Genomic DNA, 45,544 nt, shown 5'->3' on the forward strand with positions numbered 1-45,544 from the left:
ACATTGGCGTAGACATGGCCGGGCAGTGAGCCGAGCCAGGCGTCCACAGCGTTGATCGTCTCGGGCATCGCGGTGAAGTCGCGGCCCTGGATGACTTTCTCGACCATCCGCAGCTTCTCGGCGGCGATGCGCGGATCGTCGTCCCAGACAGTGATCGTCGCGGTCACATAGGCCTGGCCGGCATAGTCCGCGCCCAGCTCCTGCAACGCCATGTCGGCATCGGCCGCCTTGTTAGAAGCATCGGTGTCCACGAGGGCGGAGGCCTCGTTCGTCATCACCTCCTTCAAGATGGCGGCGATCGATTTGCGCTTGGCGAACCATTGTCGCCTGATCTTGGTCAGCAGCTTGGTCGCGTCGGTCTTGTCGAGCAGAACGGCGCGCGTCGACCAGCGGTAGGGAAAGGCCAGCCGGTTCAGCTCGTCGAGGATGCCGGGCGTGGTCGCAGTCGGGAAGCCGACGATGGTGAGGACGCGGACATGCGCATCGCCGAGCCGCGGCTCCAGCCCGCCGGTCAGCGGCTGATCGGCGAGCAGCGCGTCAAGATACATCGGCGTCTCGGGCACGCGGACGCGATGGCGTTTGGTCGAGACCGTCGAATGCAGATAGGTCAGCGTCTCGCCGTCATCCAGCCATTCGCATTCCGGCATGAAGGCATCGATGAGCTGAAGGATGCGATCGGTGCGGTCGGCGAAGCCGCGCAGGATCTCGTGCGCATCGACGCCGGCGTGATCGCGGCCCTCGTAGAGCCAGGTCTCAGCGCGGGCGGCATCCTCGGCCGGCGGCAGATAGAGGAAAGTCAGGAAGTAGCTGGACTCGAAATGCGCGCCGGCTTCCTCGAAATCGGCCTTGCGTTCGGCGTCGACCAAGGCGGAGGCGCTGTCGGCGAACATGCTGGCCGGATAGGTCGCGGCGCCATGGCGCTGCGCCTCGACGAAGATCGCCCAGCCGGAGCCGAGGCGACGAAAGGCGTTGTTGAGCCGGCCGGCGACGGCAACCAACTCGGCCGGCACGGCGCTGTCGAGGTCGGGGCCGCGGAAGCGCGCGGTGCGCTGCAGGCTGCCGTCCTTGTTCAGCACGATGCCTTCGCCGACCAGAGCGACCCAGGGCAGGAAGTCGGCGAGCCGGGTGTTGCGGCTGCGATATTCGGCGAGGTTCATCATCGTCGTTCCTCCTCAGACCGACAGGTGGCCAGGGATGCGCAGATGCTTGCGCACGACGTCGACGAACTGCGGATCGCGCTTGGCGGCCCAGACGGCCGCGAAATGGCCGATGGCCCAGACGCCAAGCCCGACCAGCCAGAGACGCAGGCCAAGGCCGAGCGCGGCGGCCAGCGTGCCGTTGAGGATGGCGAGCGAGCGCGGGGCGCCACCGAGCAGGATGTGCTCGGTCAGCGCCCGATGGACCGGGACCGAGAAGCCCGGCAACTCGCCGCCATGGTCGACGCCATCGGCCATCAGACGAGCGCCCCGCCGCCGAACGAGAAGAAGGACAGGAAGAAGCTCGATGCGGCGAAGGCGATCGACAGGCCGAAGACGATCTGGATCAGCTTACGCGCGCCGCCCGACGTGTCGCCGAAGGCTAGGGTCAGGCCGGTGATGATGATGATCATCACAGCGATGATCTTGGCGACCGGTCCCTCGATCGATTCGAGGATGGATTGCAGCGGCGCCTCCCACGGCATCGAGGAGCCGGAGGCGTGGGCGGCCGGCGCGAGCGCCAGCGTGACGAAGGTGACGGATACCGCCGTGGCGAGGTGGCGGCGGATGCGCAAAGCATGCTGGATCATGACGGGTCTCCTGTGAGGGGCTGGCTTGCGGGGGTGACGCGGTAGTCGCCGTCGGGGCCGAGGCCCTCGATGCGGGCTAGTTCGGTGAGGCGGCGCGACGCGCCGCGACCGGACAGCACGGCGACCAGGTCGATCGTCTCGGCGATCAGGGCGCGCGGGACGGTGACGACGGCTTCCTGGATGAGCTGCTCCATGCGACGTAGCGCGCCGATGGCGGTGCCGGCGTGGATCGTTCCGACGCCGCCCGGGTGTCCGGTTCCCCAGGCCTTCAACAGATCGAGTGCCTCGGCCCCGCGCACCTCGCCGATCGGGATGCGGTCGGGGCGCAGGCGGAGCGAGGAACGGACTAGATCGGAGAGCGAGGCGACGCCGTCTTTCGTCCGCATCGCGACCAGATTGGGCGCGGCGCATTGCAGCTCGCGCGTGTCCTCGATCAGGACGACGCGGTCCGAGGTTTTCGAGACTTCCGCGAGCAGCGCGTTGGTGAGCGTGGTCTTGCCGGTCGAAGTGCCCCCGGCGACGAGGATGTTGCGCCGGTCGGCGACGGCCTGGCGCAGCGTTTCGGCCTGATCCGCCGCCATGATCCCGGCGGCGACATAATCGTCGAGCGTGAACACGGCGACGGCGGGCTTGCGGATCGCGAAGGCCGGCGCGGACACCACCGGCGGCAACAGCCCCTCGAACCGCTCCCCCGTCTCGGGCAGCTCGGCCGAGACACGCGGGGCGCCGGGATGAACCTCGGCGCCGACATGATGGGCGACCAGACGGATGATCCGCTCGCCATCCGAAGGCGACAGCAGCTCACCCGTGTCGGAAAGCCCTTCGGAAAGACGGTCGACCCAGAGCCGCCCATCGGGGTTGAGCATCACCTCGACGATCGCGGGGTCTTCCAGAAACCGGGCGATCGCCGGCCCGAGGGCCGTGCGCAGCATGCGGGCGCCGCGAAGGATCGCCTCCGATTTCTGGTGAGTGGCCGCCACGTCGTCCCCGTTCTCTTGCAGGTCCGCGAAGTGCGGCCCTGGATCGGGGATGAGTAGAGGAGGCAGAAATCATGGCCTGACAACAACCATAATGTGGTCGTCGTACTGTGGCGTACAAATACAGGGAAACGGCGGAATGCCGAAATACTTGCGGTGGACGCTGTCGTGATTAATCCGCGTCGTGCGCGGGCGCGATGTCCTCCGAAATCTCTTGCCGAAGTTTCGGCCCGTGAGCGAGTCGCCGTCCGAGCGCGGTGACGAACGCCTCGTAGCGCTCGCCGGCTTTGGAGCGCGCCGCGGCCTGGGCAGGCTCGGGGAGCGGCGGGTTCGTCGTCAACCAGAAGCGGATGAACACGGCCAGCGTTTCGACGGCGATCCCAAGGTCGCGCTCCATCCGCGCCATTCGTCGGTCGATCTGGTCGAGCCGCTTTGTCGTCGCAGCCTCCTGCCGTTCGGCAGCGTCAGGCGACAGGAAAGAGGCGATGCCGGCTTCCGCGATCAGCGAGAGGGATTGATCGCGCCGGGCGGCATGTGCGGCGAGCGCCTTCATGACGTCCGGTTCGAGATACACCGATAGGCGCTGCTTTTTGGGAGGCTTTGCCATGGTGCCTCCTAAAGCTCGATGCCGTCGCCGGGATCGAGCGACGCTTGGCGTGCCATCTGGCGCATGGTTTGGTTCATGCGCGAGAGACGTGCGGCGTCCTCATCGGCGTCGTCGCGGGGATCGATCTCGAATTCGTTTTCGATGGGTTGCTTAGGCTCGACGGGTTTTGAGCGGCTCAGTTCTGGTTGGTGCCGGCGCTCGGAGTCGGTCGTATCCTCGTCCTCCGATCCGCCGCCGCTGGTGGCCGTTGCCACCGCCGGCGTCGCCGGAAGAGGCAGTGTGCTCCAGTCGTCCGGTCGGGCCGTTGTCGGCTTGACGAGGTTCGGCGGCGCTACGATGCGCTCCTGAAACCGGCGATCCTCATAGTATCTCGCCTTCTTCGCGCGGATCGGCGGGGTGCCCGCCACCATGACGATCTCGTCGGATGGCGGAAGCTGCATGATCTCGCCGGGCGTCATCAGTTGCCGGGCTGTCTCCGAGCGCGAGACCATCATGTGGCCGAGCCAGGGCGACAGGCGATGACCGGCATAGTTCTTCATCGCGCGCATCTCGGTCGCGGTTCCGAGCGCATCCGAGACACGCTTGGCGGTCCGCTCGTCATTGGTCGCGAAGCTGACGCGCACATGGCAGTTATCGAGGATCGAGTTGTTCGGCCCATAGGCCTTTTCGATCTGGTTCAGCGACTGGGCGATGAGGAACGCTTTGAGGCCGTAACCCGCCATGAAGGCGAGCGCGCTCTCGAAGAAGTCGAGACGGCCGAGCGCTGGAAACTCGTCGAGCATGAGCAGCAGCCGGTGGCGGTTGCCCTTCGCCTGCAGGTCCTCGGTCAGCCGGCGGCCGACCTGATTGAGGATCAGACGGATCAGAGGTTTGGTGCGGTTGATGTCCGACGGCGGCACGACGAGGTAGAGCGTGGTCGGATGCTTGCCACCGACGATATCCACGATGCGCCAGTCGCAGCGGCGTGTGACTTCGGCGACGACAGGATCACGATAGAGGCCGAGGAACGACATCGCGGTCGACAGCACGCCCGACCGCTCGTTGTCCGATTTGTTGAGCAGCTCGCGCGCGGCGCTGGCGATCACCGGATGCGGGCCGGCCTCGCCGAGATGGGCTGTCTTCATCATGGCGGCGAGCGTCGACTCGATCGGCCGCTTCGGATCGGAGAGGAACGCCGCGACGCCGGCAAGCGTCTTATCGGCCTCGGCATAGAGGACGTGCAGGATCGCGCCGACCAGCAATGCGTGGCTGGTTTTTTCCCAGTGGTTCCGCTTCTCCAGCGAGCCCTCCGGATCGACCAGGATGTCGGCGATATTCTGGACGTCGCGGACCTCCCATTCGCCGCGGCGCACCTCGAGCAGCGGATTGTAGGCGGCGGATTTCGTATTGGTCGGATCGAACAGAAGCACACGGCCGTGTCGTGCACGATAGCCAGCGGTGAGCGTCCAATTCTCCCCCTTGATGTCATGGACGATCGCGGAGCCCGGCCAGGTCAGCAGCGACGGCACGACCAGGCCGACGCCCTTGCCGGAACGCGTGGGCGCGAAGCACAGCACATGCTCGGGGCCGTCATGGCGGAGATAGTCGCGGTCGAGCTTCCCGAGCACGACGCCGTCCGCGCCCAGCAGGCCGGCGGCGCGGACTTCCGCGGCGACGGCCCACCGGGCGGAGCCGAACGTCTCGGCGTTCTTGGCTTCACGCGCCCGCCAGACCGACATGCCGATTGCGACGGCGATGGAAATGAAGCCGCCTGACGCCGCGATATAGGCGCCCTCGATGAAGATTGGCGGGGCATAGGCATCATAGAAGTACCACCACCAGAAGAAGGCGGGCGGATAGTAGATCGGCCAGCCAGCTAGCTCGAACCAAGGTAGGCCGAGCTGCGGCTGGAAACCGAGACGGTAGGCCGTCCACTGCGTCGCCGCCCAGGTCGTCATCAGTACGATCATGCCGACGGTGAGGATCTGGCCCCAGAGGATTTTCGTCGCCGACATGGCGGGCACTCCTTTCTTGATTGGGCTACATGCCGAGGCCGCGATTGCGGCCGAAGCTCCAGTCGACGCCGCCGGAGCCGCGTGACACGCCGGAGACGTGCTGGCCGAGCTGGCGTTCGAGGGATGGCGACCAGGGCACGAGCTGGAAGCCGAGACCGTCGTCGATCATGGCGAAGCGGCCCGACGCGAGCGCGAAGCGCTGGCGATAGGTGCCCGCCACATACTCGCCCGTTCCGGCCTTCGAGAATTGTCGGCCGGTCTCGGCCGCGAGCTTCTCGCCAAGGGCCTCGACCTCGCGCTGCCGCAGCGTGTCGATCAGCCCGGCCGAGAAGCTGACGCCGCGCGTCTGCCGCTCGGCAAGGCCCTGGCCAACGAGATGCTCGGCCCGCCTGTCCATCGCGTGGCGAACCTCCGCGCCGAAGCCGCCACCACCGAGCGCGACGGGATCGCGGGCGATCGCCTGCCGGTCGAGCCAGGTGGCCCCGGTCGCGTGGACCTGCCGCTCGATGTCGAGATCGGAGCGGACGGCGAGCGCGACCCGCCTGCGTCCCTGCGTGTCGTCGAATTTGCGCAGCTCGACGATCGAGCCTGGCGCGCTGTCGCCGGCGGCGTCGACGTCGGGCAGCTTGATGTGATGGGTGCGTCCGTCGGTGCCATCGACCACGGCGTAGGCCGTGCCCTTCAACTCGTCGTCGAGACCGCGATCGACCAGCCGGCCGACGACGGGATCGTTGATGCTCTCGCCGGCGAGCACATAGCTGGCGGCGCCGCGCTCGATGCCGCGTTCGGTCAGGCCGCGATGGATGCGCTTGATGATGTCGCCACGCTCGCCCAGCTCGCGCAACGTCGCCTCGGCATTCTCGGCCACGACCCATTGGCCGGGGCCGGCCTGATCGGCGAGGCCGAGCGTCTCCAGCTTCCGCAGGCGGCCGACCTTCATCGCGTGGAATTCGTCGGGCTGGCGGTCGGGGTGCGGGGCGAGATCGACGACGCCGGTGCGATAGCTGTCGCGGGCAAGTTGGCGGTCAAGATTGGTCCAGCGCTCGGCGTCGATCTGGCGTTGGAGATTGCGGCGGATCTCGTGATCGGTGCGCGGCCCCAGCTCCTGGGTGACAAGATCCTGCGCGCGGGCGCGCATGCCTTCCTTGATGTAGTCGCGCGAGATGACGAGGTCCTGGCCGTCATCGGTGCGGCCGCGCAAGATGATGTGGACGTGGGGATTGTCGGTGTTCCAGTGATCGACCCCGACCCAGTCGAGCTTGGTGCCCAGGTCGGTCTCCATCTGCTCCATCAGGTCGCGGGCGAAGGTCTTGAGGTCGGGCATCTCGGTCGCGTCCTGGGGCGAGACGATGAAGCGGAAGTGATGCCGGTCGTCCTGGGTCCGCTCGGCGAAGGCCTTCGGATCGGCATCCTCGGTCTCCGGTCCGAACAGCCGGGCCTTCTCCCCATCCCGGGTGACCCCCTCGCGCCGGAGATAGCTGAGATGCGCGGCGAGCGGCGCGGCACGCGCTGAGTGGCGGACGACGCGTGTCTTGATCACGGTGTTGCGCGATCGGTTGGTGAGCAGCCGATTGGCCTGCACAGTCGCGCGCTGGCCGCGCCCGAAACGCGAGCGGTTGCCCGAGCTGATCTTGCCAGAGCGCGAGACCCTGCCGCCGGCGCGCTGGGCGGCGGCAAGGGCCTGGGCGATGAAGGGCCGTGCCTGTTGTGCGCGGGTTGACCGGATGCGGCCTGGCCGGATGCGGAAATCGTCCTCGCTGCTCATGGCCGCGGCCCCGCACATCGCGCGAAGCTGGCGAAATCCTTGCAGAATCCGCGATAGCGCAGGCTGCACCGATCAGGCGCACCTCGCGCCAATGCGCCATAAGTCCCTGAAAACACACGACCGCACCAAGCCGCACATCGCGCGCTTTTATCTCGCCATCGTGCGGTTGTGTTGCCTGCTCCTCCTCCCCGGACCGCCATCCATCCGCAAGAGCACGCCATTGCCCGATGAGGTGCGAACGCGGTCATCGGGGGCCACCGGAGGCATTGCGAGCGACGAACAGCCCATCGGTGCGTGGCGCAATCGCGTTTTGATCGCGCGCCGGGGCTGGTGTTATCGCGTCATCCGGCTCGCTTTCACGATGCACCGGAGCGACACTTCCGTTGCTCGATGACTGCACGACGAAGAGAGGCGCACGGGTCCAGGCGAGCGGATCGGCGGCAGCCACCATGACGGGGGCGGTGATCTCGCCGCCGCCGACAATGGGCGCGAGCATGGCGACGTAAGCGCGTGTTTCGGCGGGGAGTGGGCGGCCGCCGAGATACTCCTCGTAGCGGCCGGGACCAGCATTGTAGGCCGCGAGGAAGCCCGGCGAACCGTAGCGGTCGTGCATCTCGCGCAGATACGCCGCGCCCGCCAGAATGTTGTCGCGCGGATCGTAAGGGTTCACGCCGAGGCCGTGACGTGTGCGAAGGCTGGCCCAGGTGTCGGGCATGATCTGCATCAGGCCCATCGCGCCCTTTGGCGAGACGGCACGCACATCAGCGCGACTTTCGACGCGCATGACCGCCCGAATCCACGCTTCGGGAATGCCGAACCGTTGCGCCGCCTCGGTGACGAAGGCGGCATAGGGATCGACCCGCGACGGGCGTTCGGCGGGCGACGCCTGCGCGTTCGCCGATTGGCAAGGCGGCGCGGCCAGAAGCAGGCCGGAAAGGAGAAGGAAGGCTGTGCGTCGGAGGGGAATGTTCCCTCCGACGACAGGCACGTGACGGACGGCGGACATGGCTCAGTCCCGCTCGCTGCGCTTGGGCGGGCGGTTCCAGTGTAGACCCCAGGCGGACTTGTCGTCGGCCGACTGGAACAGGTTGGCGCGGATCGGCTGACTAAGCGTCGGATCGTCGAGCTGCAGCGAAACATAGTCGCCGGCCTTCTCGCCGGTGCGTTTCCAGCCCGCCCCGACTTCGGGACCGTCCTCGTCCGATCCGAGATGGACGCGATAGTCGGGCGCGTTCTCCGTGTCGGATTGTTCTGCGGGCACGAGCACCAGCTCGGCGTCGAGACCGAGTGTTTTGACGCGCCCGGTATAGCCAGACTTGGTGCGGCTGAATTGACCGATCAGGGACATGATCGCCTCCGTGGATGTGCGGTGAGGTTGGGAATGGGCACGTCGTCACCGCGTCGGCGCGCGCCAGACGAAGCGGCCATTGCCGTCCTCGTCGGTGTAGAGGGGGATCGCCCGGCCGATGACGGCGGAGGCCGGAAGCGGTCCGAAATAGCGGCCGTCCAGGCTGTCGCGGACCTGCCAGTTCATCAGGAACAGCTCGCCCTCAGCGACGACGCGGCAGCCTTTCCAGACGGGCAGCGGATTGCCCCTGCGATCGCGGTCCAGCGCTTCACCCATCGGCACGGCGTCGACGGTGATGGCGAGGCCAGTCCGGCAAACCCGCTGACCAGAAAGGGCGACGACGCGCTTCATCAGCGGCACGCCGCGCGGCAGATAACCGCCCTCGGCGAGGAAGCTCGCGAGCGGCTCGGGCGCGCGCACGGCGACCAGATCGGTGACTTCCGGGGACCGGTCGGGCGCGATCGCGTAGAGCCCGATCGGCGTGCTAGTCGACGCATTCCAGATCAGCTTCGGCGCGAAGGAAATGAGCGACAGGATGCCAAGCAGCGACACCGCGCCCGTCGTGGTGATGGCGTAGCCGAGCCGGGTCATGCGCCGGTCCTCCGCGCCAAGAGGAAGGCGCGATGGCGCTGCATCGTGTAGGCGCGCGGCGTCTCGCCGGCGGCAAGGCGGTTGTGAACGTGCCGCCAATGATCGGGCGCGACCTCGGCCGGATCGATATCTTTGGCCTCGATCGCGTCGATGAGCTGGAGCATGCGCTCCACCTTCGGCCAGCCGTCGACGCGCAGCAGGATGTCGCCGCCAGGTGTCACGGTCGGGATCGTCTGGCAGGTTTCGCTGCGCCTGACGCCGCGCAGGATGTCGAGCCGGGAGAGCACGGTGCCGTGCTCGTTGGCGGCCCAACGCACCAGTGCGAAGACCGCGCCGGGAGGAAAGAAGAGGATGCGACGGCGGCGGTCGAGGACCTGTTCGCGCGCCTCGCGGCCGAAGCGGATCCAGTGCTCGATCTGCTTTTCGATCCAGACCAGTTCAACCTGGGTGAGATCATCGAGTGGCAGTGCTGGCGCGCGGCCGGCGCGCGCGGATGCGGCGGCAAGGCCGGTCATTGGGCGTCTCCCTGGGGTGGTGGGAATTCACGCTCGAAGAGCGCGCGCAGCATGTCGGCGACCGTCTGGCCGCGCTGGAAGGCCGCGATCTTGATCCGGCCGCGCATGTCGGCGGTGACGTCGATGGTCAGCCTGGCCGAGAAGTCGTCGGCGGGCTCAGCGCGCTGCGTCTGGCGATCGGGCGCTTTGATCCAGTTCTCCGGACTGCCCGGCCGGGATGCGAAACCGCGCTTGGGGGATCGCTCGCTCATGCGCCGATCCTCGCGACCTCGGCCGCGAGCGCGGCGATCTCCCGCGCGCCCGGACAATTCTCGTCCTGTTCGGCAGCGATCCGGCCGGTCTGCACGACATCGGCGAAGACGATGCGCTGACCGATGGTGGTCGCGAGCAAAGGCGGGTCGTGATCCGCAAGCGTCTCGGCAGTTTCGCGGGCGAGCACGGTGCGGGCCGCGCAGCGGTTCAGCACGAAGCGAGCGGCAAGCTGCGGGCGATAGATGCGCGCTTCGCTGAGCAGCGCGAGCATCTCGGCCGACGCCCAACCGTCGAGCGGTGACGGCTGCACCGGGATCAGCACGAGATCGGCTGCGAGCAGCGCCGAGCGCATGAGACTGGCGACGCGTGGTGGCCCGTCGATGACGACATGGTCGGTGTCACGCGCCAGTTCCGGCGCTTCGCGATGCAGGGTGTCGCGCGCCAAGCCGACAACACCGAAGAGCCGCTGCAATCCCTCCCGGCTGCGTTGCTGTGACCAGTCCAGCGCAGATCCCTGCGGATCGGCGTCGATCAGCGTGACGCGCTTGCCGTCCCGCGCCCATTCGCCGGCAAGATGCAGCGCCAGCGTCGTCTTGCCGACGCCGCCCTTCTGGTTGAGGAGCGCGACGATCATGACGGTCTCCCGGCGATCGGGGACTCGTCCACAGCGGTCGAAAAAGCGGGTTCCGTTAGAAAGATTCCGAAGGAATCTAGGTTAGATAAGTTACGGGGCTCACAAGCTGCTGATTCAGCGCGATGAATCGGCGGTTCCGGTCCCCGATAGCACGAGAGTCCGGTCCCCGATGGCACGACAGTGCCGGTCCCTGATAGCACGAGACGATTCACAGCTTATCCCCAGGGCGAGTTGTCGAGCGTCGGCGTCGGCGCGGGATGCCGAGCGCGTCAGGATCGGTTGGTGCGAAGGACAGGATTTCAGGGCCGCCGAGGCATTGCTCGATGGTGAGCCGGTAGCCCGGCAGCGGCTGGCGGCGGACGATGTCGCGCAGGTCGTAGGCGAAGTGCTTGAGCGGCGAGAGGCTGCCGGACTTGGCGTGGAGGTGCGGGAAGTCGAAGCTCCAGCCGAACTCCTGCTTGCCGCCGTGCTTGCGCACCAGGCGGTAAAGCCAGCGTTCCAGCCCGCCCGTGAGATCGAAGTATTTGCGATCGATCGTCAGCACGAGCGCGTCGTCGAGGACGGCGCCGTAAAACCAGTCGGGTACGATCAGTTCGAGCCCGAGCGGGCGACCGCGATGGTCGGCCTTCTCTTTCCACTCGTTGATCCAGGAGAAGCGATGCATCCGCCGCTCGGTCGGCTGGCGGATCGATGTCGCGATGGTTGTCGACTGCAATCGGTCGAGCGCGGCCTTGAGACGGTCGTAGTCGCGAAGCGACACGCCGCGGCCGATGAAGTTCAGAATTTCATAGGGGGTGGTCGCCATGAGGCGTGACGGGCGCAAGCCGACGTCACGGGCTTCGACGATCTGCGAGGCCGCCCAGATCAGGACATCCGCGTCCCAGATCGTCGCCATGCCGTGTTCGGGCACGGCTTCGACGCGGATCTTCACCGAACCCGCCTTGAAGTCGATCGGCGTGAGGCGCTTCGATTTGGCCAGAGAGAAGAACGGATACGCCATGAGGTCCTGCGCGTCGCGAGGCGCGAGATCGCCGGGCAGCGCTCGGAACAGGTCGAGCTGCGCACGCTCGTCATGCTGAGTGTGACGGGACGACATGGCAGGTCGTCTCAGCGCGGCTGACGGCCGGCAAAGCGGCGATCGGAGGGCTCCTGCCTCTTGGCGGGGAGCACGGTGCCGCGCGGATCGGAGGTCGAGCTGACGAGGCCGCGATCGGCCCAGGTCTGAAGGTCATCAATGGCGTAGACGACTCGGCCGCCGAGCTTCCGGTAGGCCGGGCCGGTGCCGTAGGTGCGGTGCTTCTCAAGCGTGCGCTCGGACAGTCCGAGGAAACGAGCGGCTTCCTGCGTGCGCAGGTAGCGTGGCGGGATGCCGGCGGTAGTTTCGGCCATTGTCGAGCCTCCGTGGTCTCACTGGGGGCCGCTGCCGTCAGGCGGCGGTTCGAGAGCACGGTGGCGTGAAGGCGGTGGGTCGGACGATGTCGAAGATAGGAATCTAATTTCGACACGCCGCACGCGATCGACGACAGACTATGATCGGCGGGGTCGGCGTAGGAGGGAGCGGTAGCCGCCTTCGACGAGTTTCAGGCCGTCGCGCACGAGGCGGATCGTTGTTTCACGAGCTGAGTTTCCGACCCACGATTTCACGTCGATCTGATGGTCCGGGAAGAGCGTTTCGCCGATAACGCGGTAGCTCGCGCCGTCATCGTGTGCGTCAACGGCCCTTAGCATAGCACGCAATCGTTGACGCCGTTGTGGCGTCAAGCGTTCGTCGGGCCGTACTTTCCGTGCCCGTGTCGTTGACCAGAAACGGTCGAGCGCGAGGATCCGATCAGGCGTGTCGTCATCCAGTATGACGAGCGCTGCGAGCGGCCTGTCGCTGATGTCTCCGTGGAGCACGATGTCGAACACCTGGCCGTCGACGACGATCCGGACAGTTCCATCGGAAGCGAAGAGCGCGGAGGGAATTTCTTTCCTAGTGACCGCTGTACCAGCGGGTAATGCGGGTGACGGAGCGAGGAGAAGCTTGAACGGATCGGCGGTAAGGGTCCAGGAGATAGCCACAGTAGAGGCATTGAGAGCCGGGTCTGTGGCGAAAAGACAACCCCCAGCGATCGGATAAGGCCCACGCCTTGTCCGGAGCGAGATGCCCTAAACGCTGTAGCTCTGAATATTCGCGTCGGTAATCGTGGTTTCTCCGCAGAAACTCCCACGCGATATCTGGCGCATTCAGATCATCAATATAGTCATAGGTCGAACCAGTTCTCCAACTTCCTTCCTCAGACATGCTTTTATTCTCCTGTCCGCGCCTCTCTGGGGCGAGCGACACGAAGAACACGATTCCAAGTTGTCTTTGGCTTGGGAAGTTCGAAGGTGGCGCAACGTGATGCAGATTCCGCATCACCGTCAGATCAGTGGTAGCTCGACCGGACCAGATGGCGAAAGCCGTTCTCGGTCATCCATTTCGCGCGGGCCAGGTGGGTGGCGTAGACGCGCGCAGCCCGCTGGGCATCTTTGTCAGGGTCGAGGCCGAATATAACGGTGACCGCTTCTTCCCAGCACGCGCCGTCGGCCTCGGCATCCAGCAGTCGCAGATAGGTTTTCAGATGCTCGCGATCATAGGGCGTGAGCACCGCGCTATCAGGCGGTTGGTCTAGGAAATCTGTCTTGGTCACACCGGTCCCCTGAGGTCATTCTTATCCATTCTGGTGGCATTTGTTAACCGTGTGTCGGTTGCATCGCAGCAAAATCTGCGCCGGTGATGGCAACGGCGTACCGAAGGCATGCGGTTGGCAAGGGAGACGCTATCGCTTGTCGATTTTCCCACGAACCACCATCACTCCTTCGCCTTGGTCGGTGGTCAGGAGGAGGATGCCGTGGCCTTCAAGCGCCCGACGCACCTGATCGCGCGTGGTCTCATACACCTCGAGCGCGCTTGCGGATTCGAGGCGCTTCAGCGCGGTCAGTGATACCTGGGCCTTGTCAGCGAGCGTCTCCTGATTCCATCCGAGCAACGCGCGTGCGGCCCGCGATTGTCGGGCGGTGATCATGCATGATCACCTCCCACTCAGACCGACGCGCACACCAGAACTACGACTATAATAGTCGTTCTTGCGGATCGATGCTACCTGATACTCCCTTTACGGCCCGGACTGACAGTCCCTGGAACTCAAACTGATTCGGTCGCCCAAAAAGCGATCGGCCCCGCCCGGACTGACCGGGCGGGGCGTCACGCTGACCTCAGTCGCCGTTGCGGCGATTCGGGCGGGACCAGATGAGGCTGAAGCCCTCGCCTTCCTCGTCGTCGAAGAGGTTGGCGTAGATCGGGGCGTTGAAGCTGGGGTCGTCGAGCTTCAGGCCCAGATAGGCGCGGCCCTCGTTGGAGGTCTTGGACCAGGCGGCGCCGATCTCGGCGCGGCCGACGAAGATGCGGTGGCTGGGGGCGTTCTCGCCGGTGGCGCGGGCTTCGGGGACGATGCGGACGTTCTTGGTCTGGAGGCTGAGGGTGACGATTTCGCCGGTGAACTCGTTGTTGCCGGTCTTCTTGAAGGTGCCGATGGTCGCCATGGTAGTTCTCCTTGAACTCTGTTCCGAGCCCGCACCATTGCAGCCTCGATGGCGATCGACAGGCCGGAGGCGATTGACGGCGCACCCCGCAGGGGCCTGACAGCAAAGGAGGGGCTTTCTTGGCTCGCGAGGAATGACGGCGCAGCCGGCAGGGGAAGAAAGTTTCGACGCCGCTGTTGCGGCATAGGCGATCGAGGCGCAGCCGACCTTCGGCCAGATCAGGCCATTGAAGAGGCCGTTTTGGAGCGGTCGACCTGACAGAGACGCATCACAGGAGAATGTGGCGACCACCCTGGACCGATATGACCGTGGCGACATCCAGACATCGCGATGTCACCCGGCTCCGTGAGACCCAATGTCCTATCGGTTCCCGCAAGTCGCGCACGGGATCGCACCCTCTTGCCACCCGTACCGTCGGTAGTGCTGTGATGGCGTCGCTTCCAGTACCGCTCACTGAGGGAACGGCGCGTTGGCTTGGGCTAGCCGCGACCCGACCAACGCCATCGCGAATGCACTCCGCCCGACGAAGAACGCGAGACGTAAGACATCAGCTACTGTCCTGTCGTCGCCAGCAACGATGTCAGGCGCGCGCGACGTTCTGGCCGCGTGGCCCGGGCGCGGCCATCGCTGCCACGCGGATCAGCGCCGTGACGCCAACGGCGATTGCGCCGATGACGGAGAAGATGATCTGCCAGGTGTCGGAGGGCATGGTGTGTTTCACGATGCCATGCGTCGCATGGTAGCCGGCGAGCGCCGCGGGCGCGACGAAAGCGAGTGCGATCGCGAAGCGTATCCAGAGCGGACGGATGAAGGCGAGCAAGAACTGCCCGAGGCCGAGTGTCAGTGCGGCGGCGACGAGGCCGACGATGGTCGCGCCGAGCCAGCCGGCGCCAGTCTGATAGGCCCATGTTCCGGCGCTGACGCCCGCGAAGAACGGCAGCGCGAAGACAGCCAGTGTGAACAACAGCCAGCACAGGCCGCCGATTGCGGCGATGCTGGCGAGGATACCGATGAAGATCATGGCGGTGGTCTCCGTGAGATAAAGGTCTGACGGTCGCGCCTTCCACCACCACCACGGCGCGATCTGAAGTATAGCCGAAGATGTCCGTCGACGGGAGCGGAAATCGGTTCGATTTCTGCATCCTCGACTGGCGACGCCCCTATCAGGGGGCGAAGGGATCGATCTCCGCTACGACCTCGGCGTCGCCGTCGAACTCGGTAATGGGCGTGACAGAATGGGTGCCGTCGCCTGCCTTGAAGATGATGATCGCGACCATGAGGGTCGTGGCGAGGCTGAAGGCGTAGGCATGTGCGTCGTTGAGGGACATTGTACCGGCTCCTGTCTTGGAGGCGGGGGACCATCCCCCGCGTGACAGGCGCCCGATGTGTCCGGCCAAGGGCCGCAATCACCGCGTAAGCGAAGCAAAGCGGCGGCATGCTCGCATAGCCGACCCTTCACGGGTTGATGGCGTCAGGCCCTCGGCCGGACCAAGGATCAGCGAATGGATGCGGGGGTGGCTTTCCGTCGGTCAGGGCAGCCGCCAGAGGATTGGACTTCGATGCATCTGCCGGGTCCGCCAAACGTCTCACCGGTCGTGATACCGCCGACACCGGGCGCTATGATGCGACACGAGTAACTGTCTGCGAGGCTGCTGCATGACGAAGATCCCGAAGAAGAGCGATTTCCCCGTCGGTCAGGTGCGCCGCTATCTGGAGCCAGGCCCGATCGTGCTGGTGTCCTCGAAGTGGCAGGGCAAGACCAACATCATGACGCTCGGCTGGCAGACGATCCTGGAGTTCTCGCCGTCACTCGTCGGCCTGATGATCTCCGGCGGCAATCACAGCTTCGAGATGATCCGCAACAGCGGCGAATGCGTGATCAACCTGCCGACAACCGCATTGACCGATACGGTGGTCGGGATCGGCAATACGTCTGGAAGCGAAATCGACAAGTTCGCCCATTTTGAGCTGACGGCCGAAAACGCCGACGAGGTCGATGCGCCGCTGATCGGTGAGTGCCATGCGAGCTTCGAATGCCAGTTGCACGACGATGCGTTGGTCGAGAAGTACAGTTTCTTCATTTTCAAGGTGGTGAAGGCGCACGTCGCGTCGTCGCCGAAGCATCCCGAGACGCTGCATTATACCGGCGACGGTGTGTTCATGGTATCCGGCAAGATCATCAGCCGGCGGTCCCAATTCCGGCCCGAGATGCTGGGATAGTGGATGGCGCTCACGCGCCACCCGTGCCGAATTTCCAGACCGGGATGCCGAGCTTCTTCGCCTTGTCGGCGAGGTTGTCCTGAATGCCGGTGCCCGGGAAGTGCATGACGCCGATCGGCAGAACGTCGAGCATCTGGTCGTTGCGCTTGAACGGGGCCGCCTTGGCGTGTTTCGTCCAGTCAGGCGCAAATCCGACTTGCGGCACTTTGCGGTGGTCGGCCCAGCGGGAGGCGATCTTTTCGGCGCCCTTAGGCGATTTGCCGTGGATCAGCACCATGTCGGGATGCTTGGCGTGGACCTGATCGAGCTTCGCCCAGATCAGCCGGTGGTCGTTGTAATCGAGCCCGCCAGTGATGGCGATCTTCGGCCCGGCCGGCAGCAGAACCTCGTTGTCGGCGCGCTTTTTTGCGGCGAGGAAGTCGCGGCTGTCGATCATCGCCGAGGTCAGGTTGCGGTGGTTGACCATCGATCCGCTGCGGGGACGCCAAGGTGAGCCGGTGTGCCGTTCGTAACGCTCGGCGGCCTGGTCGCGCATCAGCTCGAAGGCGTTGCGACGCTCGATCATCGTCTGCCCTTCGGCCGTCAGGCGCTCCAGCTCGACCGCCTTCACTTCGGAGCCGTCCTGTTCGCGTTGCCCGCGGCGCTGCGCCTGCTCGTTGTCGTCAAGCTCGCGCTCGATCCGGTCGGTGGCGCGGTGGAAGACGTTGACAGTCGACCAGAGAAGATCGTCGAGGTCGGGCTCGAGGCGGGTGTCTTCCAGGGTGACGATCAGGGCGTCGAAGATATCGGCGATGGCGCCGGCGACTTGGTTGCCCTCGGGTAGCGGCCTCCCGTCGGGTTCGTCCGCAAAGGGACGGTAGCCATAAAGCTGAAGTTCGGACAGGACGTGGTCGGTGGGGGATGATTCGTGATGCGGCTCGTAGCTGTCGTCGTGCTCGCTCATCGAGATGCTCCTTCGTCGGTGTGACCGCGACCCTCGCGGCCTTCTGGCGACGAAAGCCGGCAGGCGGACCGGACCTGCACCCGGAGCGAAGCGAAGGGCTGGAGCGCAGCGGAGGACGGCGAAGGACGGCTATTTTGCTTCGCGATGGAAAGGCCCGAAGGGCCGCCGGAAAATAGTCGGGCGCCGACGTTGTTGGTCCGGGCCGTTTGCTGGCCGATCGCCCTCTCGAAGGCCGGGTTGCGGCTCTCCCCGACACTTGGGAGCGTCCGAGCGATGCCGGCGACGGCGTTGCCGTCATCAGCATTCCCTTCCGGCTATGCCGCCAGTGCCATGAAGCGCGCGACGTCCTGCGGTGCGATCTGCACCCGCGCCGCTGCCCGCAGGCTCTCCAGTCCCAGTGTTCGCAGATCCTCGTTGAAGTCGCCCAGTCTCGGAGACACGACGATCGCCTCGATCCCGGCGGCGTTCGCCCGTTCGATGAGCGTCGTCATCGCGCCGTCGCCGGCCGGATCGTTGTCGTGCGCGATGTAGAGCCTGCGCAATGTCTCGGGGAACAGGATGGCGGAGAGGTGGGCGGCCGAGAGCGCCGCCGCCATCGCCATGTCGGGCAAGACGCATCGCAGCGACAGCACCGTCTCGATGCCTTCGCCGGCCGCCATTACGTCGCCCGGTACACCAAAGCGGACCGCGTGCCCGAGAAGATCGCCCATCGCGCGCCTCGGGGTATCGATCGGCGCCTTGTCCGAACCGTCCGGAGCAAGCCAGGTACGGTGTGCGCCGGTGATCCGGCCAGCCAGATCGGTGACGGAGGCGATCATCGCCGGCCAGGTCTCGGTCGGGGAATGCTCGTCGGGCCGGTAATAGCATCGGGGGTGGAAACGCAGCGATCCGGTTCTGTGCAAAACCGTAATCGCACGTTCCCGTAGATACGCTTCTACGACAGTGCCCAAAATCGGCTGCGACATCCCGACGAGCCGTCGCGCCGCTTCGGGCGATCCGGTCGGAGCCGGTGCTTTGCGCTCGCCAGCATGCGGTCGGTCCGGTTCGGGATGTGGCATCGACAGGAAGGTGCGGGCCTCATCGGCGACGTCCTTGAAGTCGACCAGGCCGCAGCTCTCACGGATGACGTCGAGGAGATCGCCATGCTCGCCGGTGGCGGCATCGGTCCATTTGCCGGCCGCGCCCTTGCCGGTGTCGCCACCCTTCAGCCGGACGAACATGGAGCGGCCGGGCGTGTTGCGCACATCGCCGACCAGCCAATATCGGCCCTCCCGGTGACCGGCGGAGAGATAATTACGGCACACCGCATCGGCCTGTCGGCCGAGACGGATCGCTAGTTCGGAGGCGTCCTGCCGTGCCATCACGCCGCCTCCCGCTCGCCGACGCGCTCGACAGGGAAGCGCTCGAGCACCTTGCCGAGGATCGCGGGGCCGGTAGCGTCGGTCGGTACGAAGAAGCGCAGCTTCCACGAGATGATCTCGCTGAACAGGCCATAGGCCTGCAGGCGGTCGCGCATCGCGTCGGTGAAGCCCGACAGTTCGATGCGGTTGGCGCCCATGACGCGGACGCGGCGAAGCTGCATGCTTTCAGCGATGTCGAGGATAGTGCGGCCATCCATCAACGCCGTGAAGGCGTCGTCAGGGGTCAACGTGCTCGCCCCCGTTGCCATTGCGCCCGCAACCCACGCCGGCGAGACGCGGCGGCCGATGATGCGCTCGCCCGCGTCGGTCTGGAGTCGATAGACCCGCGTCGACTCGTTCGGCAGCCGCTTCCAGATCGGCAGCAGCAGGCCGGCGACGATGTGGATGGTGCTATCGGAAAATTCCGGCACCTCGGCGATCTCAGCGGTCCAGGCCTCCACGAAGCTGTTCCGATCGGCTTCCTCCCAATGGCTCTCGTCCATCGAGCGGAGGGTGGCATGGTGCTGTTCCATCGGGCGGATCAGCGCGACGCGACGCTCGATCTCGCCATCGTCGAGCATGATGGACGATGCTGGAACCTGTACGGCGGCTCGGCCGGAGCGGCCGTTGACCAGCAGCTTTGTGCGCGGGTCGGCGAGAAGATCGAACGCGCCGTCGAGCGAGGTCGGACGGTTGCGTTCGCGCCGGGTGACAGTGAGCAACTGCGTCTCGGCGCTGGTGCCTGGATGGACATGGATGGTGCGACGGTCGGTGACGATGAAGCTCTCGGCCTGGAGCGTCTCCAGCCCGAGGTCATAGACGCCGCTGGTGATGGCGCCCTCGATCTTGGCGTTGAGGAGCTGCTCGAAGGCGGTGAACAGGATGCCCTGTAGCGAGATGGTCAGCGCCAGAAGCCGATTGAGGAAGGTGGTGATCGGCGGCAGCTCGTCCTTGATGCCGTTGTCGTCCATCAGCTTCAGGGCAGTGGCGTCCTCGAACATCTGCAGCGAGCAACCTTCGACCTTGCCGCGCACGAGCAGGAGATAGAGCTGGCGCAGCGCATCGCGCGCATAGTGCGATTCCAGATTGTCCGCGGGGCGGAAGAGGCCCTGTCCGCCAGTCTGGCGCTGGCCGCGCGTGATCGCCCCCAGCGTGTCGAGCCGGCGGGCGATCGTCGACAGGAAGCGCTTCTCTGCCTTCACATCGGTGGCGATCGGCCTGAACAGTGGTGGCTGCGCCTGGTTGGTGCGGTTGGTGCGGCCGAGCCCCTGGATCGCGGCATCCGCCTTCCAGCCCGGTTCGAGCAGGTAATGGACGCGGAGCCGCTGGTTCCGCGCCGACAGATCGGCGTGATAGCTGCGCCCGGTCCCGCCAGCATCCGAGAAGATCAGGATGCGCTTCAAGTCATCCATGAAGGCGGAGGTTTCCGCTAAATTGGCAGAGGCGGCGCGGTTCTCGACGGCGAGGCGTTCGCCCCTGCCGTCGGCACCCGACTTGCGGACGATCCGCCGCGATCGGCCGGTGACTTCCGCGACGATGTCGGTGCCGAAGCGCTGGACGATCTGGTCGAGCGCGCCGGGGACCGGCGGCAGGCTGGCCAGCGTCTCGATCAGGCGATCCCGGCGTGCGACGGCCTCGCGGCTCTCGACGGGCTGGCCAGCGCGATAGACCGGCCGCGACGACAGGTTGCCCTCGCTATCGGTGAACGGCTCGTAGAGCTGCACCGGGAAGGAATGGGCGAGGTAATCGAGGACATATTCCCTCGGCGTGATGTCAACGCGGACGTCGTTCCATTCCTCGGTCGGGATCTCGGCCAGCCGGCGTTGCATCAGAGCCTCGCCGGTGGAGACGATCTGGATGACGGCGGCATGGCCATCGGCCAGGTCCTGATCGATCGAACGGATCAGGGTCGGCGTCTTCATGCTCGTGAGCAGGTGGCCGAAGAAGCGCTGCTTGGCGCTCTCGAAGGCCGAGCGGGCGGCGGACTTCGCCTGCCGGTTCAGCGTGCCGGTATCGCCCGTGATGTTGGCGGCCTGCATCGCGGCGTCGAGATTGTTGTGAATGATCGCGAACGCCCCGGCATAGGCGTCGTAGATGCGCGTCTGCTCGGGGGTGAGTTGGTGCTCGACCAGTTCATATTCGACGCCGTCATAGGAGAGCGACCGGGCGGTGTAGAGGCCGAGCGAGCGCAGATCGCGTGCGAGCACTTCCATCGCCGCGACGCCGCCATCCTCGATCGCTTCGACGAATTCGGCGCGCGTGGCGAAGGGGAAATCCTCGCCGCCCCACAGGCCAAGCCGTTGCGCATAGGCGAGATTGTGCACCGTGGTGGCGCCGGTCGCGGAGACATAGACGACACGCGCATTCGGAAGCGCGTGCTGGAGCCGCAAGCCCGCACGGCCCTGTTGCGAGGCAGCGACGTCGCCGCGTTCGCCCTTGCCGCCAGCGGCGTTCTGCATGGCGTGGCTCTCGTCGAAAATAATCACTCCATCGAAATCGGAGCCCAACCATTCGACGATCTGTTTGACACGAGAAAGCTTCTCGCCGCGGTCGTCGGACCGTAGCGTGGCATAGGTGGTGAATAGGACGCCTTGGCCGAGCGTGATCGGCTTGCCCTGCGGGAAGCGCGACAGCGGCGTCACCAGCAGGCGTTCCATTCCGAGGGCCGACCAGTCGCGCTGCGCGTCCTCCAGCAGCTTGTCGGATTTGGAGATCCAGACCGCCTTACGCCGTCCGCGCATCCAGTTGTCGAGGATGATGCCGGCTGCCTGGCGGCCCTTGCCGGCGCCGGTGCCGTCGCCGAGCATGAAGCCGCGACGGAAGCGCACTGCGTTCTGCGCATCGTCCGGCGCAGCCGAGACGAGATCGAAGGTCTCGTCCACGGTCCAGGCCCCGGCGAGGAATTCGCCATGGGCTTCGCCAGCATAGATGACGGTTTCGAGCTGGGCGTCGGACAGGATGCCGTCGGTGACGATACTGGCGGGCAGCCGGGGCCGATAGCTCGGCTTCGGCGGCGCGACCGAGGCCATCGCGGCAGACTGGACCAGCTTGGTCGGGTGCGCCTGAGCGGCGGGAATACGGATCGCCTGAAGGCCGTATTCCTCGTAGATGGCATCGGTTAGCCGGCCACCCTCGGGAGGCGTCCAGTCGACGATCTCATAGGCGAGTTCGACGCCCTCGGGTTCGGCGATCGAACGGGCAACCGGCGATGATGCGGCGCGAGCGAGATAGCCGCGCACGGTGCGCGGCACGGAAGCGGCCAAATCGACCTTCGGCAGCGCGACCGGTAGGCGTGCGGGAAGCTGGGCTTCGATCCAGCCGAGCAGCGTCGTGACATCGGGCGCAATACCGGCGGATGGCGGAAAGACCGTGCAATCGTCGGCAGGTTTCTTTTCGATGACAGTCAGCCGGGTCTCGATGGTCGTGCCATGCTTGGCGTAGACTGCGCCGTCGATGGCTGCGGTGAACACGACACGTCCGCGCTCCTGCAACCGGGCAAACGCGTCGCGCCAGGCCGGTGCGTCGGGCGCGAAGCTGGCGCCCGTGATCGTCACGAGCCGTCCGCCATCCGCCAGACGCGCCAGCGCCGAGGCGACGTGGCGATAGGCGGCCTCGGCCATGCGGCCGGAGACGTTCGCCATCACCGAGAATGGCGGGTTCATCAACACGACGCTCGGCACCGCTGTCGCATCGACGTGATCGTCGATCTGGGCTGCGTCGAAGCGTGTGACGGGGATGGCCGGAAAGAGGGAGGACAGAAGGCCTGCGCGCGTGTCGGCCAGCTCGTTGAGCATTAGCCTCGCCCCAGCGATCTCGGCGAGGATGGCGAGCAGCCCGGTTCCGGCCGAGGGCTCCAGCACGCAGTCCGCGGGTGTGATCGCGGCGGCGGCAATCGCAGCGAGACCGAGTGGCACCGGCGTAGAGAACTGCTGGAAGGCCTGCGTCTCTTCCGAGCGCCGCGTATGCGTCGGCATCAGGCTCGCGATCTTGGTCAGCATGGGGAGACTGGCGGTCGGAGAGCCGGACTTGCGGAAAACCGCCTTTCCGTATTTGCGCAGAAACAGCACGGTCGCCGCTTCGCAGGCTTCGTAAGCCGTCTTCCAGTCCCAGGCGCCGCACGTGTCGGAAGCGCCGAAGGCTGCCTCCATCGCGCCGCGCAAGGTTACGGCATCGACGGGCTGGCCGCGTTCGAGATGCGGGAGAAGGTGTTGGGCCGCGGCGAGGATGGCGGCGGGCGGCGGGCTCACGGCAAGCGGAGACGACGCGGCGGGAGCGGCCGCGGATGCGGAAGCGATGGTCATGAAGGGCACCTCGGGAGAGCGGAAACGGAGGAGCCGGCAGGCGCTCTCTCTCGACCGCACCGGCTCGAACCCGTCCCGGCCAACCTCTCACTCTGGCGCGCGCGATGACCTTTTGACCGCTTCGTCTTCCGAGGTCGGCCGCGCGCCGCTACACTCCGTCATCCAACACATGGCGGGCGGCGGCCTCGACGATCGAGGACGCGTGCGCTTCACTGAGCGGGGTCAAGGGAGAGACGGACATGAAGGCAAGCGCGATCGGCACGGTGGCGGCGGGATGCCTGGTGGTGGGGTTTGGCGCTGGGTTCATGGCGCGCCCCATGATTTCGCCGGGCGGATCGTCGGCCGCCGCCGTCGCCGGCGTCGCGCAGCCGACCGAGGAAGAGGCGATCGCCGCCGTGCGGCGCCATCGCCTCTTCACGGGAACCTCGCTCGCCAATGCGACTCTGAAGCTCGGCGATTGTTCTCCAGGTGGCGTCGGTCCTGGCGTGACATGCATGACGCAGCTCACGATGGATACGACCCGGGCCAACGCCACACCGCAGAACAGGCCGGTCGGCTTCGCGCGCGTGAACGGCCAGTGGGAAGTGGCGGTCTGGTAGCGGATCAATCCGCGATGCAGGAGCCGCCATTCGGAGGCGTGTACGCCTCGTAGGGATCGCCGTCGGCGAGGTGACCGAACGGCGTGAACACGTAGTCGCCATCATCGCGGCCGACCGCGCAGATGACGTAGCGGGTCTCTCCGGTTGCGGCGTCGGCGCATTCCATCAGCGCCAGGGCACCATCGGCCGCAGCGCGGAGCAGCGTCTGGAATTGTCCCGCGCATGATCCGGGATGCTCATGTCGCGCCTCCCGCAGCGAGGCGGTCGGCGAGCCAGCCGCCGCTGCTCATCCATTCGATGGTCTGCCCCGTCGTCAGGTCGAGGAGATGGGCGCCTCCGGAAAAGCCGTCGATGCGCGGCTCGGACGCGATGCCGGCCCATTGGAAACCCCAGCGTCCGGCGAGGCCAAACGCCTCTGCGCAGCGCGTCACGAAGGTAATGAGGAGCTGGGGGTCGGCGGTGCCCGGATCGCGCATCCAGAGGCGCGTGGGGCCATGTTCCGGTTCGATCGAAAGCAGGAACGGTTCGGCCGGAGGGTCTTCGGCGGCGTTCTGCGCTATCAGGTCGTTGTAGATGTCGAGGGCGCGCGCTGCGTTCTCGACCGTGCCCACATCCAGCAGGCATGAGAAGCGTGTGAAATACTCCGCCACGGCGGTCTCCTGAAACGAAAAGAGCCCGGCGCGTGGCCGGGCTCGAGGTGGATGAAAGGATGTGGTGGGGTCAGTAGCCGAACTTCCAGGACGGCCATGGCTGCCCGTCGTCGGATGCGCCGACGGCCTCGTGGAGATCGGCGCTGTCGCCCTCGACGACGGTGGGGTGACGCACGGGTGTTTCGTCGATCACCGTCACGCGGCAGACGAGGCCATCTTCGACCTCGACGTGAACGGGAACGAGATACTGGAAGACGACGCGGCGCGGCACATCGATGATGGAGGTATCCATCTGAAGGCTCCTTGAAAAATGCGGCGGGGAGCGATCGGCGTCGCTCCCCGCCAAGGGGCCTATTCGGCGGCGATCAGGTCGGAGGCGTCCGCATCGGCCTCGGTCACCTCGTCATCGTCACCGGCGAGGAAGTCCGGCAACGCTTCGGTGTCACCGGCCTCGCCGACGTCAGGCCGATCGGCAAGATCAGCGAGGCGCAGCGGTTCGGGCAGCCAGCCGCTGTCGGCGAGCAGGCGCTCGGCCTCCTTGGCCATGTCGCCCTTCTTCAGATGGTCGATGAGCTGGGCGGCTTGTTCGCCCTTCGCCTCGCGGACCGCTTCGAGGATGCGCGGCTTCGTAACGCGATTGAGGTAGTTGCCGAATGTCGGACGCCAGCCAGCCTCCACCATGTCGAGCCCGGTCGCCCGCGTCAGGCGGTCGGCCTGGGCCAGTCGCATGTCGAGCGTATGCTGCGACACGCCGCTGGAGCTGTGCGGATTCGGCCGCTCGTAGAGCGCGTTCACGCCGTAGCTGACGCAGTGCGCCAGCAGCGCCATGCGGCTTGTATCGTCGAGGCCGGCGAGCCAATCCCAAAGTGCGTCGTCGTCTTTCGGGATGTCGGCGGCCCAGGCGTCGTGACGCTCCTGCACCGCCCGCGCTGAGGGGCTGTCCTTCAGCGCCTCGTCCTGGACGGGGAAGTAGATGTGCTTCACCCCCGCCTCCATGGCTCCGGCATACATCCGGGTCATGAACCGGTCCGAGACGAGCTTGTGCAGCAGCGCCGTCATGGCGATGTGCGGGTTGTTGGCGACGGCATCACGCAGCGCGAGTGTGCGGTAGGCGGTCAGCTCGATGACCAGGCGTTCGGGCAGCGGCTTGATGGTGTCGTCCTCGTCGTCATCTTCCGGTTCGGCGGGCTGGCCCCCGATGGTGATGACGGCGCGCTGCACCGTCGGGCCTTCGGGCTCGCTCGATACGCCATCGGTCCCCGACCCGGTGTCTCCGTCGCCGTCGACTGGGATGACAGGGACATCCTCGGGCCGGACAAAGCCGCGATCGACCGTGAGCGAGCCGTCGGCGTCGATGCTGACGAATACGCCGGCGATGGCGATATCGGCCGGCTCGTAGTGAATCGGGCGATCCTCGAAGCTCGCGAGCGCGGTCTCGATTTCACCGAGACGCTGATCGACCTCGTCCGGCAGCTCGTCGGCGTCCTGATATTCGGCTTCAAGCCTGGCCATCTCGGCGTTCAGCGCGTCGATGGTCGCCTGCTCCGCCGCCGTCAGATCGAGGGCCGTGCCGGCGATCTCCTGCAGGCCGCGTGCCGCGTCATAAGGGAAACTGACCGCCACCTCGATCCACTTCCAGCCTTCCGCAGCGATGGTCTCGGCTTCAGCCTTCAGCTTCTCGCCAACAAGCCGATCGAGGAGCGCCGGGTCGTGAAGCCAGCCGCCATCGTCGGACTGGAAAAGGTCGCGCATGACGATGCCGCCCACCGCCTCATAAGCCTCGATCCCGATGAACACAGCGCGCTTGTCGGATGCCCGCACCGTCTTCTCGGTCAGCATGCGCTTGATCTGATAGGGCTCCTTGGACCAGGCGTCCTTGATCGCGTCCCAGACCTGCTCCTGGCGTACATGGTCATCGGAGACCGTGAAGGCCATGAGTTGCTCCAGCGTCATGCCGTCCTCGGCATAGACGTCAAGGAGCGCCTGTGAGACCGCCGCAAGGCGCAGCCGCTGTTTCACGACATTGGCCGGGACGAAGAACGCTGCGGCGATTTCCTCCTCGGTCATGTGCTTGGCGCGCATGTCCTGGAAGGCGCGGAATTGATCGAGCGGATGAAGCGGGGCACGCTCAATATTCTCAGCGAGCGAAACTTCCTCTGCGAGGATCTCGCTGTCGCGGTCGCGCACGATGCAGGGCACCGGCGCGATCTTGGCGAGGCGCTTCTGCTTCACGAGCAGTTCGAGGGCGCGGAAGCGTCGGCCGCCAGCCGGGACCTCGAACATGCCGGTCTCGACGCCATCGGCATCGACGACCGGCTGAACGCTGAGGCTCTGGATCAGGCCGCGACGCGCGATCGAGGTGGCGAGGTCCTCGATCGAGACGCCGGCCTTCACGCGCCGGATGTTGGACTGGGACAGGACCAGCTTGTTGAAAGGGATGTCGCGCGAGGACGACAGGGTGATCTTCTGAACGGCAGTAGCCATCGGGTAGTCTCCGCGACGGGCGCCGAGAGACTCTCTCTCAGCCCTAAACCCGTCACGGAGCGAAGCGCCGCCCTCTTCCTCTAAAGGGGGCAGCGCCACGGAACGGAATTGGGGGACACGCGGAAGCGCAAAGCCGGAGACACGGAAAACCGCATCTCCGGCTTTGCGGAGGTCAGGCGGCTCGATCGAGCAGCTTCTTCGCCTTGGCCTCCATGTCGAGGCGGGCGTCCTGATGGGGCTTGTCGCGCGCAACGGCGGTGATGCCCTGCACAAAATCGAAGATGCTCTGGGGCGGTCGTCCTTCCTCGGCCAACACCGTGTCGATAATCTTGCCGGTCTCGGCCTTCGAGAAGCCGCGGCGACGCAGGAAGTCGGTGCGGTCCTCGTCGGTTCTGGCGACGATCCGCTCGCGGGCGGCCTTGATGCCGTTGACGAATGGCAGGGGCGAGGAGTTTGCGAAGTTCAGCAGCGCCGGGGCCGCCTCGTGCGCGAACCGGTTGGCGGCATATTTGCTGTGGCGGATGGTGATTTCTTCGAAATCCTCCACGCCCCAGAGATTTCGATTCTGGCAAACCGCGCGCAGATAGAAGCTCGCCATGCCAAGCGTCTTGGCGCCGACCTCGGAGTTCCAGCAGTAGAAGCCCCGGAAGTAGAGATCCGGCGAGCCGTCAGGCAGGCGGCCAGCTTCGATCGGATTCAGGTCGTCGACCAGGAACAGGAAGACGTCGCGGTCGGAGGCATAGAGCGTGGTCGTATCCTTGGTGATGTCGACCCGCGGATTGTAGATGCCGGTCGACCAGTCGAGCACGCCGGGCACTTTCCAACGTGTGTCGCCCGTGCCGTTGCCGGCAATGCGCTGCACGGCCTCGACCAGTTCGTGATCGTAGATGCGGCCGTAGTCCGGGCCAGTGACGGCGCGCAGTTCGACACGGCCAGTATCGGTTTCCAGCGTCTTGATCTGCTCTGCCCGATTGGACGTCAGGCCGTATTGCAGGTTGATCGCGGCGAGCGGCGCGGGAAGCTGGCGCAGATAGGCTGCCGGCGCGCCGACCAGGCTGGCCAGTTGGCCGAAGCTCCAATGGGTCGGGGCGATGGGCGTATCCGTGCCCGGCAGGATCAACGCCAGCCGTTCCGGGTCGCTGCGGTTCGCTTCGACATGGATCAGGGCGCTTTCCGCCACGCGGGTCCGGCTGCGATCTGCGCGGTCACGGACGGCCCGCGCCAGCTCGGACAGCGACAGGTAGCGCTCGTCTGCGGGCCGGGAAAACCATTCCGACGAGACGCGGCCGATTCGCTCGCCGCGGCCGACATCCACTTTGTAGCCGCCGCTGGTGTCGCGGCGGGCGTCTAGAACCGAAACCTGGGTCATGGGACCAATCTCCATGACGGGCGCCGGAGACCTCTTCTCCAGCCCTCAACCCGTCACGGCAAAGCCGGTCCGTCCTCTTCCTCTAAAAGGGGCGTTGCGGGGCCTCCCGCAGAAGGGGTCGGCCGAGACGCAAGGCTCGGACGCAGGGGAAGGCTTTCCCCTCCGGGCGGTCCTAAGGTTTCGGACGTTCTGCGCGAAGAAAGAGTGCGGACGAACGGCGGCTCAATCTGCTACCAGTAGCTTGAGCCATTCCGCGTTGAAGGACGATTACTCTCGGCCCATCAGCTACACTAACGGCCGGGGAGGATTGTCATGGATTTCGAGGATCTCGTTACGGCGCTGTCGCCGCCGCCAAACCGGGTCGGAAAATCCGACGGCGAACACGAACACCATCTCTACGAAGGCGCGGTCATGATCGCCTATGCCATGCACCTGTTACGGACGCAGGATACCCAGCACGTCCGTGTTCACCCCGATGGAGAGCACGGCAAGCAATTCGACTTCGCCGCCTGGTTGCTTCGGCGCGACTTCATCAAGATCTCGAGCGTCGGCACCACCAGCTATGGCGGCACATACCGGAACGCCGCGGGCCAGCAGATCACCGTCAATCCAAAGTCGGGGCTGGGTGATGTGGTCGCAGAGGTCGGCAACCACGTCATCTCCGCCGAATGCAAGGGCGGGATCATCAACACGAGGCATTCGGGCCAGGTGTCTCGACTCTACAAGGGTTTGTGCGAGACGGTTGGCATGTTGATGGCGACGCCGTCGCAAGGACGGCAAGTGGCCGTCGTCCCATTCACGGAAGGCACCTTGCGACTGGCGGAGCGACTGGCGCCGCGTTGCGCGCTGGCCGGCATCGAGATCGCGCTGGTCGGAAGTCGCGGCGAGGTCAAGGACGTGAGGCCGGTCCCGGTCTCGGGGTGAGACTGTGGGGCTGGGCGCATCATCGGGCGAGACCACAGAAGACAATAAAGGGGAGAGTTGATGAAGCGCGTGCTGACGGTCGGGGTCACATATACCGGCGATAAGATCGAAGGTGTCGAGATTGAAAATCTCGGACTGTGCCAGGCTGGGGTGGATAAGGCGCGCGCGGCGTTTCCGCTCTACGAGTACGACACGATCATCATCAATCCGCAGAGCTATTCTCATTTCCTGTTCGGCGCGGAGGGGGAGTTCTCGAACGAACCCAATGAGCTGGGGAAGCTCAAGCGCCAGAATGACAGCTACGACATCGATTCCGCCTTCCTGGCTGACGATCGGGAAAAGGAGATGGAGGCCGCGATCGCGGCCGGCGCCACCGTGGTCTGGTGCTTGTCGGAGCCAAAGCGGATGAACTTCTTCGGCTATCGCGAAACCCATCTGGGCTACGCCGCACCGAAGGTCGGCGGGCTTGTGAAGCGTTCGGACCTGCTCGTGAAGAAGGGGCGGCGGATGGGCGCGATCGATCACGATAGCCCGTTCGTGCGCTATTTCGATGTCCTGTCGAAGACGGGCTGGACCTTGTGCCTGTCGGACCCGGCCGAGGGGATAACTTCGATCGCGTCGACGCCGGAGGGCTATAGCCTCGGCGGGCGCGTGGCGCTTGGAATGACGGTCGGGTGGCTGTTGACGCCGCCGACGTCGCCGGACGCCGAGAACCAACTGGTCCGGGATAGCCTGGCGCTGGAGAAGGCCGACCCGGCCCACGAGAAATATCACGGGATTTTCCTGAGCCATACCGGCGTCGACAAGCCGTTCGTGCGTCGCCTGCGAACCGACCTGCTCGCTCATGGCGTGCCGCGAGTCTGGCTGGACGAAGCCGAAATCGACATTGGTGACTCGCTCATCGCCAAGATCGACGAGGGCATGAAGCTCAGCCGCTACATCGCCGTCGTGCTCTCGACCAAGTCGATCGACGCCCCTTGGGTGAAGAAGGAGCTCGACGTGGCAATGAATCGGGAGATCACCAGCGGCGAGGTTGTCGTGCTGCCGCTTCTCTACGAGCCGTGCGAGCTGCCAGAGTTTCTGAAAGGCAAGATGTACGCCGATTTCTCGAAACCCGAGGAGTATGAAGCGATGCTGGCAAAGCTCTTGCGCCGACTGCGGATCACCTGATGAGCGACGCACAGCCAGGCCCGAGCGAGGCAATGTTGCACGCGATGGCGGAGCTGTGGCGGCTGGCTCCGCCGGGGCCTGACAATTTCCTCGCCGCACCGGCGTTCGTGCGGCTGCGTGAAGCCTGCCGTGACGGCTATCCCAATGCCGGGAAGGAGGGGCCGACCTTCGCACTCTCGACGGCGCTGCGCTCGCTCGGTCTGCCATGCGAGCTTCGCACGGACGCGGCGCATCTCGCGTCTCCTGTCGAGGTGGCGGCGATAGGGCTCGACACAGCATTTCGCGCGACCCACGCGCGCCGTGTCCATCTCGCGCCGCTCGATCTGGCAGAGGAGCTTCCGTCCCTTGCGTTCGGGCCGGCGCGGGTTGCCCAGTTCAAGGCGGACGAGCTTCGCGCGCTCGTCGACACGACGCGGCTGAAGCGCATGTTTCAGGGCGTCGATTTCGATGCCGATCGGTTTTCGGAATTCCATTGGCTGGTGGTCGAGGAAGAGGTGGCGCTCGACAAGGAGCCGGAGGCGCGTGCCGTCCCCGTGCTGTTCATGGACATGCGGCAGGATCTCGGCCAGATCGAACCACACAAAGGGCGGTTTCCGGGTGCGCTCGAGGACGCGCTGTTCTTCTTCCTGCTGGCGCCCTGGGAAGGCTGGTCGACAATGCCGGAGGTCGACTGGCGCGGCTTCCGCGTCCCGTGGGTTTATACCGTGGACAACGACATCTTCGTGCGCCCCAGCTCACCGCCATCGTCCGATACGCTCAACTGGGAAGACCGCGTTTATGACGACGGCTATGGCGGGACGGTGGAGGTAGAGCGGCCCCTGGAATTACGGTTATCCGACGAGGCCAGGACAGAGGTGGCCGTTTGGGATCAACATCGATGGGCGATCGTGGAGCAGGCGAAGCGGACCGTCCTGTTCGAAACGCCGATCGCCCATTTCCTCGTGCGCGCATTTCTGGCCGAGGGTGTCGATGAGTTTCTGGCGCATATCACCACGATCGAGGCGGCTCTGGGCCTGCAGGCCGACTATCAGAAGAGCTTTCGCGTCGCCCCGGACCGGCACAAAAAAATGAGCCCTACGAGAAGAATGCGTGGACGGGTGGCCGGGCTGCTGGGAGATCGCGGCTATGCCGACCAGTACGAGACGCTTTTCAATGTCAGGAGCGCATTCCTGCACGGCCGCGCTATGGCGGCGATCTCGACCAGTGAACGTGTCCTGGCGCGCTCACTGGCGCGACAGGTCGTCGAAGCGCTCATCCTGGCGACTCAGGCCGGGCCGATCCCCTCACGAGAAGACTTCCTCGATGATCTGCTCGATAAAGGCGCTCCTATGATCCAGGTAGTCGCAGGGTCGCCGAACTAAGCATCGTCACCGAACCGGTCATGAAAGGCGGCTGGATAGCCCCGCCCGAGGGTCGCGAAGTCTGGCTCGCCGCCGCTATGTACGCGCAGCAGCGCTTCGGGGCCGAGGTGCGAAGAAGCGTATAGGTCGAACCCGCCCCAATCGGCGTGACAGTCGAGCGAGCGCGCATAGAGCGCGATCACCGCCTTGGCTGCTGAATAGGCGTCGGGCGTGACATTGAGGGGGACAGCGATTTCGAGGACGCGCGGGGCGCCGAGGTTCGAGAGCCTGTCGAGGATCTCGCCGTCGTCGTGATTGAAATAGGCGGATTCACCGCCCCAATGGGCGAGCAGAGAGGTCACGCCGCCATCGTCGATTCGGTGCGGGTGGGACGTCATCCAGAACTTGTCGGCTCGTGAGCCGAACTGGTCTTTGTGGAAGGGACTCGCGTCAAAGATCGCCCGGGCTTCATCGAAGCTGAAATCGCCATCCGCGACGCGGTCCGCTAGGCGCGCGCGCAAGGTTTCGAGCGTTGCCGGATAAAGCCCGTTGCTCGTGGCGGTCTCGACCTCGCGGTCGGTCATGCGCGTGTGATGCCAAGCCCGGATCGTCCGGGTTTGCATGACCGCCATCAAGTCCTCGGAGAAGCTGTAATAGGCCCCGGCATAGGGGTTGGACGGGATCGGACCCCTATGGTCCGAAGCTTCGCGCTTCAGGTAGTTCGTCCGATCCGTCGCGAAATAGTCGATGAGGAGTTGCTGCTGATCGCGCAACCCTTCCATCAAGGCCACGTCGAAGGTGTCGAGATTCCAGACGTCGATCAGCGTCGTCATTGCTCGGCCGACGCTTCCGCCAATGGCTCGGGTGCGAGGATGTCCGACGATTCCCACGCCTCTCCCTGGGGCGTGGTGACGAACTCCCGATCCCAGACGCCCCAGTTCGTCGGAAGCGGGACCTGCGCGAGGGGATTATGGACGTAGGTGAGTGGTCTGCCTTGGCGCGAAAGGTTGCCGAGCCCGACGCGCGACCAGAGAACGCCGGAGATGTCAGCGAACCGTTCGTCGAGAAAGGCCGTGCGCGGTATGGGCTCGCGTTCGCGGTCGATAAAGGGCGCTGAATGGAATCCTTCCTCGACAACATTGCCGGTCTCCCGATCGATCGTGACGAAGGCATCGCCGATTGGGAACAGCGAGGTCATGATGAGCGGCAGGGGCCTTTCGGCGACATACACACCGAAGCGGCTTGCGCTGATGGCGATGATTCGCACGTCGTCAGGGCCGATAACGCCCTGAGCAAGGTAGCGTGCGATCTTCTGCGCCTTCGTCCAGAACGCGCTCGTCGTGCGCAATTGCGCCTGGCGGATCGGCGCGGCGGAGAGACCACCACCTTCATTCATTGGGACAGGTCGCACAATTTGATCAGGGCCGGGGTCGCCCTCGTCGGGTGTGATCGCTTCGATCCAGATGCGCCGTCCCTCTTCTACGACGCACAGATCCGGTTGACCGCCGGCGCGCTGACGCTCGACGACAGGCAGCAGCGCGCGGCCCGCTTCGAGTAGCGTGCAGCCAAGGTACATTTCCCAGAACCGGCCATCGACATCGCGCGCGAAGCCCTGGGGGAAGTCCGGATCAGCATAAGGCTCATAGGTCGCCCACAGCGATTCGATCAGCTCGTGAAGCTGCTGCTCGTGGCGGGATTCCGCCGCTCTGAGATTCACGAAGCCGCGGTCGAGATTCTCTCCATCGACATCAAACAGGCGCGTCATCGGGGCTCCTACCGCAAGCCAACGACCTTGCGCCGAGCGACGGTAGGCTTGCCGGTCGGCGCGGCGACATCACCGAGATGGTGGATCGTGAATGCCGGACGAGCCGGCAGCTTCACGGTTAGTTCCAGCTTTCCGCCTATCGCCTCGACATAACTGCGAAGCGTCGAGAGATACATGTCCGCCTGCTTCTCAATCTTCGAGACCGAGGGCTGCTTGATGTTCAGCGCCGTCGCGATGTCGGCCTGGGCTTTGCCGGCAATCTGCCGCAACTCGCGGAGGCCCTCGACCTCCTGCTTCAGCTCTTCGTAGCGCGCTTCGATCTGCTCCTGCTGGTCGCGGGGTAGAGAAGCGATGATTTCGTCCAGGCTCCGGCCCATCGGATCAGTCCTTCTTTGCGGACTTCAGGTTTTCCAGATGTGCGGAAAACCGGCTGTCCGCCTTTGCAATAAGCTGCTTATAGAAGCGCTTCTGGCTGCCGCCGGATTTGTCGCCCGCGACGAGAAGGATGGCCTTCCGTTCGGGATCAAAGGCGAAGGCAGCACGCCATTCGCCGTCGGCGGCCGAGAAGCGCATCTCCTTCATGTTGGCGTGTTTCGAGCCTTTGAGCGTGTCGGCATAGGGCCGACCGAGCTGCGGGCCGTATTCGCCTAGCAGCTTCGCGACCGCCAGCAATTCGGTCTGGACCTCGCGCTCGAAAGCCAGAAACTCCGCCTCGAAGGCATCATGCAGTCTGACGTTCCAAGTCATATAGCCTCCAAGCTATGTGGAGTCAATGGTGAGCTGGATCGCATCAGTTGCCGCCCTCGGCTACGCCGGCCTGACGCAGCAGGTCGCCAAGATTGGCTCCGCTGATCCGGCAGCGCGCGATAACGCGGTCAAAGGAGCGGACACGGCCGCCGCGCCCGCGCTCGGATGTGCATATGACCTCGCGCTGTAGGGCCAGGCGTTCGAGCGCCGCCTTGGCCGCGGGACCGCCGGGAGTGTGTAGCTCCGGGGCGTTGAAATCGGCGAGGCGGACTTCAATCCACTCATTGGGGTCCGCCGTTCGCCCGACACAGAGACCGTCGCCATCTCCCACATATCGGACGATGCCGGAGAACTGGACGCCGGCCCGCGTGGGGAGAGTGCCTTCGCACGGATCTGCATGGGCCGGCGCGGCGTAGCAGAGCGTCGCGGTCGCGGCGGCCAACACGAGAAGCCGACCGCTCACGCTGCCTTCTTCAAGGCGTCGGCACCTTTCTTCTTCGCCAGCATCGCGCGGACGAACTTGTCCCACTTCGCCATGCCGGCACGCTTCTCGGGCATGTAGTTCCAGCGGTCGTAGTTCTTGGAGCTGACGTCCTGAAGCGCGTGGTTCTGGAGACGATCGCGGATTTCCTTGGAGACACCGGCCTTGCCGGCGAGTGTCTTGAAGGTCCGACGGAGATCGCGGTTCGTCACATAGGGGATTACGCCGCGATCGCGCTGGCGCCACATGAACGAGTAAAGCGTACCGTGACTGACAGGCTTCGACGGGTCAGTCGCAGAGGGGAAGAACCAGCCATATTCGTTCGGTTTGATGGATTCGATCAGTTCGGCGGCGAGCGACGGCACCGGGACGGCGTGCGGCTGAAGGTTCTTGGTCTTTGACCAGTCGATGATCCGCTCCTTGGTATCCCATTGGTCGATATGGAAGCGAGCGATCTCCTCGACCCGCTGCCCGGTCAGCATGAGAAGCTGCACGGCGCGCAGATAAGAAGGAGTGACAGGCGTGTCAGGGCATTCCAGCCAGCGATAAAGCCGCACGAATTCGTCTTCGTCGAGCCAGCGAGTGCCCTGGACCTTGGGCTCGGTTGGAATGCCCGTGGCTGGATTGAAGGGAATCCGGAAACGACGTGGCGAAGTGTTCCGATAGTCGTTGTCGGACTTCATGCCCCAGCCAAAGGCTGCGTGAATATAGCCGCGGACATGGTCGGCCATCGCCCGCGCGCCACGGTCGTAGATTGGTCGGATCACTTCGACGATCTCATCGGGCTCGATCTCGCGCGCAAGACGGTTGCGGCCAAGCGTGTCGGCGATCTTGTTCATGCCTTTTTCCGTTTCCTTCCACGACGGCTTGCCTGCGCTCTTGAGCGAGGCGACATAGCCCTCGAACAGGTCGGCGACAGTTCCGGGCCGCGTATCGGTCGCGATCCTGATGCTCCGGCCTTTCTGGATGACGTCGGCGTAGTCGCGCTTGTAGATCTCGCGCGCTTCGGCGAGCGACATGGACGGGTAGGCGCCGATCTTCTTCTTGATGCGCTTACCGTCGCGCCATTGCTGCGCCATCCAGTCGGCGGTTACGCGCTTAGGCATGGGCTTCAGGACGAGGACAAGCCTCCCGGTCCCGCGCCCTTCGCCGTCGGCAAGGTTTTCTTGTTTCTGGCTCGCTTCGACGCGCTTCAACGCATGTCGGATCGCGGTATCGGTCAGGCTTGGCATCACGTTTCTCCTGTCCCGCAACTGGGATCGGTCAAGGAGAAACGGGGATCGTTTGCTGGGAGCGGAATGCCGTTTCCTACCCCTTAAACCGCCCCCAGTTTGCCAAAACCGCCCCCACTACGCAAGACCAAAAATACGCGAATTTCCTAGTGATTCTGCGTGCTTGTGCGTGATCCAACGTGATCGATTTGAGCGAGTGGGATGGTTGTGCACAAGGATAAGCGCTGTCGCCGATAGTTCGAGCGCGCGCTTGACCACTTCGCGCGGATAAACCGGGGTATGGTCGATGGTACCGGTCTGCTGGACCTCATCGGCGATCAATGTATTGCGCTTGTCGAGAAACAGGATACGGAACTGTTCCTTGGTCTCGTAGGCCATGGCCGCATGGCAATACTCGATCACAGCCGACCAGGAGGAGAGAATGTGCTTCTTGCGCAGATCGCTCTTCAGCGTCCGGTGGCCGATCGTTGAGACAAGCTTCAGGTCGAGCGCCACCGCTTCGCCGATGCCCTTGACTTCCTGCAGCAAGGCGAGCGGCGCGCCGAACACGCCGGCAAGCGTACCGAAGCGCGTCAGCAGCGCCTTGGCGATCGGCTTGGTATCCTTGCGCGGGATCAGCCGAAACAAGAGCATTTCCAGGATTTCGTAGTCGGCAAGCGCGCCATCGCCGTGCTCGCGATACCGGGTGCGAAGCCGGTCGCGATGACCGAGGTAGTGCGCCTCGGTGGTCGCGGCATTCGTTTCGGGTGCAGCAGGAGCCTGCGGCAGGAGATCTGCAAAAAACGATCGTTCATCCGCCGGCTGCGTCGCGTCGCCTGCGGACGAACGGGTGTTTTTCGTCATGCAGCGCCCATGGCGGCCATATCAGGCTTGAAGAGGCCGGCCGGGGAGAGGGTAAAGATCTCACAGCCGTCAGCCGTCACGCCGACGGTATGTTCGTATTGTGCCGAGAGAGAGCGGTCACGGGTGACCGCCGTCCAGCCATCGGCCAGCACCTTCACGTGTGGCCGGCCGAGATTGATCATCGGCTCGATGGTGAAGATCATGCCTTCGCGCAGTTCCGGACCTTCGTTGGCGCGGCCGTAATGCAGGATGTTCGGCGCATCGTGGAACAGCCGGCCGACGCCGTGTCCGCAGAAGTCGCGCACGACCGAGCACCGTTCGGCTTCCGCATAGGTCTGGATCGCTTCGCCGATCGCGCCGGTGCGCGAGCCGGGGCGCACGGCCGCAATGCCGCGCATCAGACACTCGTGCGTGACATCAAGAAGGCGTTCGGCAGCGCGTTTGATCTCGCCGACCGGATACATGCGGCTGGAATCGCCGTGCCAGCCATCGATTACATAGGTGACGTCGATGTTGACGATATCGCCGTCGCGAAGCGGCTTGTCGTTGGGAATGCCGTGGCAGACCACATGGTTGATCGAGGTGCAGGACGATTTGGTGTAGCCGCGGTAATTTAGCGTCGCGGGAAGCGCGCCATTGTCCATGCCGAATTCGAAGACGAAGCGATCGATCTCTTCGGTCGTCACACCCGGTCGCACACGCGATACCAGCTCGTCGAGGCAACGCGCCGTCACCTGACAGGCTTTGCGCATGCCCTCAAACCCCTCCGGTCCGTAGAGGCGGATGACGCCGGTGTTCTTGTAGGGCGAAGACCCCGCCTCGATGTAAGTCACCATTCCAGAACTTTCAGTTGTTTCCTGCTTGATTTCATAATGCAGCAGGGGCCGTCTCGTCCACTGCCGCGCACCAAGAGGAACTGATACACGGCCCGGAGCTCAGATTTTGGCGCGTCGTGCCTTCGCCTGGCTCGTCATCAAGCCTACCGCGGAACAATGCCGGCGCCTATCCGCAGATTGTTGCAGGTTGGCGCGGGATTGGCGACAAAGGATTGGCCCGGCAGCACCGCTCAGGCTGAGTTGCGTAGTGTGCCGACATTCGCGTCGTCGACGGCGATCATACCAATAGGCGCGATCTCGGTCGGCGATATCAGGCATTTCACCGCATAGGCCTCGACACCGCGTGCCATGGCACGGTCGAAGGCCGCGGCATATGCGGGATCATAGTCGCGGCAGATCCTCAGGCTGTCACAATCGCTGCGTTGCACGAGATAGACCATGATCGCCCGATGGCCGGCCTCAACCATGTCGCCCAGTTCTTCCAGGTGTTTTGCGCCGCGCGTGGTGGGACTGTCGGGAAACTCGGCCACGCCGCGGATCCGACTGAAATGCACGTTCTTGACCTCGACATAAGCGGAGCCGCGGACCGGATCGCTGAGCAGGATATCGATGCGCGAGTTGCGCCCGTACTTCTGCTCGCGAGAAAGCGACGGATAACCATGGAGATCGGAAATCAAGCCGAGGCGAATGGCTTCTTCCGCCAGGCGATTGGGCAGGCCGGTGTTGATGCCGACGAGCGTGTTATCGGCCTCGACGATCTCCAGCATCTGCCGGTACTTTCGTGTCGGGCTGTCATGTTCCGACATCCAGATCCGCGAACCCGGCGTCGTCAGCCCGCGCATCGACCCGGTGTTGGGGCAGGAACCCGTCAAAGCCGTGCCGTCCATAAGAGTGGCGTCGAACAGAAAGCGTTTGTAGCGCTGCACGAGCGTGGCGGGCACGAGTGGCCGATCGAAAATCAAAGTCTATTCCACACTTTTGTCAGGCGCGAGCGCGCACGTAGGAGCCGGGTGCCTCTTCCAGCGTGTTAAGCTGGCCGCCGGGCTTGCGCGCCGGCACGCGCTTCTTGTCGAGTTTTTCGATCCACTGGTGCCAGTGCGGCCACCAGGACCCTGGCGTTTCCTTGGCCGTCTTGACCCAATCGTCGTACTCGCCCTTAGGCGGACCGCCGGTCCAGAACTGGTACTTGCCCTTATCAGGCGGGTTGACGACGCCGGCGATGTGGCCGGAGCCGGAGAGCACGTACGTAACCTTGCCGCCGAACGACGAGGAGCCGAGGAAGACCGAGCGCGGCGGGGCGATATGGTCTTCCTTCGTGGCGAGGTTGTAGATCGGGATCTTGACATCGCCGAGCGACACTTGCTTGCCGGCCAGCATCATCTCGCCCTTCGACAGCCGGTTCTCCAAGTAGCAGTTGCGCAGGTAGAACGAGTGGTTGGCCGCCGGCATTCGGGTCGAATCGGAGTTCCAGTAGAGCAGGTCAAAGGGCAGGGGCTCCTGACCCTTGAGGTAGTTATTGACGAAGTAGGGCCAAATCAGTTCGGAAGCGCGCAGCATGTTGAAGGCGGTCGCCATCTTCGAACCGTCGAGATAGCCGGTGACCTGCATGTTCGATTCCATCTGGCTGATCTGATCTTCATCGACGAAGACCTTGAGATCGCCCGCGTGGGTGAAATCGACCTGGGTGGTAAAGAGCGTCGCCGAGCGAATGCGCTCGTCACCCTCTGCGGCATGAAGCGCAAGCGTAGCGGCCAGCAGCGTTCCGCCGACGCAATAGCCGATGGCATTGACGTCCCGCTCGCCGGTCGCCTGTTCAACGGTGTCGAGCGCAAAGCCGATGCCTTCGCGCGCATAGGCTTCCCAATCCTTGGCCGCGTGCCGCTCGTCCGGGTTGACCCAGGAAATGACGAAGACAGTGTGTCCCTGGTCTACTGCCCATTTGATGAAGGATTTTTGCGGGTTGAGATCGAGCACGTAGAACTTGTTGATCCAGGGGGGGCAGATCAACAGTGGGCGCTTGAGCACCGTTTCCGTCGACGCTTCGTACTGGATGACCTGACAGACGTCGCTCTGCGCGACAACCTTGCCGGGGGTGATGGCGATGTTTTCGCCGATGGCGAACTTGCTGGTATCGGTCTGGCGCATCTTCAGATCGCCGCGGCCGGCCACCACATCCTCGGCAAACATCTGCATGCCCTTCACGAGATTGGCGCCGCTGGTGGCGACCGTCTCCCGATAGAGTTGAGGATTGGTGGTGATGAAATTGGTCGGCGACAGCGCGCTCGAAATCTGCCGGACGTAGAAGGCGGCCTTGTGCTTGGTGTGATCGTCGAGGCCCTCGGCGTCGCGCACCATCTTGTCGGCCCAGTCGGACGTGATGAAATAGGCCTGCCGGACAAAATCGAAGAAGGGGTTCTTGACCCAGTCCTCATCGGTAAAGCGCTTGTCGGCGCGCAGCGGGGGCGCCGGATCGCCATCGGTGCCGGACATGCGGTTGATGCTGCGCGACCACATCTCGAAGAAGCTGCCCATGAGATGGGTCTGCGCTTCGAGTGTGCGGCGCGGATCGGAAAGCCAATACTCGGAAACCCGCGACAGAGTCTTGACCATGTCGGTGACGGGTTCGGCGAAGACGTCGGATTTCTCACCGGTTTCGCGCGGCGCAAGCCAGGCGGAAGCCGCCTTGCCGAGCTGTTCCATCGCGCGGGCAAGGTTGACCGCGAGGCCTTCCGGATCCTTGACGATGTAGGGTTCAACGGACTTTGGGTCGAAGCCAGCAAAGCCGTCCTTGCCGGCGTGGCCTTCGGCATTCCTGTCTGCTGTCACCCGGTTTCCTCCACAGCATCTTGTTTGTTTTGTATTTTTACATTCTGCCCGAAAATGATTACAAGGGCTAGCGCATCGTCGCGCCACGATAACAGAGGTCTTTGTCAGTATGTTCGCCGTCGGAAAACAGCGCTCCATCACCTGGGTTGCCGGGATCATTCTCCTGGGCACGCTTGCGGGCTGCAACACCCAGAAGACCCCGTTCGAAAACTATCCCTCCGTCTACGGTCAGAAGCCGGCCGCGACACAGCAGATGACCAACGAGGAAGCCGCCGATATGCAGGCACGGTTGAGCTCGCTCGGTGCCGCGCGCAAATCCGGTTCCATCTCGGAAGCTGAGTATCAGCGTCGCATGAAGGAAATGCGTACGCTTGCCGAAGACCACGGCTCCGACACGCTGAAACAGATCACGAATTAGCACTTGCGTTTCGGGTGATTTGGACGCAAAGCGTTCAATGGCCGCAGTGACGGCCGTTCACCAAAGCGCATGTTTTCGCGACGGCCAACCGCTGGCGGAGACGTGCGCCAAACGAGGTTTGGAGATGGAAGAGTTTCACAAAGTCCGGCGTTTGCCGCCTTATGTTTTCGAACAGGTCAACCGTTTGAAAGCAAGCGCGCGAGCGGCCGGTGCTGACATCATCGACCTCGGCATGGGCAATCCGGATCTTCCCACTCCACAGTCGATTGTCGACAAGCTCTGCGAGGCCGTTCAGGACCCGCGCACGCATCGTTATTCGTCGTCGAAGGGCATTCCCGGGCTGCGTCGTGCCCAGGCCGCCTATTACGCCCGCCGCTTCGGCGTCAAACTGAACCCGGACACGCAAGTCGTCGCCACCCTTGGCTCCAAGGAAGGCTTCGCCAACATGGCGCAGGCGATCACCGCACCTGGCGACGTCATCCTGTGCCCCAATCCGACTTATCCGATCCATGCCTTCGGCTTCCTGATGGCAGGCGGCGTCATCCGCTCGATCTCGGTCGAGCCCGACGACACCTTCTTCGGACCATTGGAACGCGCCGTTCGCCATTCGATCCCGAAGCCGCTGGCGCTGATCCTCAACTATCCGTCGAACCCGACGGCGCAGGTCGCCACGCTCGATTTCTACAAGGAAGTCGTGGCGTTCGCGAAGAAGCACGACATCATCGTGCTCTCGGATCTGGCCTATTCGGAAATCTACTTCAACGACGCACCGCCGCCGTCCGTGCTCGAAGTGCCAGGCGCGATCGACGTTACGGTCGAGTTCACCTCGATGTCGAAGACGTTCTCCATGCCCGGTTGGCGCATGGGTTTTGCCGTTGGCAACGAACGGCTGATCGCAGCGCTGACGCGGGTGAAGTCCTATCTCGACTATGGTGCGTTCACGCCGATCCAGGTTGCCGCCACCCAGGCGCTCAACGGTGACGGCAGCGACATCGCCGAAGTCCGCAACATCTACAAGCGTCGCCGCGACGTGATGGTCGAAAGTTTTGGCAAGGCCGGTTTCGAGGTGCCCCCGCCGGCAGCCACGATGTTTGCCTGGGCGAAGATTCCTGAGAAGTTCCGTCATCTCGGATCGCTTGAGTTCTCCAAGCTGCTGGTCGAAAAGGCCGATGTGGCCGTGGCACCTGGTATCGGCTTTGGCGAGCAGGGCGACGACTACGTGCGTCTGGCGCTCGTGGAAAACGAACACCGGATCAGGCAGGCGGCCCGCAACATCAAGAAATTCCTGTCCACGGCTGACGAGACGATGCACAACGTCATCTCGCTCAACGCGCACCGGTAAAAGACGGGGGCGTGCGGCAAGCACGCCCCTTCCACCACGGCCCCGCCGTTCTGGCGGGGCGCCTTCACATGTTAGGAAATGGCTATGGCAGATGCCCTCAAAATTGGCATTGCGGGCTTGGGTACCGTCGGTGCCTCGCTCGTGCGGATCCTCCAGGATCGTCGCGAGATGCTGGCAACGACATGTGGCAGGGCAATCGAGATTACAGCCGTCACGGCGCGTGACCGCTCCAAGGATCGTGGCGTCGATCTTTCCAAGGCGGCGTGGTTCGACGACGCGGTTTCGCTCGCGGCCAATGCAGACATCGATGTCTTCATCGAGTTGATGGGCGGCTCCGGCGACCCTGCTTATGCCGCCGTGAAGACGGCGCTTGGCCGTGGCATCCATGTCGTCACCGCCAACAAGGCGCTGCTGGCAGCCCACGGCATCGAGCTTGCAGCTATTGCGGAGAACAAGGGCGCGCTGCTCAACTACGAAGCGGCGGTGGCCGGCGGCATCCCCGTCATCAAGGCGCTGCGCGAGTCCATGACCGGAAATACGATCTCACGGGTCTACGGGATCATGAACGGCACCTGCAACTACATCCTGACGAAGATGGAAAAGGAAGGGCTGTCCTTCGAGGCCTGCCTGAAGGAAGCTCAGCGGCTCGGCTACGCCGAGGCGGACCCGGCTTTCGACATCGAGGGCAACGATACGGCGCATAAGCTGTCGATCCTGACGAGCCTTGCTTTCGGCACGGCAATTGCTGCCGACGACATCTATCTCGAGGGCATAACCAATATCTCCATCGACGATATCAATGCTGCGGCCGATCTCGGCTACCGCATCAAGCTTCTCGGTGTCGCCCAACGCACCGAAAGCGGCATCGAGCAGCGCGTGCACCCGACGATGGTTCCCTATGATTCGGTGATTGCCCAGGTCGATGGCGTCACCAATGCGGTCGCGATCGAATCCGATATTCTCGGCGAGCTGCTGATGGTCGGCCCCGGCGCCGGCGGCAACGCCACGGCATCTGCCGTTCTCGGTGATATCGCCGATATCGCCAAGAGCCGCCCCGGCGCACAGCACGTGCCGGCATTCGGCCGTCCGACCAATGCGCTGCTTCCCTACAAGCGCGCGCAGATCCAGAGCCACGAAGGCGGTTATTTCATCCGCCTGAAGGTCGTCGATCGCACCGGCGTGTTTGCAAGCATCGCATCGCGCATGGCCGAAAACGGCATCTCGCTGGAATCGATCATGCAGCATTCCAAGCACCCGAAGGAATCGGACGAGCCGCAAACGATCATTCTCGTGACGCACGCGACCGCCGAGCATTCGGTGCGCGATGCGATCGTTGCCATCAAGAGCGAGGGCTATCTGGTCGGAGAACCACAGGTTATCCGCATCGAGCGGCCGAAGGCGGCCTAAGTCCTGGCGCAAAACTGTTGAGAAAGGGCCCCATCGACCACAGGCGTCGGTGGGGCCTTTTTCATAGCGGGTTTTGCTGGTGCGCGACGTTCGCTAAGAACGAAGAGAGTATGGGCAGGTAGGCAGCATGGAAGAACCGGTAGATCCGATACAGCGAGCATTCCTTGGCGTGGAGCGATCGGCCAGCGGTCAGCGCTGGGTGTCGCGTCTCGATCAGGCCGGCCAGAACCGGGCGCTGGCGATCAGTCAGGTCCACGGCTATTCCGATCTGATCGGTCGCGTTCTCGCCGGACGTGGTGTTTCGCTCGACGATGCCGCAACCTTCCTCGACCCGACGCTGCGCGCGCTGATGCCCGACCCTGACACATTGACTGATTGCCGCAAGGCGGCAGAGCGCCTGTCCGTGGCGATCTCCAGGCGCGAGAAGGTGGTGGTCTTCGGCGACTATGACGTCGATGGCGCCTCTTCCTCGGCATTGATGGCGCGCTTCCTCGCCCATTTCGGGCTCGAGGCCGAGATCTACATCCCGGACCGTATATTCGAAGGCTACGGCCCCAACCCACAGGCGATCGAACAGTTGATCGACAACGGGGCGAAGCTCATCGTCACGGTCGACTGTGGCTCGACCAGCCATGAGTCGCTTGCTGTTGCCGCAAAGCGCGGCATCGACGTCCTCGTCATCGACCATCACCAGGTTGGCGCGACGCTGCCGCCGTGCCAGGCGCTCGTCAATCCCAACCGTGAGGACGATCTCTCCGGCCAGGGGCATCTTTGCGCCGCCGGCGTCGTCTATCTCGTTCTCGTCAACGCGGTGCGCGTGCTGCGCGCCGCCGGTGACGCACGCGTCGCATCCTTCGATCTGCTGGCGCAGCTTGATCTCGTGGCGCTTGCGACGGTGTGTGACGTGGTGCCGCTCAAGGGGCTCAATCGCGCCTATGTCGTCAAGGGACTGATTGCAGCGCGACACATGGGCAATGTCGGGCTGGCGGCGCTATTGCGCAAGGCGGCAATCGGCGGCCCGGTAACGCCCTATCATCTCGGCTTTCTGGTCGGGCCGCGCATCAATGCCGGCGGACGCATCGGCGATGCGGCTCTCGGTAGCCGGCTGCTGACCATGGAAGACAGTTCAGCCGCAGAGACAATCGCGGCCCGGCTCGACGAGCTCAACCGCGAACGGCAGGCGATGGAAGCCGCAATGTTGGCCGAGGCAGAAGCGGAAGTTCTGGCCGAATACGGCACGGGCGAGGGCGCCTCGGTGATCGTGACGGCGCGGGAAAACTGGCACCCGGGCATCGTCGGGCTGATTGCGGCGAGAATCAAAGAAAAGTTCCGCCGTCCCACCTTTGCCATTGCCTTCGATCCGAATGGTCGCGGCACGGGATCCGGCCGGTCGATCGCCGGCTTCGATATGGGCAAGATGGTTCGTGCCGCCGTCGATGGCGGATTGTTGGTGAAGGGCGGCGGCCACGCTATGGCGGCAGGCCTGACGGTCGAGCGGCCGAACCTCGGCCGGTTGCGGCAATTCTTCGAGGAGAAAGCCGAGGCGGCGGTACGTGATCTCGTTGCTGTGCAGACCCTCAAGCTCGATGGTGCGCTTGGTGCGTCAGGCGCAACATTGGAACTGATCGATCTCTTGGAGCAGGCAGGTCCCTATGGCTCCGCCCATCCACAGCCGGTCTTTGCCTTCCCGTCGCATCGGCTGCGAGACTGCCGACAGGTCGGGGCCAACCATATCAAGGTAACGCTTGAGGGGCAGGATGGTGGCCGCCTCGACGGCATTGCGTTTAGGGCCGTGGAGACGCCGCTCGGCGACTTCCTGTTTGCCAGCCGCGGTGCATCAATCCACGTTGCCGGCTCGGTTTCGGCCGATCTCTGGCAGGGCCAGCGTCGCGTCCAGCTGCGCGTCAGTGACGCTGCCAAGGCATTCTAGCCGGCAAGCCTGCGCGCGAACCTCGATGTCTCACGATCTGCGATGCTGCTTGAACGGCACTGTTTTCCGCCGGCATGATTCTGCCTGGTGGCCGTGAGGGTCCGGGATGGCCGGGCGAGGGTGCACTTTGTCTGCCGGGATGGAGTATGGACGTTTGGTGCCCTGCAATGGCCGTCAGATCAAATCGTAGCGATGTCAGGGAAAGATCACAGTGGCACGCCCTAGGGGAGTCGAACCCCTCTTCCCAGAATGAAAATCTGGTGTCCTAACCGATAGACGAAGGG

48 protein-coding genes and 2 pseudogenes (1 of these 50 running past the window's edge) are annotated in these 45,544 nt (G+C 64.5%); 9 read left to right on the plus strand and 41 right to left on the minus strand.

Features of this window, described 5'->3' with window-relative positions:
* The 22 genes from trbE to AC07UR_RS20040 all read right to left on the minus strand — a co-directional run.
* Nucleotides 1-1,160, minus strand: partial view of a conjugal transfer protein TrbE gene (gene trbE / locus AC07UR_RS19935; RefSeq protein ID WP_494700086.1) — the 5' portion only. Its footprint begins 1,297 nt before the window's first position; 1,160 of the gene's 2,457 nt are visible here — the first part of the coding sequence; the start codon lies at nucleotides 1,158-1,160; its stop codon lies off the left edge, out of view.
* Nucleotides 1,161-1,172: 12 nt separating this feature from the next.
* Nucleotides 1,173-1,454 (minus strand): VirB3 family type IV secretion system protein, encoded by a 282-nt coding sequence (locus AC07UR_RS19940; protein ID WP_494700087.1) that lies wholly within the window; start codon nucleotides 1,452-1,454, stop codon nucleotides 1,173-1,175.
* On the minus strand, nucleotides 1,454-1,786 hold the full coding sequence (locus AC07UR_RS19945) for a TrbC/VirB2 family type IV secretion system protein (protein ID WP_494700088.1): 333 nt from the start codon (nucleotides 1,784-1,786) through the stop codon (nucleotides 1,454-1,456). Before AC07UR_RS19945 ends, AC07UR_RS19940 begins: the two co-directional genes overlap by 1 nt.
* Nucleotides 1,783-2,766: a P-type conjugative transfer ATPase TrbB gene (trbB, locus tag AC07UR_RS19950; RefSeq protein ID WP_494700089.1), complete on the minus strand. Its 984-nt coding sequence runs from the start codon at nucleotides 2,764-2,766 to the stop codon at nucleotides 1,783-1,785. Before trbB ends, AC07UR_RS19945 begins: the two co-directional genes overlap by 4 nt.
* 169 nt (nucleotides 2,767-2,935) lie before the next feature.
* The gene (locus tag AC07UR_RS19955; RefSeq protein ID WP_494700090.1) at nucleotides 2,936-3,370 is read right to left on the minus strand and encodes a CopG family transcriptional regulator; all 435 of its coding nucleotides are present in this window, start codon (nucleotides 3,368-3,370) and stop codon (nucleotides 2,936-2,938) included.
* 8 nt (nucleotides 3,371-3,378) lie between these two features.
* Complete coding sequence (locus tag AC07UR_RS19960; protein ID WP_494700091.1) at nucleotides 3,379-5,364, minus strand: conjugal transfer protein TraG; 1,986 nt, start codon at nucleotides 5,362-5,364, stop codon at nucleotides 3,379-3,381.
* Nucleotides 5,365-5,389: 25 nt separating this feature from the next.
* Nucleotides 5,390-7,129 (minus strand): relaxase/mobilization nuclease domain-containing protein, encoded by a 1,740-nt coding sequence (locus AC07UR_RS19965; RefSeq protein ID WP_494700092.1) that lies wholly within the window; start codon nucleotides 7,127-7,129, stop codon nucleotides 5,390-5,392.
* A gap of 244 nt (nucleotides 7,130-7,373) precedes the next feature.
* Nucleotides 7,374-8,135 carry a lytic transglycosylase domain-containing protein gene (locus tag AC07UR_RS19970; RefSeq protein ID WP_494700093.1) on the minus strand — a complete coding sequence of 254 codons (762 nt, stop codon included), beginning with the start codon at nucleotides 8,133-8,135 and terminating at the stop codon, nucleotides 7,374-7,376.
* Nucleotides 8,136-8,138: 3 nt separating this feature from the next.
* A complete protein-coding gene (locus tag AC07UR_RS19975) occupies nucleotides 8,139-8,477 on the minus strand; it encodes a DUF736 domain-containing protein (protein ID WP_494700094.1) in 339 nt (112 codons plus the stop codon).
* Nucleotides 8,478-8,522: 45 nt separating this feature from the next.
* Nucleotides 8,523-9,068 (minus strand): S26 family signal peptidase, encoded by a 546-nt coding sequence (locus AC07UR_RS19980; protein ID WP_494700095.1) that lies wholly within the window; start codon nucleotides 9,066-9,068, stop codon nucleotides 8,523-8,525.
* Complete coding sequence (locus AC07UR_RS19985) at nucleotides 9,065-9,583, minus strand: DUF2840 domain-containing protein (RefSeq protein ID WP_494700096.1); 519 nt, start codon at nucleotides 9,581-9,583, stop codon at nucleotides 9,065-9,067. The genes AC07UR_RS19980 and AC07UR_RS19985 overlap by 4 nt, the downstream gene beginning before the upstream one ends.
* Nucleotides 9,580-9,834, minus strand: a complete 255-nt coding sequence (locus tag AC07UR_RS19990) for a hypothetical protein (protein ID WP_494700097.1) — start codon at nucleotides 9,832-9,834, stop codon at nucleotides 9,580-9,582. Before AC07UR_RS19990 ends, AC07UR_RS19985 begins: the two co-directional genes overlap by 4 nt.
* The gene (parA, locus tag AC07UR_RS19995) at nucleotides 9,831-10,469 is read right to left on the minus strand and encodes a ParA family partition ATPase (protein WP_494700098.1); all 639 of its coding nucleotides are present in this window, start codon (nucleotides 10,467-10,469) and stop codon (nucleotides 9,831-9,833) included. Before parA ends, AC07UR_RS19990 begins: the two co-directional genes overlap by 4 nt.
* A gap of 208 nt (nucleotides 10,470-10,677) precedes the next feature.
* Entirely contained in the window at nucleotides 10,678-11,565 is an 888-nt protein-coding gene (locus AC07UR_RS20000; protein WP_494700099.1) for a replication initiator protein A, read from the minus strand.
* A gap of 11 nt (nucleotides 11,566-11,576) precedes the next feature.
* Nucleotides 11,577-11,858 (minus strand): helix-turn-helix transcriptional regulator, encoded by a 282-nt coding sequence (locus AC07UR_RS20005; RefSeq protein ID WP_243979105.1) that lies wholly within the window; start codon nucleotides 11,856-11,858, stop codon nucleotides 11,577-11,579.
* Between the two features lie 138 nt (nucleotides 11,859-11,996).
* A complete protein-coding gene (locus tag AC07UR_RS20010) occupies nucleotides 11,997-12,530 on the minus strand; it encodes a DUF2285 domain-containing protein (protein ID WP_494700100.1) in 534 nt (177 codons plus the stop codon).
* Nucleotides 12,442-12,867, minus strand: a complete 426-nt coding sequence (locus AC07UR_RS20015) for a transcriptional regulator domain-containing protein (RefSeq protein ID WP_494700101.1) — start codon at nucleotides 12,865-12,867, stop codon at nucleotides 12,442-12,444. The genes AC07UR_RS20010 and AC07UR_RS20015 overlap by 89 nt, the downstream gene beginning before the upstream one ends.
* A 10-nt stretch (nucleotides 12,868-12,877) precedes the next feature.
* Nucleotides 12,878-13,141 (minus strand): DNA -binding domain-containing protein, encoded by a 264-nt coding sequence (locus AC07UR_RS20020; protein WP_494700102.1) that lies wholly within the window; start codon nucleotides 13,139-13,141, stop codon nucleotides 12,878-12,880.
* Nucleotides 13,142-13,270: 129 nt separating this feature from the next.
* The gene (locus AC07UR_RS20025) at nucleotides 13,271-13,516 is read right to left on the minus strand and encodes a helix-turn-helix domain-containing protein (RefSeq protein WP_494700103.1); all 246 of its coding nucleotides are present in this window, start codon (nucleotides 13,514-13,516) and stop codon (nucleotides 13,271-13,273) included.
* 190 nt (nucleotides 13,517-13,706) lie between these two features.
* Nucleotides 13,707-14,033 (minus strand): DUF736 domain-containing protein, encoded by a 327-nt coding sequence (locus AC07UR_RS20030; RefSeq protein WP_494700104.1) that lies wholly within the window; start codon nucleotides 14,031-14,033, stop codon nucleotides 13,707-13,709.
* A gap of 580 nt (nucleotides 14,034-14,613) precedes the next feature.
* Nucleotides 14,614-15,054, minus strand: coding sequence for a hypothetical protein (locus AC07UR_RS20035; protein ID WP_494700105.1), 441 nt, complete (start codon nucleotides 15,052-15,054; stop codon nucleotides 14,614-14,616).
* A gap of 142 nt (nucleotides 15,055-15,196) precedes the next feature.
* Nucleotides 15,197-15,361: a hypothetical protein gene (locus AC07UR_RS20040; protein WP_169799504.1), complete on the minus strand. Its 165-nt coding sequence runs from the start codon at nucleotides 15,359-15,361 to the stop codon at nucleotides 15,197-15,199.
* Between the two features lie 328 nt (nucleotides 15,362-15,689).
* Between AC07UR_RS20040 and AC07UR_RS20045 the strand changes: the two genes are divergently transcribed.
* Nucleotides 15,690-16,253, plus strand: coding sequence for a flavin reductase family protein (locus tag AC07UR_RS20045; RefSeq protein ID WP_494700106.1), 564 nt, complete (start codon nucleotides 15,690-15,692; stop codon nucleotides 16,251-16,253).
* 10 nt (nucleotides 16,254-16,263) lie between these two features.
* Here AC07UR_RS20045 and AC07UR_RS20050 read toward each other — a convergent pair whose 3' ends face one another.
* The 4 genes from AC07UR_RS20050 to AC07UR_RS20065 form a co-directional block, all read right to left on the minus strand.
* Nucleotides 16,264-17,196, minus strand: coding sequence for a DUF2493 domain-containing protein (locus AC07UR_RS20050; RefSeq protein WP_494700107.1), 933 nt, complete (start codon nucleotides 17,194-17,196; stop codon nucleotides 16,264-16,266).
* Nucleotides 17,197-17,510: 314 nt separating this feature from the next.
* Nucleotides 17,511-18,557 carry a DUF7146 domain-containing protein gene (locus AC07UR_RS20055; RefSeq protein ID WP_494700108.1) on the minus strand — a complete coding sequence of 349 codons (1,047 nt, stop codon included), beginning with the start codon at nucleotides 18,555-18,557 and terminating at the stop codon, nucleotides 17,511-17,513.
* Nucleotides 18,557-22,897 (minus strand): strawberry notch-like NTP hydrolase domain-containing protein, encoded by a 4,341-nt coding sequence (locus tag AC07UR_RS20060; RefSeq protein WP_494700109.1) that lies wholly within the window; start codon nucleotides 22,895-22,897, stop codon nucleotides 18,557-18,559. The genes AC07UR_RS20055 and AC07UR_RS20060 overlap by 1 nt, the downstream gene beginning before the upstream one ends.
* Nucleotides 22,898-23,045: 148 nt before the next feature.
* On the minus strand, nucleotides 23,046-23,204 hold the full coding sequence (locus AC07UR_RS20065; protein WP_494700110.1) for a hypothetical protein: 159 nt from the start codon (nucleotides 23,202-23,204) through the stop codon (nucleotides 23,046-23,048).
* On the opposite strand from AC07UR_RS20065, the gene AC07UR_RS20070 reads away from it, so the two are divergent.
* Nucleotides 23,203-23,496, plus strand: a complete 294-nt coding sequence (locus AC07UR_RS20070; protein ID WP_494700111.1) for a hypothetical protein — start codon at nucleotides 23,203-23,205, stop codon at nucleotides 23,494-23,496. The two genes, AC07UR_RS20065 and AC07UR_RS20070, sit on opposite strands and share 2 nt — an antisense overlap.
* 4 nt (nucleotides 23,497-23,500) lie before the next feature.
* Here AC07UR_RS20070 and AC07UR_RS20075 read toward each other — a convergent pair.
* The 5 genes and pseudogenes from AC07UR_RS20075 to AC07UR_RS20095 form a co-directional block, all read right to left on the minus strand.
* Nucleotides 23,501-23,736 (minus strand): annotated as a pseudogene (locus tag AC07UR_RS20075) (DUF6117 family protein).
* Nucleotides 23,733-24,146, minus strand: coding sequence for a hypothetical protein (locus tag AC07UR_RS20080; RefSeq protein ID WP_494700112.1), 414 nt, complete (start codon nucleotides 24,144-24,146; stop codon nucleotides 23,733-23,735). The pseudogene AC07UR_RS20075 and the gene AC07UR_RS20080 overlap by 4 nt, the downstream one beginning before the upstream one ends.
* 70 nt (nucleotides 24,147-24,216) lie before the next feature.
* The gene (locus AC07UR_RS20085; RefSeq protein ID WP_494700113.1) at nucleotides 24,217-24,438 is read right to left on the minus strand and encodes a hypothetical protein; all 222 of its coding nucleotides are present in this window, start codon (nucleotides 24,436-24,438) and stop codon (nucleotides 24,217-24,219) included.
* A 59-nt stretch (nucleotides 24,439-24,497) separates the two neighbouring features.
* Nucleotides 24,498-26,630 (minus strand): ParB/RepB/Spo0J family partition protein, encoded by a 2,133-nt coding sequence (locus tag AC07UR_RS20090; protein ID WP_494700114.1) that lies wholly within the window; start codon nucleotides 26,628-26,630, stop codon nucleotides 24,498-24,500.
* Nucleotides 26,631-26,802: 172 nt separating this feature from the next.
* The gene (locus AC07UR_RS20095) at nucleotides 26,803-27,999 is read right to left on the minus strand and encodes a DUF932 domain-containing protein (protein ID WP_494700115.1); all 1,197 of its coding nucleotides are present in this window, start codon (nucleotides 27,997-27,999) and stop codon (nucleotides 26,803-26,805) included.
* Nucleotides 28,000-28,311: 312 nt separating this feature from the next.
* Between AC07UR_RS20095 and AC07UR_RS20100 the strand changes: the two genes are divergently transcribed.
* From AC07UR_RS20100 to AC07UR_RS20110, 3 genes are read left to right on the plus strand one after another with little or no spacing between them, the layout of a single operon-like run.
* The gene (locus AC07UR_RS20100; RefSeq protein WP_494700116.1) at nucleotides 28,312-28,923 is read left to right on the plus strand and encodes a hypothetical protein; all 612 of its coding nucleotides are present in this window, start codon (nucleotides 28,312-28,314) and stop codon (nucleotides 28,921-28,923) included.
* 60 nt (nucleotides 28,924-28,983) lie between these two features.
* Nucleotides 28,984-30,093 carry a toll/interleukin-1 receptor domain-containing protein gene (locus tag AC07UR_RS20105; protein ID WP_494700117.1) on the plus strand — a complete coding sequence of 370 codons (1,110 nt, stop codon included), beginning with the start codon at nucleotides 28,984-28,986 and terminating at the stop codon, nucleotides 30,091-30,093.
* A complete protein-coding gene (locus AC07UR_RS20110) occupies nucleotides 30,093-31,454 on the plus strand; it encodes a hypothetical protein (RefSeq protein ID WP_494700118.1) in 1,362 nt (453 codons plus the stop codon). The genes AC07UR_RS20105 and AC07UR_RS20110 overlap by 1 nt, the downstream gene beginning before the upstream one ends.
* On the opposite strand, the gene AC07UR_RS20115 is transcribed toward AC07UR_RS20110, so the two are convergent.
* The 10 genes and pseudogenes from AC07UR_RS20115 to phaC form a co-directional block, all read right to left on the minus strand.
* Nucleotides 31,451-32,266, minus strand: a complete 816-nt coding sequence (locus AC07UR_RS20115; RefSeq protein WP_494700119.1) for a hypothetical protein — start codon at nucleotides 32,264-32,266, stop codon at nucleotides 31,451-31,453. The two genes, AC07UR_RS20110 and AC07UR_RS20115, sit on opposite strands and share 4 nt — an antisense overlap.
* On the minus strand, nucleotides 32,263-33,198 hold the full coding sequence (locus AC07UR_RS20120; RefSeq protein WP_494700120.1) for a hypothetical protein: 936 nt from the start codon (nucleotides 33,196-33,198) through the stop codon (nucleotides 32,263-32,265). Before AC07UR_RS20120 ends, AC07UR_RS20115 begins: the two co-directional genes overlap by 4 nt.
* An 8-nt stretch (nucleotides 33,199-33,206) precedes the next feature.
* Complete coding sequence (locus tag AC07UR_RS20125) at nucleotides 33,207-33,575, minus strand: XRE family transcriptional regulator (RefSeq protein ID WP_371422000.1); 369 nt, start codon at nucleotides 33,573-33,575, stop codon at nucleotides 33,207-33,209.
* 4 nt (nucleotides 33,576-33,579) lie between these two features.
* Nucleotides 33,580-33,945, minus strand: a complete 366-nt coding sequence (locus AC07UR_RS20130) for a type II toxin-antitoxin system RelE/ParE family toxin (RefSeq protein ID WP_371421999.1) — start codon at nucleotides 33,943-33,945, stop codon at nucleotides 33,580-33,582.
* Nucleotides 33,946-33,988: 43 nt separating this feature from the next.
* Nucleotides 33,989-34,408 (minus strand): thermonuclease family protein, encoded by a 420-nt coding sequence (locus AC07UR_RS20135; protein WP_371421998.1) that lies wholly within the window; start codon nucleotides 34,406-34,408, stop codon nucleotides 33,989-33,991.
* Complete coding sequence (locus tag AC07UR_RS20140) at nucleotides 34,405-35,658, minus strand: tyrosine-type recombinase/integrase (protein WP_494700121.1); 1,254 nt, start codon at nucleotides 35,656-35,658, stop codon at nucleotides 34,405-34,407. Before AC07UR_RS20140 ends, AC07UR_RS20135 begins: the two co-directional genes overlap by 4 nt.
* Before the next feature lie 195 nt (nucleotides 35,659-35,853).
* A pseudogene (locus AC07UR_RS20145) lies at nucleotides 35,854-36,501 on the minus strand (JAB domain-containing protein); the annotation flags it as partial.
* On the minus strand, nucleotides 36,498-37,337 hold the full coding sequence (gene map, locus AC07UR_RS20150; protein WP_173419898.1) for a type I methionyl aminopeptidase: 840 nt from the start codon (nucleotides 37,335-37,337) through the stop codon (nucleotides 36,498-36,500). The gene map and the pseudogene AC07UR_RS20145, both read right to left, overlap by 4 nt.
* 230 nt (nucleotides 37,338-37,567) lie before the next feature.
* Entirely contained in the window at nucleotides 37,568-38,299 is a 732-nt protein-coding gene (sfsA, locus tag AC07UR_RS20155; protein ID WP_209792326.1) for a DNA/RNA nuclease SfsA, read from the minus strand.
* A 19-nt stretch (nucleotides 38,300-38,318) separates the two neighbouring features.
* Nucleotides 38,319-40,163 carry a poly(3-hydroxyalkanoate) polymerase subunit PhaC gene (phaC, locus tag AC07UR_RS20160; RefSeq protein ID WP_327795889.1) on the minus strand — a complete coding sequence of 615 codons (1,845 nt, stop codon included), beginning with the start codon at nucleotides 40,161-40,163 and terminating at the stop codon, nucleotides 38,319-38,321.
* 109 nt (nucleotides 40,164-40,272) lie between these two features.
* On the opposite strand from phaC, the gene AC07UR_RS20165 reads away from it, so the two are divergent.
* The 4 genes from AC07UR_RS20165 to recJ all read left to right on the plus strand — a co-directional run bounded on the left by AC07UR_RS20165 (nucleotide 40,273) and on the right by recJ (nucleotide 45,260).
* Nucleotides 40,273-40,581: an SHOCT domain-containing protein gene (locus AC07UR_RS20165; protein ID WP_173419901.1), complete on the plus strand. Its 309-nt coding sequence runs from the start codon at nucleotides 40,273-40,275 to the stop codon at nucleotides 40,579-40,581.
* A 124-nt stretch (nucleotides 40,582-40,705) separates the two neighbouring features.
* On the plus strand, nucleotides 40,706-41,923 hold the full coding sequence (locus tag AC07UR_RS20170; protein WP_173419902.1) for an LL-diaminopimelate aminotransferase: 1,218 nt from the start codon (nucleotides 40,706-40,708) through the stop codon (nucleotides 41,921-41,923).
* An 84-nt stretch (nucleotides 41,924-42,007) separates the two neighbouring features.
* Complete coding sequence (locus tag AC07UR_RS20175; RefSeq protein ID WP_209792330.1) at nucleotides 42,008-43,330, plus strand: homoserine dehydrogenase; 1,323 nt, start codon at nucleotides 42,008-42,010, stop codon at nucleotides 43,328-43,330.
* A gap of 127 nt (nucleotides 43,331-43,457) precedes the next feature.
* A complete protein-coding gene (gene recJ / locus AC07UR_RS20180) occupies nucleotides 43,458-45,260 on the plus strand; it encodes a single-stranded-DNA-specific exonuclease RecJ (RefSeq protein WP_209792331.1) in 1,803 nt (600 codons plus the stop codon).
* Nucleotides 45,261-45,544: the final 284 nt, after the last annotated feature.

This window comes from Ensifer sp. GW821-FHT05G01 (genome assembly GCF_059419585.1).

Coding starts and splice junctions, on each gene's coding strand:
- AC07UR_RS19940 (WP_494700087.1), bottom strand. CDS start 1,454: ATGGCCGATGGCGTCGACCATGGCGGCGAGTTGCCGGGCTTCTCGGTC.
- AC07UR_RS19945 (WP_494700088.1), bottom strand. CDS start 1,786: ATGATCCAGCATGCTTTGCGCATCCGCCGCCACCTCGCCACGGCGGTA.
- AC07UR_RS19955 (WP_494700090.1), bottom strand. CDS start 3,370: ATGGCAAAGCCTCCCAAAAAGCAGCGCCTATCGGTGTATCTCGAACCG.
- AC07UR_RS19960 (WP_494700091.1), bottom strand. CDS start 5,364: ATGTCGGCGACGAAAATCCTCTGGGGCCAGATCCTCACCGTCGGCATG.
- AC07UR_RS19965 (WP_494700092.1), bottom strand. CDS start 7,129: ATGAGCAGCGAGGACGATTTCCGCATCCGGCCAGGCCGCATCCGGTCA.
- AC07UR_RS19970 (WP_494700093.1), bottom strand. CDS start 8,135: ATGTCCGCCGTCCGTCACGTGCCTGTCGTCGGAGGGAACATTCCCCTC.
- AC07UR_RS19975 (WP_494700094.1), bottom strand. CDS start 8,477: ATGTCCCTGATCGGTCAATTCAGCCGCACCAAGTCTGGCTATACCGGG.
- AC07UR_RS19980 (WP_494700095.1), bottom strand. CDS start 9,068: ATGACCCGGCTCGGCTACGCCATCACCACGACGGGCGCGGTGTCGCTG.
- AC07UR_RS19985 (WP_494700096.1), bottom strand. CDS start 9,583: ATGACCGGCCTTGCCGCCGCATCCGCGCGCGCCGGCCGCGCGCCAGCA.
- AC07UR_RS19990 (WP_494700097.1), bottom strand. CDS start 9,834: ATGAGCGAGCGATCCCCCAAGCGCGGTTTCGCATCCCGGCCGGGCAGT.
- parA (WP_494700098.1), bottom strand. CDS start 10,469: ATGATCGTCGCGCTCCTCAACCAGAAGGGCGGCGTCGGCAAGACGACG.
- AC07UR_RS20000 (WP_494700099.1), bottom strand. CDS start 11,565: ATGTCGTCCCGTCACACTCAGCATGACGAGCGTGCGCAGCTCGACCTG.
- AC07UR_RS20005 (WP_243979105.1), bottom strand. CDS start 11,858: ATGGCCGAAACTACCGCCGGCATCCCGCCACGCTACCTGCGCACGCAG.
- AC07UR_RS20015 (WP_494700101.1), bottom strand. CDS start 12,867: ATGCGGAATCTGCATCACGTTGCGCCACCTTCGAACTTCCCAAGCCAA.
- AC07UR_RS20025 (WP_494700103.1), bottom strand. CDS start 13,516: ATGATCACCGCCCGACAATCGCGGGCCGCACGCGCGTTGCTCGGATGG.
- AC07UR_RS20030 (WP_494700104.1), bottom strand. CDS start 14,033: ATGGCGACCATCGGCACCTTCAAGAAGACCGGCAACAACGAGTTCACC.
- AC07UR_RS20035 (WP_494700105.1), bottom strand. CDS start 15,054: ATGATCTTCATCGGTATCCTCGCCAGCATCGCCGCAATCGGCGGCCTG.
- AC07UR_RS20040 (WP_169799504.1), bottom strand. CDS start 15,361: ATGTCCCTCAACGACGCACATGCCTACGCCTTCAGCCTCGCCACGACC.
- AC07UR_RS20045 (WP_494700106.1), top strand. CDS start 15,690: ATGACGAAGATCCCGAAGAAGAGCGATTTCCCCGTCGGTCAGGTGCGC.
- AC07UR_RS20050 (WP_494700107.1), bottom strand. CDS start 17,196: ATGAGCGAGCACGACGACAGCTACGAGCCGCATCACGAATCATCCCCC.
- AC07UR_RS20055 (WP_494700108.1), bottom strand. CDS start 18,557: ATGGCACGGCAGGACGCCTCCGAACTAGCGATCCGTCTCGGCCGACAG.
- AC07UR_RS20060 (WP_494700109.1), bottom strand. CDS start 22,897: ATGACCATCGCTTCCGCATCCGCGGCCGCTCCCGCCGCGTCGTCTCCG.
- AC07UR_RS20070 (WP_494700111.1), top strand. CDS start 23,203: ATGGCGCGCCCCATGATTTCGCCGGGCGGATCGTCGGCCGCCGCCGTC.
- AC07UR_RS20065 (WP_494700110.1), bottom strand. CDS start 23,204: ATGAACCCAGCGCCAAACCCCACCACCAGGCATCCCGCCGCCACCGTG.
- AC07UR_RS20085 (WP_494700113.1), bottom strand. CDS start 24,438: ATGGATACCTCCATCATCGATGTGCCGCGCCGCGTCGTCTTCCAGTAT.
- AC07UR_RS20090 (WP_494700114.1), bottom strand. CDS start 26,630: ATGGCTACTGCCGTTCAGAAGATCACCCTGTCGTCCTCGCGCGACATC.
- AC07UR_RS20095 (WP_494700115.1), bottom strand. CDS start 27,999: ATGACCCAGGTTTCGGTTCTAGACGCCCGCCGCGACACCAGCGGCGGC.
- AC07UR_RS20100 (WP_494700116.1), top strand. CDS start 28,312: ATGGATTTCGAGGATCTCGTTACGGCGCTGTCGCCGCCGCCAAACCGG.
- AC07UR_RS20105 (WP_494700117.1), top strand. CDS start 28,984: ATGAAGCGCGTGCTGACGGTCGGGGTCACATATACCGGCGATAAGATC.
- AC07UR_RS20110 (WP_494700118.1), top strand. CDS start 30,093: ATGAGCGACGCACAGCCAGGCCCGAGCGAGGCAATGTTGCACGCGATG.
- AC07UR_RS20115 (WP_494700119.1), bottom strand. CDS start 32,266: ATGACGACGCTGATCGACGTCTGGAATCTCGACACCTTCGACGTGGCC.
- AC07UR_RS20120 (WP_494700120.1), bottom strand. CDS start 33,198: ATGACGCGCCTGTTTGATGTCGATGGAGAGAATCTCGACCGCGGCTTC.
- AC07UR_RS20125 (WP_371422000.1), bottom strand. CDS start 33,575: ATGGGCCGGAGCCTGGACGAAATCATCGCTTCTCTACCCCGCGACCAG.
- AC07UR_RS20130 (WP_371421999.1), bottom strand. CDS start 33,945: ATGACTTGGAACGTCAGACTGCATGATGCCTTCGAGGCGGAGTTTCTG.
- AC07UR_RS20140 (WP_494700121.1), bottom strand. CDS start 35,658: ATGCCAAGCCTGACCGATACCGCGATCCGACATGCGTTGAAGCGCGTC.
- map (WP_173419898.1), bottom strand. CDS start 37,337: ATGGTGACTTACATCGAGGCGGGGTCTTCGCCCTACAAGAACACCGGC.
- AC07UR_RS20165 (WP_173419901.1), top strand. CDS start 40,273: ATGTTCGCCGTCGGAAAACAGCGCTCCATCACCTGGGTTGCCGGGATC.
- AC07UR_RS20170 (WP_173419902.1), top strand. CDS start 40,706: ATGGAAGAGTTTCACAAAGTCCGGCGTTTGCCGCCTTATGTTTTCGAA.
- AC07UR_RS20175 (WP_209792330.1), top strand. CDS start 42,008: ATGGCAGATGCCCTCAAAATTGGCATTGCGGGCTTGGGTACCGTCGGT.
- recJ (WP_209792331.1), top strand. CDS start 43,458: ATGGAAGAACCGGTAGATCCGATACAGCGAGCATTCCTTGGCGTGGAG.